Source organism: Ideonella livida (assembly GCF_010499455.1).
Taxonomy (GTDB): Bacteria; Pseudomonadota; Gammaproteobacteria; order Burkholderiales; family Burkholderiaceae_C; genus Ideonella; species Ideonella livida.
The window spans coordinates 1-55,423 of record NZ_JAAGOH010000014.1 but is presented as its reverse complement, the minus strand read 5'-3'; the positions used below and the strand labels follow the sequence as shown (position 1 = coordinate 55,423).

The following is a 55,423-nucleotide window of genomic DNA, read 5'->3' as shown; positions in this document are numbered from 1 at the left end:
GCAAGTTGACGGTCATCAGGGCCTGGAGGCTCTTCTCGCGGTCGGCTTGCTTGAGGGTGCCTTTGACACCCACATTGGTGTCATAGGCCTCTTCGTACTTCTTGAGCCGGCTGGGCAGGATGTAGCTGATCGGTGCGTACACCGCCAGCTTCAGCAAAGAAAGCTGGGCAAAGATGTCGTTGAAGCCCATCACGTCCGTGCGAGCCGTCAGCGGGCAGTGGTAGGTCAAAGGTTTGCGGCGCTCGGGGAATTGGCCGATGTCCTTGGTGTCGTAGAAGGTCTGGATGTGCTTGCGCGAACGTGCAATGGTTACGCTGTCCAGCAACTCGAAGAAGTCAAAGTCCAGGGAGTCAAGGATGGCGCGTGCGGTGCGCTCCTCGGGTGGCAGCTTGGCCCAGTTGTTGAACGCGGTCTGCGCGCCACGGAAGATTTCTTCGACGCTCTTGCCCGCTTTGAGCTTCTTGCTGAGGATTTCAGAGTCACCCTCGTAGGCCAGCGCCAGCTGATTGCGCAAGTCGGCAAAGCGGTTGTTGACTGGGGTGGCTGACAACATCAGCACCTTGGTCTTCACGCCCTCCTTGATGACCTTGTTCATCAGCTTCTGATAGCGCGTCTCCTTGTCCTTGTAGGCGTCGTTGTTGCGGAAGTTGTGGGACTCGTCGATGACCACAAGGTCAAACCGTCCCCACTCCACGTTCTTCAGGGGCAGGCCGAAAGACTCCCCTCGCGTCCGGCCCAGGTCTGTGTGGCACAGAACGCGGTAGTTGAAGCGGTCGGCTGCAAAGATGTTCGTCTTGAGCGGACTGTTGTAGGTCAGCCAATTGCCCGCCAGCTTCTTGGGGCACAGCACCAAGACAGACTTGTTGCGCAACTCGTAGTACTTGACGACCGCCAGCGCAGTGAAGGTCTTACCCAGGCCCACACTGTCGGCCAGGATGCAGCCCCCGTACGTCTCCAGCTTGTTGATGATGCCGTTGGCCGCATCGCGCTGGTAGTTGAAGAGCTTGCGCCAAACCAGCGTGTCTTGATGCCCGAGACGCTCATTGGGCAACACGTCCTCATCGATCTCGTCCAGGAACTCGTTGAAGATGTTGTAGAGCATCAGGAAGTAGATGCTCTCCGGCGAGTTCTCCTGGTACACCGAGGCGATGTGTTCGCAAATCTGCGCCGTCACATCCTCCAGCTTCTCGGGATCGTTCCAAATCTGGTCGAACAGGCTGAGGTAGGTGGCAGCAAAGGCGGGCTCGTCCATCTTGTTGACGAGGTTGGACACGGCGTTGCCTTGCTGGTAGCCGAGGTCCACCGCCGTGAAGCCGTGGAGCGGCATGTAGGCGGTGTCTGCGCCATTGGCCTGGACCACGGCAAAAGGCTGCATGGGTGCCTTGGTGCGGTTGCTCTTGAACCGGGCCTTGCTGCGCATCCAGTCGGCGCATTCTTTGGCGATGGCACGCTGGGTCAGCTTGTTGCGCAGCTGAATCTCGAACTCGCTGCCGTACAGGCTGCGCTCGCGGTCGAGCTTGGGAATGTGGAATTCCTTGCGCTCTTTGCGAATCTTGTCGGTGACCTCGCTGGCCGTGAAGGTGGGCGAGGTGAAGATGAAGCTGAGGTCGTCGATCTTCTCCAACTCGGCCTTCAAGGCCTCGAAGGCGTACATCGAGAAGCACGAAGCGGCGATCTTCAGCCGCGACTTGGGCTTCAGCGTCGCTTTGAGGTCGTCACCCAGCAACCGGGTGATGTTGTCAATCAATTCCATGATGTTCTTGTCGCTCCCCTGTGTTGTCCTCCGCGCTCTGCGCTTCCTCCAGGCCGTGCTGTTTCGCGTAGGCCAATACGAGCACCTCAACCATGGAAGCGACAGAACGGTGTTCTTTCACCGCAGCGCGCTTCAGCAAAAGTTTGATGTTCGCTGACGTACGGATCGACAAAGTCTCGTCCTTCAGTTGCTTCATGGCCGAGCACCCCATTTGGTCTTGTGCTGCAAATGTACTGCGCCTCTCGGGACTTCCGGCCCCGCTACCGCCCACAGCGCCAGCCCGCAGTGCCCGCAGCAACGCGGTGACAAGCAGCCGGCGTGGAACTGGGGGCTTTGCGGGGCCAGCCAGGCACGGCCGCAGCGGGGGCAGGGCCAATGCAGCAGACGCCAAACGCTGCGACCCCAGCCCAGGGCCCACAGCAACACGGCCAGCAGCAACTGAACGGCGGGCGCTAGGGGCAACACCGCCAAGGCGCCCACGGCCTTGAGCCCCGCCATGCCGGCAATGGTGAGTGGGAGGCCCAGCAGCAGGCCGGCCATGGCGCGGCGCTGCAGGCGGCGATAGGGCTGCCAGGGGTCCGCCGGTCTGGCGTCGCGCGGGGGTGTAGGCCTGAGTGCTGTCATGCGCTCACACGCTCTCGGGCGTCCACGTCTCCAGCGGCAAGATGAGCCGCAGCGGGCGGTGGCTGGGGCCGGTGGCCGATTCGGCGCTGGCCAGGGCGTCCACCATGCCGCGCACCAGGCCCTGGGCCAGTTGGGGGCGGGGCATAGAGAGCACGGCGTGCAGGGCCCCGGTCTGCAGGCCGGCCAGGGTGTCGGGGGTGAGGTCGTGGGCCACGCCAATGAGCGGTTCGGTCTGCTCGGCCAGCAGGCCCTCGGCGCGGGCGGCGGGCAAGGCGCGCAGCACGCCTTCAATGCCGCCGCCGTCCACATAAAAACCGCGCAGGTCGGGGTGGCGCAGCAGCAGGGATCGCATGGCTTCTTCGGCCATCGTGGGGCTGTCCAGCGTCATCACCGGCTCCAGCACCTCAAAGCCGGGGGCGTGCTCGCGCATGTAGGAGCGAAAGCTCATTTCACTGAGCTCTTGGCACTGAAACCGGTGCGTGCCCACAAAAATGGCCACCGGCCCCGGGGTGCGCGCCAGGCCGGCGATGAACCACGCGGCGCTGCGGCCCACCTTGCGTGAATCGGGCCCCACAAAGCCGGCGCACAGCGGGCTGCTCAGCTCAGAAACCAGCGCAAACACCGGCACGCCGCGCGCCTGCAGGCTGGCCATGGCGGCGTGCACCCGGGGGTGGTCGGCCGCCACCACGGCCAGGGCGTCCACCTCGGCGCCCAAGGCCAGCATGCGCTCGGCCACGGCCTCGGCCGAGAGGTCGTCCAGGTAGGCGATGTGGGCTTGGCCGCGGATGTCGGGGGCCTGCTCCACGGCGTCGGTCAGGGCCCGGCCCAGGGCCCGGTAGAAGCCCGAGGCCGGGCGCTGCAGCAAAAAGCCCAAACGCCGGCGCGGCCGCTGCTGGTTCACCCGCTGGGCAATCACCCCGCTGGCGCGAAAACCCAGGCGCTCGGCCGCAGCGCGCACCCGCTCGGCCGTGTCACCTCGCACCGGGGCGCGGGCATTGAGCAGGCGGTCCACGGTGGACAGGCTCACGCCGGCGGCCTGGGCAATGTCTTCCAGTGTGGCGCGGCCCAGGCGGCGGCGGGTGGGGGCGCCGTCAGCCGGTTCAGCCAGTTCGGCGGCGGCGTCAACCGACGCGGTGTCGAGGGGATCCATCGGCAAATCGGGGCACATGGCGGGCAGGGGTGGAGGGTGAGTGATCGGCAGCGATGGCTGGGGCCAACGGGGCATGGGTGCCACCGGGCACCACGGCAGCGCGCGGGAGAACCCGGGCCCGAGCCTGTCAACCCTTCATGGCGGTTTGACAGCTTATGACAGGTTTCAAGTGAGCCATGACATGAAAGCCATTTTTCATTTTTAGCATGGCGGCCAGCCACTCCGCAGCGTTGCGGGGTGAGGCCTCCCTTCTGACCTGTCAACACACACCATGACCCAACGCATCACAAGCGCCCCCTGCTGCTGGGGGGTGGACGACGTGCGCAACCCCCACCTGCCCCCCTGGACCAAGGTGCTGGACGAAGCCGCCGCCGCGGGCTACGCCGGGCTGGAGCTGGGCCCCTGGGGCTACCTGCCCCAGGACCCCACCCGCCTGGGCGCCGAGTTGCGCCAGCGTGGCCTGCACATCGTGGCCGGCACGATCTTTGACGATCTGGTGAGCCCCGAGAACTTGGAGAAGCTGCGGACCCAGGCCGACCAGATCTGCGCCTTGCTCAAGCAGCTGCCCGCCCCGCCGGCCGATGCGGGCAAGGCCCACCCGGCGCCCTATCTGGTGCTGATCGACTGGGGCAGCCTGGCGCGTGACCTGGCCGCCGGCCGCAGTGCCCAGGCGCCGCGACTGGCTGAAGCCGACTGGCGCCGCATGGTGGAACACATCCGCACCTTGGCCCGGCTGGCGCGCGACCGCCACGGCGTGCGCGCCGTCATCCACCCGCATGCCGGGGGCTTCATCGAGTTTGACGACGAGATTCGCCGGCTGGTGGCCGAGGTGCCGCACGACGAGGCCGGCCTGTGCCTGGACACCGGCCACCTGTTCTATTCCGGCATGAACCCTCAGGCCTGGCTGCGCGAGCACGCCGCCCGGCTGGACTATGTGCACTTCAAGGATGTGAACGCCGAGCGCCTGGCGCGGATCCTGGCGGGCGAGCCGGTGCGCTTTTTTGATGCCTGTGCCCAGGGGGTGATGTGCCCCATGGGCCAGGGCGCGCTGGATTACCCCGCCATCCGCCAGACGCTGCTGGACATCGGCTACCAAGGCGCCATCACCGTGGAGCAAGAACGCGACCCGCGCCACGCCGACACCAGCCTGCGCGATGTGCGCGCCAGCCGCGAGTACCTGCGCGGCATCGGGTTTGCGTGACCCCTTTGCCCCGCATTGCATTGCGCCGCCCTCCACGCGGCCACCCCACACACCACGGAGACAAGACACATGATCAACGGTGAACAAGAACTGGCCGCCCCGCTGCGCTGGGGCATGGTAGGCGGTGGCAAGAGCAGCCAGATTGGCTACATCCACCGCTCGGCCGCCCTGCGCGACGGCCATTTCGCCCTGCAGGCCGGCGCCTTTGACCTGGACCCGGCCGCCGGCCGCGCCTTTGGCACCCGCCTGGGCCTGGCGCCCGAGCGCTGCTACGCCACCTATGCCGAGATGTTCGCCGCCGAGGCGCAGCGTCCCGATGGCATTCAGGCCGTCTCGGTGGCCACGCCCAATGGCACGCACTACGCCATCTGCAGGGCCGCCTTGCTGGCCGGCCTGCATGTGGTGTGCGAGAAGCCCCTGTGCTTCACCACCGCCCAGGCGCTGGAGCTGCAAGCCTTGAGCGAGCAGCAGCGCAAGGTGCTGGGCGTGACCTACGGCTACGCCGGCCACCAGCTGATTGAAGAGGCGCGTGAGCTGATTGCTGCCGGCGCGCTGGGCGAGATCCGCATCGTGCAGATGCAGTTTGCCCACGGCTTTCACAGCGCGGCGGCCGAGGCCGACAACCCCGCCACCCGCTGGCGGGTGGACCCGGCCATGGCCGGCCCCAGCTACGTGCTGGGCGACGTGGGCACGCACCCGCTGTACCTGTCTGAGGTGATGCTGCCGGAGCTGAAGATTGAATCCCTGCTGTGCACGCGCCAGAGTTTTGTGGCCAGCCGCGCGCCGCTGGAAGACAACGCCTTCACCCTGATGAAGTACCACGGCGGCGCGGTGGGCACGGTGTGGTCCAGCGCGGTCAACGCGGGCTCCATGCACGGGCAGAAGATCCGTGTGATCGGCAGCCGGGCCAGCCTGGAATGGTGGGACGAGCAGCCCAACCAGCTGCGCCTGGAGGTGCAGGGCGAGCCGGTGCGCATCTTGGAGCGCGGCATGGGCTACCTGCACCCGGCGGCGCTGGCCGATGACCGCATTGGCGGCGGTCACCCCGAAGGCCTGTTCGAGGCCTGGAGCAATCTCTACCGCCGTTTTGCCCTGGCCATGGACGCCACCGACCGGGGCGACACCGCCCGCTTGGCCCGCCTGCGCTACCCCGACGTGCACGCCGGCGTGCAGGGGGTGCGCTGGGTGGAGCACTGCGTGCGTTCCGCCGACCAGGGCGGCGTGTGGGTGCGATATGACGACCCCCAAACCTGCCGCCCTTCGGACGTCAGGCCCCCCGAGGGGGTCAAGAAAGCTCGGGGCGGCCCTGCGCTTTCTTGAGACCGTGAACTTTGGACTGAGGAGCAAGCACCATGAGCATGCAGATCGCGCTGGATCCCTACATGATCCGCCACCTGAGCCTGAGCGAACTGCCCGGCGCGGTGGCCGAGCTGGGCTATGACCAGATCGAACTCTCGCCCCGCAGCGACTTTCTGGACTGGTGGGTCATGCCCCGCGCCACCGCACCGCGCATGGCCGCCTTCAAGGCCGCCATGCGCTCAGCCGGCGTGGGCCTGGCCAGCCTGCAGCCCATGTACCGCTGGGCCAGCCCGTTTGAAGACGAGCGCCAGTGGGCCGTGCGCTGCTGGAAGAAGGCCATTGAAGTGGCGGTGGAGATGGACTGCCGCCTCATGGTCAGCGAATTCGGCCGCGGTGCCTCGCCCGAGCGCAGCGTGGCCGCCACCGCCGGCACCGCCTTGAACCTCAACACCAAGGAAGCCTGCGAAGCCGCCTGGTTCCGCTCCATGGACGAGTTGCTGCCGATCTTGGAGCGCGAAGGCATCACGCTGAGCGTGGAGCCGCACCCCGAAGACTGGATCGAGACCTACCAGCCCGCCTGCGACATCGTGCGCAACCTCGGCTCCCAGGCCCTGAAGCTCAGTTTCATCGCCCCGCACACCTTCTATTACGGAGAAGATGTGGCCGCGATGGTGCGCGAAGCCGGCGACTTGCTGGCCCATGTGCGCGTGGCCGACACCTTCAACCACAAGAAGAGCAGCCAGCTGCGCTACATCGTCAACCCGCCTGGCAGCAGCCAGGTCCGCGTGCACCAGCACCTGGACATCGGCCAGGGTGAGGTGGACTTCGAGACCCTGTTCAAGACCCTGGGTGAGGTGGGCTTTGACGGCTTGATCTCGGCCTGCGTCTTCGCCTGGGAAGACCGCGCGGCGGATTCCAGCCGCTTCATGCGCGATCAGCTCCAGGCGCTGGTGAACCGCCACCTGGGCTGACGCCCGACCTGCGGCCCCCAGGCCGCAGAATCGGGGCATGAAGATTGGAGATTTGGCCCAGCGTACCGGCACCCCGGTGGAAACCATCCGCTACTACGAGCGCCAGGGCCTGCTGCCCGCGCCGCCGCGCACCGGCAGCAATTACCGCCTGTACGGTGAGGCGCATGCCGAGCGCCTGGCCTTTGTCCGCCGGGGGCGGGCGCTGGGCATGAACCTGGACGAGATCCGCCAGCTGCTGCAACTGAAGGATCAACCCCAGGCCGACTGCGCCGAGGTCAACACCCTGCTGGACGCGCACATCGGCCATGTGGCGCGGCGCATTGCCGAGCTGCAGGCGCTGGAAGCCCAGTTGCTGGCCCTGCGCCAGGCCTGCGCCGCCGCCCATGGCGATGTGGCCCACTGCGGCATCCTGGAGCGGCTGAGCCACGGCGCCCCCGGCGCCGCCGAATCGCCCTGCCCGCCCCCGGGCGGCCCGGCCGCCGACGGCTTGCACCGGGGCGGGCCGGACTGACCGGACCGACCGCACCGAGCGGCGCGGCGCGCCTCAATGCAACGCGGCCCAGTGCTGCCGCAGCCAATGGGCGCAGGCGATGTTCTGACCCATGATGTCGTAGCGGGCGCCGCCGCCGTAGTCGGGGAAGGGGATGAACTCGCAGGAGATCTGTTGCGGGGCGCGGTGGGGCTCGGTGCGCATCCAGTGCAGCAGGTCGCGCACGGCCTGCTTCCAGGGTTCCAGCCGCTGGGCCTGCCAGTCGGTGTGGAAGCTGCCGGGCGGCGGCTCGATGAAGGGGTACTGGATGGCGCGGCCGGGCACGCCCGGGGCACGCTGCTGCACCGGGTTGCACGCCACGCCGGGGGCCACGCTGCGGGCGTGGGCGTGCACCACCCAGCCCTCACGCAGCAAGTCGCGGTAGAGGGTGGCTGCCCCGTCGGGCGCCAGCAGGGCGTGGCCGCCGTCGGGCGCGTCGGCCAGGCCGCTGGCGGCCAGTTCGGCCGCCTGGCCCAGCTTGAAGATCAGGTGCGAGTGGTCCAGCGTCAGGCGCAGGGGCAGGTGGCGCTGCGCCAGCCGCTCGCCCACAGCGGCCACGCGGCGGAAGCGCTCGTTCCACATGTCCACATGCACCTCCAGGCTGGGCAGGCAGCCGGCGCGGGTGCCGTGGTCCAGCGCGTCCAGGTAGAAGGCCATCAGCTCCTCGTCGCTCAGGGTGTGGCCATCGGCATGGCGGGCAAAGACCTGCATGTTGAACAGGCGCGCGCCCAGACGACCGGCCAGGGCGATGCCCCAACGCATGAACACCTCATCACGCCCCACGCAGAAGATGCCGCCCATCACGCCCAGGGGCAGGCCATGCTGCTCGGCCAGCGCGGGATAGGGGCTGAAGTCCTCGCGCGGGTCGAGGTTCTTCTCCACATAGTCAAAGGCGCCGCTGCGGGCAACCCAGGCCAAGCGCTCGCCGGCGGTGGGGGTGGGCAGGCCGTCGTGCCGCAGCACGCCGTCGAGGTTGATGCCCACGGGCAGGGGGCGGGGGGTGGCCGGGGTGGCTGGGGGCGTGGAGGATGGGGTGGCGGGCGTCATGCCAGGCTCTTGAGCTTGAGGGTGGGGTCGGCCAGGGCCTCGGGCGGGGGCTGGCGGCGGCGCTCCACCAACAGGCGGGCGAGCTTGAACTCCTTGGCCAAATCGGCCACGGGGCCAAAGCCGCTGGCGCCCACCAGCTGGCCGGCGGCATTGAGGTGGAAGTCGATCTGCGCGCCCAGCGGGTCGGCCAGCGGGTCAGCACCGCGCAGCAGGCGGCGCACGGTGCGCACACCCAAGGCCGGCTCGCCGGCCACCTGCACCTGGTGGCCGTACTGGTCTGACCAGAACCCGGCCGGCTGCTCATAACGCAGGCCCTGGCCCAGCAGGTTGGCCGCCGCCACACGGGCCTGGGTGTCGGCGTTCAGCCAGGTCTCCTGGCGGATGAGCGCGCCGCTCAAGGGGCTGGGGAACTCGGCCACATCGCCGGCGGCGTAGATGCCGGGGGCACTGGTCTGCAACTGGGCATCCACCTGAATGCCGCCGCCGGGTCCCAGGGTCAGGCCGGCCTGCTGGGCCAGCTCGGTGGCCGGGGTGATGCCAATGCCCACCACCACCGCATCAGCCAGCAGGGCCTCGCCTTCAGGCAGCGTCACCCGGGTGCGGCCGTCAGGCTGGCGGGCAAAGGCCAGCGGCGGGCAGCCCAGGCGCAGGTCCACGCCATGGCGGCGGTGCAGTGCGGCCACCTGATCGGCCATGGCCGCCGGCAGGCTGCGGCCCAGCAGGCGCGGGGCGCCTTCGAGCAGCGTCACCTCGGCGCCCAGGGCGCGGGCGGTGGCGGCCACCTCCAGGCCAATGAAACCACCGCCCACCACCACCAGGCGCAGCGGCCCGGCGCCGGCCGGGCGCGGTGCCCGCAGCCGTTGCGCCAAGGCCGTGGCGTCGTCCAAGGTGCGCAGGCTCAGCAGGCCGGCGGCGTCGGCCCCGGGCACGTCCAGGCGGCGCGGGTGGCCGCCGGTGGCCAGCAGCAGGCCGGCAAAACGGATGCGGCGGCGCACCCGTTGCGGGCCGCCCACCACCAGCACCTCGCGCCGGGCCAGGTCCAGGCCCTCGGCCCAGGCTTCCAGGGCCTGGATGCCTTCGGCCGCTTCAACAGCCGGCGGGCGCAGGGCACAGTCGGCGGCGGTTTGCTGGCCGGCCAGCAGGCCCTTGGACAGCGGCGGGCGCTCGTAGGGCGGATGGGCCTCGGCCCCGATGCGCACGATGGGGCCGGTCCAGCCGCCTTCACGCAGGGCCTGGGCGGCGCGGCCACCCACATGGCCGCCGCCCACGATCACCATGGCGGGGGGCGGCAGGTTCATGCGGGCTCCGTGTGGATCTGGATGAACACGCGGCCACCGTCGGCCTTGGCGGGGTAGGTGCGCAGGTTCACGCACACCGGCGCGCCCAGCGCACGGCCGGTGCGGATGTCAAAGCGGCCGTTGTGCTTGGGGCATTCGATGACGTGGTCCATCACCAGGCCGTCGCACAGGGCCACGCGCTCGTGGGTGCACAGGCCGTCGGTGGCATAGACCTGGCCGTCCACCCGGTACAGGGCGTAGGCGTGGCCTTGGTGCTCAAAGGGGCGGACGTCCTCGTCGTCGATGTCGTCCAGGGCGCAGGCGTCGATCCAGCGGCTCATGGTTGGGCTCCAGGGGTCAAGGGGGAGGGGGTGGCGGGATGGGGCAGCACGGTGGCCCCGGGGGGTGCGGGGGGTGCGGCCGCCGCAACACCGGCCGCATCAGGCAGCGGCCGCCGCACGGCCCAGTGCGGGTCCTGCCGCTGGCGCCACAGGGCGGGCAGGATCTCGGCATAGGCGGCGGCCAGGCTGGGGTAAGGCGGCGGGCAGTCGGCGCGGATGGCGGCATGCAGCGCCGGCAGGGCGTGGTACGGCACCATGGGCACCATGTGGTGCTCCACGTGGTAGTTCATGTTCCAGTACAGAAAGCGGAACACCGGGTTCATCACCACCGTGCGGCAGTTCAGGCGGTGGTCCAGCACGTTCTCGGGCAGGCCGGCGTGCTGGGTCAGACCAAAGAAGGTGTGCACCCAGGCCCCCACAAAGGCGGGCAGGCCCACGAAGAACAGCGGCAGCGCACTGCCTTGCCCCACCGCCAGGGCCACCACGGCCGCATACACCGCCACCCAGGCGCGGGCCTCGCGCACCATGCGCGGCCATTCGCTCTCGGGCACGTAGCTCTTCTCCTGCGGGCTGATGCGGCCCAGGGCATTGGCCAGCACGCGGGCGTATTCCCCCGGGGCGTAGCGCAGGGCAAAGACGTTGAGCAGCAAGGTGCCCAGCGGCAGCGGCAGCACGGCGTTGACCTCGGGGTCGCGGCCGGTGACCAGGGTGTCGCTGTGGTGGCGGGCGTGGCTCCAGCGCCAGCGGGTGGGCCGGCGCAGGGCCATGAAGCTGGCCAGCTGGTAGAGCGCGTCGTTCATCCAGCGGGTCTTGAAGGCGGTGCCGTGGCTGCTTTCATGCCAGCGCGAGTCGGCCGCGCCGGTGAACAGCGTGGCGTAGACCAAGAAGGCCAGGGCGAACCACGGGCCGCCCCAGGTGGCGGCCATGGCCACGCCGGCTGCCCCCACCAGGGCCAGCCACAGGGCGGTGTCGCGCAGGGCCGGGCCGTCTTGGCGCTGCATCAAGGCCTTGAGCTGCGCGCGCGGCACGGGGCTTTGGTACCAGCGGGCGCCCACCAACCCAGCGGCCTGGGCCTGAGGGCCCCAGCCGGTGAGCAGGTCGTATTCGCCGCGGCTTTCGCGCGGGGGCTGCGGCGGCGGGGACAGGTCGGGCATGGGGTGTCTCCTGATTCGTTCTGGGTGAAGGAATGGGAGCGGATGCTAGGAACCACGTTCAAGATGGACAATGGAAGTCCATCATTTGCCATCAAAGGCGATCAAACACCATGGCGATGAATCCATCATTTACATCATGGCTGGCATGCCACCACGGGAAATCCCGCAGCGGAGGGCACCAGCCGTGAGCCGCCGCCCCACCCTGGCCGACGTGGCGCAGGCCGCGGGCGTGGGCAGCGCCACGGTGGACCGCGTGCTCAACAGCCGCTTGCCGGTGCGTGAGGGCACCGCCCTGCGGGTGATCGAGGCGGCCGAACGGCTGGGCTACCACGGCGCCTCGCTCATGCGCGCGCGGCTGCAGGAGCGGGGCGAGCGCCAGATCCGGACCCTGGGTTTTCTGCTGCTGCGCTGCCACGAGGCCTTCTACCGGGCCTTTGGCCAGCAACTCAGCGCCGCCGCCCAGGCCCAGGGGCGTGACGTTTGCCTGGCCGTGATCGACTATGTGGACGACCTGGACCCTGCCGCCGTGGCCACCCGCATGCGCAGCCTGGGCCAGGAGGTGGACGCCCTGGGCGTGGTGGCCATGGACCATCCGCATGTGAGCGCGGCGGTGGCCGAGCTGCACGAGGCCGGCAAGCCGGTGTGGGCGCTGCTCTCAGACCTGAGCGCGCCGCTGCGCGCCGGCTATGTGGGCATGGACCCGCGCCGCTGCGGCCGCCAAGCCGCCTGGGCGGTGAGCCGGCTGGCCCGCCGGCCCGGCCCGGTGTGCGTGGCCGTGGGCAGCCACCGCTACCTGGGGCATGAGGCCTGCGAGATGAGTTTTCGGGCCTACCTGCGTGAACATGCGCCCGGCTTTACCGTGCTGGACACGCTGGTGAACCTGGAGGACCCGCAGGTGGCGCACGAGATGACGCTGAACCTGCTGCAGCGCCACCCCGATCTGGTGGGGCTGTACGACGCCGGCGGCGGTGGCATGGCCGGCACCCTGCGCGCGCTGCGGACCGAGCGCCCGCCCGGCCACCCCGGCGGCCATGTGGTGGTGGTGGCCAACGGCCTGACCGCCGACCACCGCACCGCCCTGGCCGATGGCGTGGTGGACGTGGTGCTGGACACCCCGCCCGCCCAGATCGCCGCCCAGGTGGTCCAGGCCATGATGGCATGCCTGAGCCAGCCCGCGGCCGAGCGCGCCTGCGCCGCCCAGTGGATCCTGCCGCTGCACCTGACCACGGCCGAGAACCTGTAGCGCGCGCCGCGCATGTCCGACCCCACGCAGGGGGCCTGGGGCGCGGTTATGCTGGCGTTTTCCCTGACTTCAGCCCCGTGCCGGTCCTCCCCCGGCCCTGCGCACGGCGGCCCTCCCCCCGTGAGATCCCCTTCCCTGCTGGCCCGCCACGATGGCGAGCTGACCCTGTTGCTCGTGTCCTGGCTGGCGGCGGCCGGGTGGGTCTTCTCCTTCGAGGCGCTGCGCTGGCTGCCGCCTCTGGGGTTCATGGGCATGCGTTTTCTGGGCGCGGCACTGCTGCTTGGGCTGTGGGGCGGCCCGGCCCTGCTGGCCATGGCGCGCGAAGGGCGCAGCGGCCCCGCCCTGCGCACCGGCGGCGTGTTCGCCCTGGCCATGGTGAGCTGGGTGCTGGGCCTGGCCCATGCCGAGCACCTGGGCGTGGGCGCCTTCTTGTGCGCCCTGGGGGTGGTGTTCGCGCCCCTCACCGGGCGCTGGGTGCTGGGCGTGCCCCTGGCCCCGGCCACCTGGTGGGGCATGGGCCTGGCGGCCTTGGGCCTGGTCTGCCTGATGGGCCATGCCGGCGGCGGGCTGTCCCTCTCAGACGGGCTGTTCCTGGCCACCGCCGCCCTGGGCTCGCTGCAATTCACGCTCAACAGCCGCTACGCCAGCCGCCAAGACCCGCTGCCCCTGACCGCGGTGCAGATGGCGGTGGCTGGCGCGGTGTGCACCGGCCTGTCCATGGCGCTGGAAGACTGGCCTGCCCAGCTGCCGGCCAGCGCCTGGGGCTGGTTGCTGGCCAGCGCCCTGCTGTCCACCACGCTGCGCTTTTACCTGCAGGTGCGCGGCCAGGGCCGCACCAGCCTGAGCCATGCCGCGCTCATCCTGTCGCTGGAGCCGGTGTGGGCCACGCTGATGGTGCTGGTCTGGAAGCACGAGCAGCTCGGCCCCTGGCAGTGGGCCGGCTGCGGGCTGATCCTGCTGGCCCTGCTGGTGGGCCGCTGGCCCCTGTGGCGCCGCCGCACCGGGGACTGAACAGGCCAGATCGCCGACCTGCTGTGCCCCCCAGCCCAGGCCCACCGGAGCCCCCCATGCCGCCCCTCGCCCACCCCAGCGCCAGCGCCAGCGCCAGCGCCCTGACCCTGCACACCGCCCCCGCCGACTTTGCCGACTGGACCGGCCTGCTGGCCCTGCTGCAGGCCAGCTTTGCCTACATGGAGGGGCGCATTGACCCGCCCTCTTCCCTGCACCGGCTGGATGCCGCCGCCCTGGCCGACAAAGCCCGGCACGAGACCTTGTTGACGGCCACCAACGCCCAAGGCCGCTTGATCGGTTGCGCCTTTGCCGACCTGCGGCCGGAGGTGGTCTATGTGGGCAAGCTGGCGGTGGACGCCGCTGCGCGTGGCCAGGGGGTGGCCCGCGCCCTGTGCGCCGCAGCCGACACCCTGGCCCGCCAGCACGGCCGCCCCCACCTGGAACTGCAGACCCGTGTGGAGCTGGTCGAGAACCAGGCCACCTTTGCCGCCCTGGGCTTTGAGACCGTGGCCCGCACGGCCCACCCGGGCTATGACCGCATCACCAGCCTGACGATGCGGCGCCCGGTGGCACCGGCCTCGTCGCCAGCCCCCGGCGGCTGATTCGCACGGCCTCAGCGCGCCAGCAGACGCTGCGCGCGCAGCACCACCGGGCGGTCCACCATGCGGCCATCCAGCTGCACGGCCGCGCCGCCGGCGGCCTGGTCGGCGGCCACCACACGCAGGGCCCAGGCCCGCTCGGCCTCGGTGGGGGCCAGGGCGGCATGCAGCGGCGCAATCTGCCGGGGGTGGATGCACAACTTGCCGCCAAAGCCAAAGCGCAGGGCACGGTGCGCGTCCGCCGTCAGGGCCTGGGCGTCATCCAGGGCCGTGGTCACGCCATCCACCGCCGGGGCCAGGCCGGCCAGGCGGGTGTGCAGGGCCATGGCAAAACGCAGCGGGTCCAGCTCGCGCTCGTCCGGGCCGGGGGCCAAGCCTGTGTCGGCCAGAAAGTCGATGTGGCCCAGGGCCAGGCGCAGCACCCCGGGGTGAACGCTCAAGGCCGCCAAGCCGGCCCAGCCGGCTGCACTTTCCACCAGCGGGACCACGGGCACCCTACCGCTGCCGGCCGCCGCCTGGGCCGCCTGCAGGTCCGCAGGGGTCTCGGCCTTGGCCACCATCAGCGCCAGGCCCACCGGCGCCTGGGCGCCTTGACACCAGGCAGACAACCAAGTGGCGTCGTCCACCCCGGCGGCGCTGCCCCGGGCGTTCAGGCGCAGCACCACCGGCAGGCCCAGCGCCGCCAGCCCCGGCCATGCGGCCTGCACCGCCGCGCGGGCGGCCGGCTTTTCGGCCGGGGCCACGGCATCCTCCAGGTCCAGCACCAAGGCATCGGCACCGCTGGCGGCGGCCTTGGCAAAGCGCTCGGGCCGGTGGCCGGGCACAAACAGCAAGCTGCGGGCGGCGCCCAGGCGGGCGGCCCGTTCAGGGGCAGAAAAGGTCATGGGCAGGGCCTGGCGGCACAAGGGTGAAAAACCGGACGCGGCGCGCCCGCATGGGTTGGGGTCAAGGCGGCACGGCGGCGGCCACATGCCGCACCACCAGGCGCCGCAACAGCGGCAGCTGGCCGGCAAAGAAGTGGTCCGCCTCGGGCAGCACGGTCACGGCCTTGTCGTGGCGGCGGGCCCAGGCCAGGGCAAGGGGCAGGGGCACCACCTCGTCGGCAGCACCATGCAGCACCAGCTCACCGTCAAAGCTGCCGGGGCTGTCATAGGCCCGGCCGGCGGGCACCACCCCGTCGGGCATGCCAGCCAGCACCACGGCCTGCGCGGCCTGGCCGCCAGCCGCCAGGGCGGCGGCCACCCGGGCGGTGACATGCGCGCCAAACGAGAAGCCCACCAGCGCCAGTGGCGCCCCCGGCCCGGCGGCCCGCAGGGCCTGGGCCAAGGCAAGCAGGTCTTCGGCCTCGCCCTCGCCACCGGCATGGGCGCCGGTGCTGCGGCCCACGCCACGGAAGTTGGGGCGCAGCGCCAGCCACCCGGCCTCGGCCAGGCCGCGTGCCAGCACCTGGGGCACCTTGTGGCGGGCGCTGCCACCCAACAGGGGTTGAGGGTGGGCCACCAACGCCAAGCCGCAGGGCGCGGCACTGGCGGGTTCAGGGCGGTCCACGATGACTTCGAGAGCACCGTGGGCGCTGGCCACCAGGGCCGCACCGGCAGGCGCCTGCCACAGCGCTTCAGGAGAAATCAAAGAATGTGTCATGGGAACAGTGTCCCTGCTGGCGGCGCTGCCCGGTGCGCTCACAAGGCCTGCACCAGGGCCGGCACGGCGGTGAACAGGTCGGCCTCCAGCCCGTAGTCGGCCACGCTGAAGATGGGCGCCTCCGGGTCTTTGTTGATCGCCACGACCACCTTGGAGTCCTTCATGCCCGCCAAATGCTGAATGGCCCCCGAGATGCCGCAGGCCACGTACAACTGCGGCGCCACGATCTTGCCGGTCTGGCCCACCTGCAGGTCGTTGGGGGCGTAGCCCGCATCGACCGCCGCACGGCTGGCGCCAATCGCCGCGCCGAGCTTGTCGGCCAGCGGCGTCAGCACCTCAGCAAACTTCGAGGGGCTGCCCAGGGCGCGACCACCGGAGACGATGACCTTGGCGGCGGTCAGTTCGGGGCGGTCGCTCTTGCTGAGCGCTCGGCTCACCAAGCGGCTCTTGCCCGCGTCAGCCACGGCCGCGATGCTTTCCACGGCCGCAGCGCCACCGCTGGCGGCGGCCTCAAAGCCCGTGGTGCGCACGGTGATGACCTTCACGGCATCGGCGCTTTGCACGGTGGCGATGGCATTGCCGGCGTACACCGGGCGCTCGAAGGTGTCGGCGCTCAACACCCGGGTGATGTCGGAGAGCTGAGCCACGTCGAGCTTGGCGGCCACGCGCGGGGCCACGTTCTTGCCGCTGGCCGTGGCCGCAAACAGGATGTGGCTGTAGCCCGGGGCCAGGGCCAGCACCTGGGCGGCCAGGTTTTCTGCCAAGCCGTCGGCCAGCGTCGGGGCGTCGGCCAGCAGCACCTTGGCCACGCCGGCCACTTGGGCCGCGGCGGCCGCCGCCGCTTGGGCCCCTGCGCCGGCCACCAGCACGTGGATGTCGCCACCGCAGGCGGCTGCAGCGGTCACGGTGTTGAGCGTGGCGCCCTTGAGGGTGGCGTTGTCGTGTTCAGCAATGACGAGGATGGCCATGTTCAGATCACCTTGGCTTCGTTCTTGAGTTTTTCCACCAAGGCGGCCACGTCGGCCACCTTCACCCCGGCGCCGCGCTGTGCGGGCTCTGCCATCTTCAAGGTCTTGATGCGCGGGGCCACATCGACACCCAGCTCGGCCGGCTGGGTGGTTTCCAGCGGCTTCTTCTTGGCCTTCATGATGTTGGGCAGCGTCACATAACGCGGCTCGTTCAGCCGCAGGTCGGTGGTGATCACGGCCGGCAGCGAGAGCTGCACGGTTTCCAAGCCGCCATCGACTTCTCGCGTCACGGTGGCGGTGCCGTCGGCCACACTCACTTGGCTGGCAAACGTGGCTTGCGGTGCATCCAGCAGCGCGGCCAGCATTTGGCCCGTCTGGTTGCAGTCATCGTCAATCGCTTGCTTGCCCAGCAGCACCAGCGCCGGCTGCTCTTTGTCCACCAAGGCCTTGAGCAGCTTGGCCACCGCCAGCGGCTGCAGCGCTTCGGCGGTTTCAACCAAGATGCCACGGTCAGCCCCAATGGCCATGGCCGTGCGCAGCGTCTCTTGACATTGCGCCACGCCGCACGACACCACCACCACCTCGCTCACCGTGCCCTTCTCCTTGAGCCTCACCGCTTCTTCCACGGCAATCTCGTCAAAGGGGTTCATGCTCATCTTCACGTTGGCGGTGTCCACCCCCGTGCCATCAGACTTCACGCGAACCTTCACGTTGTAGTCCACCACGCGTTTGACCGCGACCAGTGCCTTCATGCTGTGTCTCCTGGGTGGGGGGCCGGTCAGTCGGCAAACTGGCCGGCGGCCTGGATGAGGGGGCCGTAGCGGTGGGTTTCTTCGGCCAGCCAGTCGCGCAGGCCGGCGGGGGTTTGCTTGTCTTCGGCCGGGATCACGGCACCCAGCTCGTGCAGCCGGGCCACCACGGCCGGCTCTTTCAGGGCCGCCTGCAGCGCGGCGGTGAGCCGCTGCACCGCCGCCGCCGGCGTGCCCTTGGGTGCGTACAAGCCGTGCCACACCACCACCTGGAAGCCGGGCAAGCCCTGCTCGGCCAGGGTGGGCGTGTCGGGCAAGGTCTTCAGGCGCTGGGCCGTGGTCACGCCATAGAGCTTGACCGAGCCAGCCTTGATGAAGGGCGTGGTGGAGGTGGTCTGGTCGCACAGCAGGTCCACCTGCCCGCCCATCAGCGCATTCATGGCCGGGGCGGTGCCCTGGTAGGGCACGGTGGTCATGTCCACCCCCAGGGCCTGGCGCAGCAGCATGCTGCACAGGTGCGACACGGCGCCCAGCCCGGCGTGGGCGATGTTGGTCTTGTCGCCCTGGGCCTTGAGGTAGGCCAGCAGCGCCTTACCGTCCCGGGCGGGCAGGTCTTTGCGGCCCACCAGGGTCATGGGCACGTCCAGCACCTGACCGATGTACTCGAAGTCCGCCAGCGGCTTGTAGGGCAACTTGCGGTAGAGCGCCGGCGCGGTGCCCATGCCGTTGTGGTGGATGAGGAAGGTGTAGCCGTCGGGCTGGGCCCGCGCCACCGAGGCGGCGGCCAGCGTGCCACCGGCGCCCACCCGGTTTTCCACCACCACACTCTGGCCCAGGTGCCGGCCCATGGCCGCCCCCAGCAGGCGCGAGACCACGTCGGTGGGCCCGCCGGCGGAAAAGGGCACCACCAGCGTCAGCGGCTTGCTGGGAAAGGCAGCCTGCGCCCAGCTCAGGGCGGGCGCGGCCAGGGCGGCGGCGCCCAAAGCCAGGGTGAGGGCGCGGCGGCGCCAGGGCAGAAAGGTCATGGGAAGTCTCCGGTCTTGTGGTGGGGTGAGGAAGGCCGCGGCGGGCGTTCAGCCCAGCCGAATGGCGCCATCGGCCTGCAGCGCGGCGATGTCCTGGGCGCTCAGGCCCAGCTCGGCCAGCAGGGCGGCGGTGTGCTGGCCCAGGGCGGGCACGGCGTCCATGCGCGGGGCAAAGCTGCTCTGGCTGGCCGGCGGCAGCAGGGCGGGCACGGGGCCGGCCGGGGTGTTGACCGTGGTCCAGCGCTGGCGCGCCTGCAGCTGCGGGTGGGCCCACACCGCGTGCATGTCGCGCACCTGGGCGTTGGCAATCTGGGCGGTGTCCAGCCGGCGGCCCACCTCGTCGGCGTCCAGCGTGGCGAAGGCGGCCTCGATCAGGCCGCGCAGCGCCTCACGGTGGCGCGAGCGCAGGGGGTTGCTGGCAAAGCGCTCGTCGCTGGCCAGCTCGGGCTGGCGCAGCACCTCGCGGCAGAACCCCACCCACTCGCGCTCGTTCTGCAGGCCCAGCATCACGGTGCGGCCATCGCCCGCCCGGAAGGGGCCATAGGGGTAGATGCTGGCATGGGCCGCGCCGGCGCGCGGCGGCGGCTCGGCCCCCTCAAAGCTGTAGTACAGCGGGTTGCCCATCCACTCGGTCATGCATTCCAGCATCGACACGTCGATGCGGCTGCCCTGCCCCGTGCGGCCGCGCTGCAGCAGGGCCGCCAGCACGGCGCTGTAGGCGTGCATGCCGGCGGCGATGTCGGCAATGGAGGCCCCCGCCTTGGCCGGCGCCTCGGGCGTGCCCGTCACCGAAAGAAAGCCCGACTCGCTCTGGATCAGCAGGTCGTAGGCCTTTTTGTCACGGTAGGGGCCGGGGCGCTGCGGGTCGTCGCCATAGCCTGAGATGTCGCAGACGATGAGCCGGGGATGACGGGCCTGCAGGCTGTCGAAGTCCAGCCCCATGCGGGCGGCGGCGCCGGGCGCCAGGTTTTGCACCAGCACGTCGGCCTGCGCCAGCAGCGCGGCCAGGGTGGCGGCGGCGCGCGGGTGCTTCAGGTCCAGCGCCAGGCTTTCTTTGCCACGGTTGAGCCACACAAAGTAGGACGACTGGCCGTGCACGCGGCGGTCGTAGCCGCGGGCAAAGTCGCCGCTGTCAGGGCGCTCGATCTTGATGACCCGGGCGCCCAAGTCGGCCAGCTGGCGGGTGCACAAGGGGGCGGCCACCGCATGCTCCAGCGAGAGCACGGTGAGGCCATCCAAGGGGCGTTCCACGATTGAGACTCCTGTGAAGAGGCGGCACTCAAGAAGCCGCCGGGCCGCCCCAAGGCTTCTTGAGACCCCCTCGGGGGGTGGCCAGACGACCGCAGGGCGGCGGGCCGGGGGCAAACAGTCAATAAGACTTGGGCAGACCCAGCACGTGCTCGGCCACGTAGCTGAAGATCATGTTGGTGGAGATGGGCGCCACCTGGTAGAGCCGGGTCTCGCGGAACTTGCGCTCCACGTCGTATTCGCAGGCAAAGCCAAAGCCGCCGTGCGTTTGCAGGCAGACGTTGGCCGCCTCCCAGCTGGCCTTGGCGGCCAGGTACTTGGCCATGTTGGCCTCGGCACCGGCGTTCTGGTGGGCGTCGATCTTCTGGCAGGCCTTCCAGCGCATCAGGTTGGCGGCCTCCAGCTCGATGTAGGCATCGGCAATGGGGAACTGCACGCCCTGGTTCTGGCCGATCTTGCGGCCAAACACGCTGCGCTCGTTGGCGTAGCGGGTGGCGCGCTCAATGAACCAGTAGCCGTCGCCAATGCACTCGGCGGCGATCAGCGTGCGCTCGGCATTGAGCCCGTCCAGGATGGTGCGGAATCCCTTGCCCAGCTCGCCCAGCAGGTTCTCTTCGGGGATCTCCAGGTGGTCGAAGAACAGCTCATTGGTCTCGTGGTTGACCATGTTGGCGATGGGCCGCACCGTCAGGCCGTGGCCCACGGCCTCTTTCAGATCGATCAGGAAGCAGCTCAGGCCCTCGGTCTTTTTCTGCACCTCGGCCAGCGGCGTGGTGCGCGCCAGCAGGATCATCAGATCGCTGTGTTGCACGCGGGAGATCCACACCTTCTGGCCGTTGATGACCCAGCGGCCGTCCTTCTTCACGGCGGTGGTCTTGAGCTTGGTGGTGTCGCTGCCGGTGGTGGGCTCGGTCACGCCCATGGCCTGCACCCGCAGCTGTCCTGCGGCAATGGCGGGCAGGTAGCGCTGCTTTTGCGCCGCCGAGCCGCTGCGCACGATGGCGTTCATCACGTACATCTGCCCGTGGCAGGCGCCGGAGTTGCCGCCCGAGCGGTTGATCTCTTCCATGATGACGCTGGCCTCGGCCATGGACAGGCCGGCGCCGCCGTATTCCTGCGGGATCAGCGCCGACATCCAGCCCGCCTCGGTGAGGGCGGTGACGAAGTCCTCGGGGTAGGCGCGCTGCTCGTCCACGCGGCGGTGGTACTCGTCGGGGAACTGGCGGCAGAGTTGGCGCACGGCGTCACGGATTTCGGTGTGGTCGTCAGGGGTGTGCATGGCGGTCAGGTCAAAGCGGAATGGACAGAGCGGTAGGTGCGGGCCGCCCGCGCAGGCGCAGGCCGTCCCGGCCACGGCAAGTCAGCCGTGGCCACAGAACACCACAAGCGGATTCAGGGGGGGGCGGCCAGGGTGGCCAGGGCGGCGAAGGCGGTCAGCCCCGTGCGCCGCCTTGGCTCAAGGCGCCAGCGTGGCCTCGGCCTGCATGGCCAGGTGGCCGCCGGGGGTGCAGGCCCACAGGCTCACCCGGCCATCGGCCAAGGGGCGGCCGTGCAGGGTGAAGGGCGCCACATCAAACACGGGCGAGACGGCCTTGAACTGGAAGCCCGTCACCCGGGCCTGCGGGCGCTCGCGGCGCAGCAGGTCCAGCAGCAGGGTGGCGATCAGCGGGCCGTGCACGATCAGGCCGGGGTAGCCCTCCACCTGGGTCACATAGCGGCGGTCGTAGTGGATGCGGTGGCCGTTGAAGGTGAGCGCCGAGTAGCGAAACAGCGCCACGTCATCGGGCACCACGGTGCGCTGCCAGGTTTCGGCACCTGCCGCGCCGTCCAGGGCCCCGCCGGGGGCGGCCACCGGCGCCGGTGGCGCCTCACCCGGTGCGGGCAGGCCGCGGTAGACGATGTCGTGCGCGTCCACCACCGCCAGCACGCCGTCGGCCGACACCTCGTGGCGCACCTTCACAAACACCAGCGGGCCGGTGCGCCCGTCTTTGGCCTGCACATCGGTGATGCGCGAGACGCGCTGCAGCGCCTGCCCCACCCGCATGGGCGCCAGAAACTGCAGCCGGCTGCCGGCCCACATGCGGCGCGGCAGCGGCACCGGGGGCAAAAAGCCGCCGCGCTGCGCATGGCCGTCGGGCCCAATCTCGCTTTGCCGGTGCGCGGGCAAAAAGTACAGCCAATGCCAGGCCGGGGGCAGGCTGTCGTGCGGGCCCACCGGCGGGTCGGTGCGGTCCAGCGTGGCGGTCAGGGCGTGCAGCGGGGCGGCGGTCAGGGTGTCAGCCAGCGTCTCGGTGCGGCCGATCCAGGTCTGCAAGTGGGGCAGGTCCAGCGGGGGCGTGGCGGTCATAGGGCAAAGGTCCGGCAGAGGGCGTGTGGGGCTTGGCTTGACCCCTGTTGCAGAGGCCGTGGCGGCATTCTGCGGAGCCCCAAGGTATCTGTGAAATACTTTGTATAGCTAGTTTGTATAACTCCAGCCTATACCCATGGACCTGCGCCAGCTGCGTTATTTCGTCGGCATCAGCGAGGCCGGCAGCCTGCTCAAGGCCGCCACCCGCCTGCATGTGGCCCAACCCTCCTTGAGCCAGCAGCTCGCCGCGCTGGAGCAAGAGCTGGGCGCCCGCCTCTTGCTGCGCAGCTCCCGTGGGGTCAGCCTCACCCCGGCCGGCCAGGTGTTTCTGGAGCACGCCCGCGTGGTGCTGGCCGATGTAGAACGCGCCCGCATGGCCGTGCGCGACGAAGGCACCGTGCTGCGCGGCGAGGTGGCCGTGGGCCTGCCCACCACCCTGGCCATGGCCGCCACCCTGCCCATCCTGCAGGCCTGCCGGGCGCGCTTTCCGCAGGTGCGGCTCAAGCTGGTGGAGGCCTACAGCGGCTTTCTGCGTGAATGGCTGCTGGCCGGCCGGCTGGACGTGGGCGTGCTGCTGGGCGACGCCCCCGAGCCCGGCCTGGCCAAGCTGCCCCTGCTGGAGGAGCAGCTGGTGCTGGTGACCGCCGCCGACCCCGCACGCCCCCACCCGCTGCCGGCCGAACTGCCCCTGGCCGCGCTGGCGCATTGGCCCCTGGTGCTGCCGGGGCGCGAGCACGGCCTGCGCCGCGTGATCGACGAGGCCTGCGCCCCGCTGGACGTGACCCTGGACGTGGTGGCCGAGATCGAAGCCCTGGCCAGCGTGAAGCGTGCGGTGGAGGCCGGCCTGGGCGCCACCATCTTGCCGCCCGGCTCGGTGGCGGCCGAGGTGGCCGCCGGCCGCCTGCAGGCCGCCCGCCTCACCCAGCCCGGCATCCGCCGGCGTGTGGTGTGCGCCACCCATGTGGCCCGGCCCGGCACCGCTGCCACCCATGCCGTGCAGGCCCTGGTGGTGGAGGTCATCCAGCGCATGGTGGCCCAAGGCGAATGGCCGGCCCGCTGGATTGGGGCTTGAGCCACCCGCCTGCAGGGCACTGCGGGTTTCTCCCCGGGCATGCCGGCGGATGATGGAAGCATCACGATTCTCTATTTCACGTCGCCAGCCATCACCAAATAGGATGCCCGCAACCGGGCCATGTGGCGCCTGCTCCACGAGCCCGGAACCACCCTCTTCTTTGGAGACATGCCATGGCCCCCCGCATCCCCACCCTCACCCGCCGCACCTGGCTGGCCCACAGCGGCCTGGGCCTGGCCAGCCTGACCGGCTTGACCGCCACCGCCCCCAGCTGGGCGCAAAGCGGCAAAGGCCCCATCACCCTGGTGGTGCCCTTTGCCGCCGGTGGCGCCACCGACGTGGTGAGCCGCCTGGTGGCCAAAAAGCTGGGCGAGCGCCTGGGCCGCACCCTGATCGTGGAAAACGTGGGCGGCGGCGGTGGCATGGTGGGCGCCACCAAGGTGGCCCGGGCCGCTGCTGACGGCAACACCCTGCTGATGGGCACGGTGGCCACACACGCCATCAACCCGCTGGCCCAAACCAAGCCGCCCTATGACCCGGTGAAAGACTTCACCCCCATTGCACTGCTGGCCACCGTGCCCAACGTGGTGCTGGTGCACCCGTCGGTCAAAGCGCAGAACCTGGCCGAGCTGATCGCCCTGATCAAGGCCGCCCCCGAACGCTTCAGCTACGGCAGCTCGGGCGTGGGCACCCCGCCGCACCTCTCGGGCGAGCTGTTCAAGCAAATGGCCCATGTGGACATCCCCCATGTGCCCTACCGCGGCGGTGGCCCCGCCATGGCCGACCTGATCGGCGGGCAGATCCCCATCCTGTTCGACGTGCTGACCGGCGCGGCCTCGCACATCCGCAGCGGCGCGGCACGCGCCATCGCCGTCACCACCGCCAAGCGCTCACCCTCGTTCCCCGATGTGCCCACCGTGGCCGAATCCGGCCTGCCCGGCTACGAGACCTACACCTGGAACGCGGTGTTCGCCCCCGCCGGCCTGCCCGCCGCGCAGGCTGCCCTGCTGGCCAAGGAGCTGCAGGCCGTGGTGGCCGACCCCGAGGTGCAGGCCAAGCTCAAAGACCTGAGCGCCAACCCCGTGGGCAGCGGCCCCGAGGCCCTGGCCGCGCAGGTCAAGGCCGAGCTGGCCAAGTGGGGCCCGGTCATCAAGGCCATTGGCGGCCTGAAATACGACTGAGGGCGGCGCCATGTCCCTCCCTCAATCCGTCGTCAGCCCGCCCGCCACGCCGGTGGTGGATGCCGCCGCCTTTCTGGCCCAGGCCGCGCAGCACATCGGCGCGCGCCGGGTGCTGACCCAGCCCGCCGACACCGCCGCCTTCCAGCAAGACTGGCGCGGCCGCTACCAAGGCCAGGCCCTGGCCGTGCTGCAGCCCGGCAACACCGCCGAGGTGGCCGCCGTGGTGGCCCTGTGCGCTGCCCACGGTGTGGCCGTGGTGCCGCAGGGCGGCAACACCGGGCTGACCGGCGGCGCCGTGGCCCTGCCCGGGCGCCCGGCCGTGCTGCTCAACCTCAGCCGCCTGAACCGCATCCGCACGGTGGACCCGGCCAACAACACCCTCACCGCCGAGGCCGGCTGCGTGCTGGCCACCGTGCGTGAAGCCGCCGCCAGCGCCGGCCGCCAGTTCCCCCTGCTGCTGGGCAGCGTGGGCAGCTGCCAGGTGGGCGGGCTGGTCTCCACCAACGCCGGCGGCACCGGGGTGCTGCGCTACGGCAACATGCGCCAATTGGTGCTGGGCCTGGAGGTGGTGCTGCCCGACGGCCAGGTGTGGAACGGCCTGCGCGCCCTGCGCAAAGACAACGCCGGCTACGACCTCAAGCAGCTCTTCATTGGCGCCGAGGGCACGCTGGGTGTGATCACCGCCGCCGTGCTGGCCCTGCACCCCCCGCTGCGCCAAAGTGCCAGCGCCGGCGTGGGCCTGGCCAGCGTGCAAGCCGCCGTAGACCTGCTGCGCCTGCTGCAAGACCACCTGGGCGAGCGCATCGAGGCCTTTGAAATCCTCTCGCGCAGCCAGGTGCACCTGGTGCAAACGCAGGTGCCCGGCCTGTGCAGCCCGCTGGCGGCCTCTCACCCCTACCTGCTGCTGGTGGAAGTGGCCGCCCCCGACGCCGGCTGGGACGCCGGCGCCGCCCTGGAAGCCGCCCTGGGCCACGCGCTGGAAGCCGGCCTGGCAGAAGACGCCGCGCTGGCCACCGACCTGGCCAAGGCCCAGCGCCTGTGGGACCTGCGCCACCACATCTCTGAGGCCAACAAACGCGCCGGCTTCACCGTCTCCAACGACACCTCGGTGCCCGTGGGCCGCCTGCCCGAGTTCATCGCCCAGGTCACCGCCCAGCTGGAAGGCGAGGTGCCCGGCATCACCGTCTGCCACGCCGGCCACATTGGCGACGGCAACATCCACGTCATCGGCGTGCTCGCGCGCGAGGTTTACGCCACACCCGAGGCCTGCGAAGCCGCCGCCGCCCAGGTCAACCGCATCGTCCACGAAGCCAGCGTGGCCCTGGGCGGCAGCATCAGCGCCGAACACGGCATCGGCCTGATGCACGTGGCCCGGCTGGAGCGCTCAAAGCCCGCGCTGGACTTGGCGCTGATGCGCCAGCTCAAGGCCGCGTTTGACCCGGCGGGGGTGATGAATCCGGGGAAGATTTTTCGGGAGTGAGGGGAGCAGGTCACGAAGACCAAGGTCATTCCCTCTTGAGCCGACCTGGCTGACGACAGATTCCGACTGAAAGTTGTCGGCGGCGAGGGGAATCGCTTCGCACGAGGAGGGTCAATGACCGGTTCCGGCAGCCGCTGACATTCGCTTTAGAACGGCGAACGACCGTCCCCAGTCTGAAGCTGCCGGTTGAAATCAGGTGGGCAGCTTTGCAGCGTGAGCAGATGGTCGAGCCGGTCGGCCGGACGCACGCTGTTCGAAATCAAGCCGACGTTGACCACAGTGACCAGCGCCACGCTGCGCGTCGCTGTACGGTTGGATGTTGACCGTTCGTGTTGCCCGGCAGTGGCGTCACACCATGAACGACCGGTTCCCGCCGGCGAAGCGGAGTCGCGCCGAGGCCACCGGGCAGCTACGCCCCATGCGCCTGGAGTTCACCAAGAGGAACGTGCAGCTCCTCGAGCTTCGAAAAGTGGTCCAGCAGGTGGTCCACCGTGGCCCTGACCCGAGGGGCCACCAGCGCGCGGTGGGGGTATTGCAAGGTCATCTCGAACTGACCGGGGTGATGCGCACCCAGCAGCAGCAGCCTCAAGCGGCCGGCCTGTAGGTGCTTCCACGCGTGGTGCACACCCACCTCGGCTATGCCCGTACCGGCCACGGCGGCATCGGTCAGGGACTCGGGAGAGGACAAGGTCATCACGGCGCCATCGGTGTTCAGGGTCAGCAGACTGCCATCGTTGGCCCGAAAGCTCCAGGCCTGAACCCGCCCCCCGAGAAAGCGGCGGGTGAGCAGGCGGTGTCGGCCAAGATCATCGGGTGATCTCGGAATGCCGTGGCGTGCGAGGTAGGCGGGCGAGGCCACCAGGACCAGGTGGAACTGGCAGACGGTGCGCGACACCAGCGACGAATCCACGATGCGACCGCCACGCAGTGCCATGTCGTAGCCGTCGTGAATCAGGTCGACGAGGCGGTCATCAAAGTCCACCTCCACGGACAGGCCAGGGTAACGATCCAGCAGCCCCGGCAAAGCAGGCCCCAGTTGCTCCTTGCCAAAGCCCATGCTCGTGGAGATTCGGACCTTGCCCGTCGGTGTTGCACGGTGGGCCATGGCGACTTCGGCGGCGGCGTCCAGCGCCTCCAGCGCAATCCGGGCGTGTCGCAAGTACGCCTGTCCCTCTTCGGTGAGGCTGAGGGTGCGGGTGGTGCGGTTCATCAATCGAAGGCCCAAGGCTGCCTCCAGCCCGGCGATGTTCTTGCTGACCGCCGCAGCGGAAATGCCCAGTGACCTGGCGCCGCCCGCAAAGCTGCCCGCATCGGCCACATGGATGAAGGAAAGGATGGCGCGCACACGCTGAGAAGAGTCCATGGAGGTTCGCCAGAGCGGTTGATTTGACAACTTAAGGTTGTGAATACATCAACCATACATGCAATTCACACCATCAATGCCGCTTCCCAGAATGAGTGCATCGACATCAGGAGCCGCTGGCAGCCATGCAGAACTTTGAATTTCAGAACCCCACCCGTATCGTTTTTGGTCAGGGCACGGTGCCCTCGTTGGACAAGCTGGTGCCCGCGGACGCACGGGTGCTGATCCTCTACGGCGGTCAGAGCGCAGAGCGCGCCGGAACCCTCGCGGAAGTTCGCGCCGCGCTGGGCCCCCGCGTCCGCTCCGAGTTCGGGGGCATTGAAGCCAATCCCACCTTCGAGACGCTGATGCGCGCCGTGGCCCTCGTCCGAGCCGAGCGTCTGGATTTCCTGCTGGCCGTGGGCGGCGGCTCGGTGATCGACGGCACCAAGTTCGTGGCGGCCGCCGCACCCTATTCAGGTGATGCCTGGGCCATCCTGGAGAGCTTTGGCAGCGTTGTGCAGGAAGCCCTGCCACTGGCGGCGGTGCTGACCTTGCCGGCCACCGGCTCCGAAATGAACCCGTCCGCGGTGGTGACGCGGCAGACCACCCACACCAAGGCCTTCTTCGCCTCGCCCAAGGTCTACCCACAGTTCTCGATCCTGGACCCGACCAAGACCTACACGCTGCCTGCCCGCCAACTCGCCAACGGCGTGGTGGACGCCTTCGTGCACGTCATGGAGCAGTACCTGACCTACCCGGCCGCGGCCCTTGTTCAGGATCGCTTCGCGGAAGGGCTGCTGCAGACCCTGATCGAGATCGGACCGAAGGTGGTCAACGGGCCGGCCGACTACGACAGCCGGGCCACGCTGATGTGGTCGGCCACGATGGCGCTGAATGGCCTGATCGCCACGGGTGTCCCGCAGGACTGGGCCACCCACTTGGTGGGGCATGAACTCACGGCACTGCATGGGCTGGATCACGGCTGCACCCTGGCCGTCGTCCTGCCGCCCATGCTGCGCCTGCGGCGCGACAACAAACGCGCCAAGCTGTTGCAGTTCGCCGAGCGCGTCTGGCAGCTCCGCGACGGCACTGATGATGACCGCATCGAACAGGCCATCCAGCGGACGCAGGACTTCTTCGAGTCCCTCGGCGTCCGAACGAGACTGTCCGGGTACGGGCTCGGGCCCGAGGTCATCGCCCCCCTGGTCGAGGCCCTGACCGCACACGGCATGACCCGCCTGGGTGAGCACGGCGACGTGACGCCTGATCAAGCCCGCCTGGTCTATGAGGCCGCGCTGTGAAGGCGGCCGTCCCGCTCCGTCCGGCCTACTTCGTGATCGAGGCCAAGGTCACCGACCCGCAGGGCATCTGCCCCTACCAAGCACAGGTCGAGGCGACCTACCAAGCCTACGGGGGCGTACGCGTCGTCGCGGGTGGAGCCCCTGAGCCTTTGGAGGGCACGCCACCATCAGGTGTCATCGTGATCCTGCGCTTTCCCAGCCTGGCACAGGCGCATGCCTGGCACGCATCCGAGCCCTATCAGGCCATTCTTGGCCATCGTTTGGCGTCGGCAGAGAGCCGCGCCTACTTCGTTGAAGGCATTGCCTGAGCAACTCCATCACCACCATGAAAACACTGGTCATCGTTTCCCACCCCTACCCCGAACAATCCAAAGCCATCCAGGCGCTGGAGCAAGCCGCACGACAGGTCGAAGGCGTCGAAGTTCGCAACCTCGAAACCCTCTACGGCCACGACACGTTCGCGTTTGATGTCGCGGCAGAGCAAAAAGCCAGCGAGGCGGCCGACCGCATCGTCTTCCTTTTCCCCATCCACTGGTTCAACCTCACCCCGATGCTCAAGGGCTACCTGAACCAGGTTTGGGGCTACGGCTGGGCGTTCGGCCCTGGCGGCGCGGCGCTGAAAGGCAAAGCCATGCAGGTGGTGGTGACGGCCGGCGCAACCGATCACCTCTACGCGCCTCAGGGGCTCATTCAAAGCACGATCGAAGACGTGCTGACACCCATGAAGGCCTCTGCGCTCTACGTGGGAATGACGTACCGCAAGCCGCTGGCATTCTTGGGTGCCATGGGCCTGAGGGATGACAAGCTCGCCGAACTGCAGTCCACCTTCGGCGAGCTGTTGCAACCGGGCCAGTAAAGCGGAGAACGGTCAAACATGATCAAACGTCAACTTGGACAAGGACTGGAAGTCTCTGCCTTGTCGCTGGGCTCCATGGGGTATGGCAAGGCGCGCGAATTGCCTGACCGGGCCGAGATGATTGCGCTGCTACGCGCCGCCGTGGAGCGCGGCATGGACTTCTTCGACACGGCCGAGGTTTACGGTCCATGGACCAACGAAGAGATGGTGGGCGAAGCCCTGGCGCCCGTGCGTGACCGGGTCAAGATCGCGACCAAGTTTGGTTGGGACATTGACCAGGCCACCGGCGCGCACCGAGGCGGCGTCAACAGCCAACCGGCGCAAATCCGCAGCGCGGTGGAGGGCAGCCTCCGGCGCTTGCGCACCGACCACATCGACCTGCTCTACCAACACCGCGTGGACCCCGAGGTGCCCATGGAAGACGTGGCCGGCACCGTGAGGGACTTGATCGTCGAGGGCAAGGTGCGGTGGTTCGGCATGTCGGAGGCCGGCGCGCAGTCGATCCGCCGGGAGCACGCCGTGCAGCCGCTGGCTGCCTTGCAAAGTGAATACTCGTTGTGGACACGCGAACCCGAGGCCGAGATCATCCCCACGCTCGAAGAGCTTGGCATCGGCCTGGTGCCCTACAGCCCGCTGGGCAAGGGTTTTCTGACGGGCAAGATCGACACCACCACGCTCTTCGATGCGTCCGACATCCGTGTGCAGACGCCACGCTTTGCAGAGCAGGCGCGCCTGGCCAACCAGGCATTGGTGGACCTGATCAGCCGCATCGGACAAAGGCACGGCGCCACACCAGCACAGGTGGCGCTGGCTTGGCTGCTGGCGCAAAAGCCATGGATCGTGCCCCTGTTCGGCACCCGCTCGCTGGCGCGGTTCGAGGAGAACATCGGCGCCCTACAGGTGACGCTCGACCCTGCGGATCTGGACGAGATCCAGCAGGCCAACATCGCCATCGAAGGCGCACGCTATCCCGAGGCCATGCTCCGGCTGTCGGGGAGATAGCGGCACCGTAGCAGGCCGGCATGCTGTTTCGCTAGAACGGAAGGAAGGCCTGGGCCGGCACTACCAGCGGCGGTCGGCCAAAAGCCGCCATTCGTTCGACACCGCAGCGCGTCGAAGTCGAGTGGCCGAAATCTGTGGTTTGGCGGTCTTCCGCCATCGCACAGATCAAGCGGCAGGTTGTGGTGCCAGCAGACGCTCGGAGAACAAGACCGAATGACTCTGACCAGTCTGAGGCAGCCAATGCCAAAACAGCACAGTCCAACCCCAGCCGAAAACGTTGAAACCAGGGCAAGGCACAGGCCATGGCGCGCCGGTCTTGATCAGCGCCAACCCCCTGGCAACCACACGCCGGGCGGCCCGCCCCTCACCCCACCCACACCCCCTGCGCCCAGCGCCCGTCCGCCAGGGCCTGCTGCACGCAGCCGGCCAGCACCTGGGTGGCGCAGCGCACGTGGCGGGCGGTGGGGCGTTCGGTGGGCAGGGCCAGCACCAGGGTGCGGCGCAGGTCGGGATCGGTCAGCGGGGCGCCGCTGAGGGCGCCTTGGCGCAGCTCTTCGGCCACGGCGATGGGGGGCAGCACGGTCCAGCCGTGGCCGCCCAGCACCAGGGCGCGCTGCACGCTCAGGGCGTTGGTCTCTACCGCCACCTGCAGGCTGAGCTGGCGCACGGCGCAGGCGTGGTCCACCACGGCGCGGATGCCGTGGGGGGCGTTGGGCAGCACCAGGGGCTGGGCGGCCAGGGTTTGCAGGCTCACTGGGGCCTGGGGTGAGAGGCCGGCGGCGGCTGGGGCAATGGCCCACAGCGGCTCGTCCACCAGGGGCTCGGCCTGCACGTCTGGATGGGTACCGGGGTGGGTGGCCGGGCTGCCCGTGGGACCGTAGAGCAGGGCTGCGTCCACCTCGCCGCTGGTGAGCCAGCGCTGCAGGGTGCCGCCGTAGCCCATGGCCAGCCGCACGCGGATGCCGGGGTACTGCGCGGCCAGCGCGCTCACCAGCGGGCTGGCCAGCAGGTCGATGGTGCTGGGCAGCAGGCCCAGTGTCACCAAGCCGCCCACGGCCTGGGCGGCGCGGGCGCTGGCGTCGATTTCGGCGCGGGCGCGCTCCAGCTCCAGCAGGGCGCGGCGGGCGTAGGCGCTCAGGGCGTGGCCGGCTTCGGTCAGCACCATGCCGTGGCGCTCGCGCTGGAACAGCGGGGCGCCCACGTCTTCTTCCAGCAGGCGGATCTGGCGCGAAACGGCGGGCTGCACCAGGTGCAGCACCTCGGCAGCGCGGGTGACGTTGCCAGTTTCGGCCACGGTGAGAAAGGCCTTGAGCTGCTTGAGGTCCACGGCAGAGGTCTCCGGCCCGGCGGGCCATTGCAGAAGCTGATGGAAGGATGCTGATTTTCTATTTCAGAAGCTCAGGCATCAAATTCTATGATTCTTCTCATCGCCCTTCAGCCCGTTCCACGGAGACAAACCCCATGCACCCCACCCCCTCTGAAGCCCCGGCCTGGCAGGCCGCGGTGTTCCGCGCCCTCAAGGCCGGCGGCATCCAGCAAATCGCCTATGTGCCCGACGCCGGCCACGCCCAGGTGATCCGCAGCGCCATTGCCGACCCCGAGATCCACGACGTGGTGCTCACCACCGAGGAGGAGGGCGTGGCCGTCTCCTGCGGCGCGTGGCTGGGCGGCCAGCGCTGCGCGGTGCTGATGCAAAGCAGCGGCGTGGGCAACTGCGTGAACATGTTTTCGCTGCTGCAGGCGGCGGACTTCCCGTTCCTGACGCTGGTGACCATGCGCGGCGAGTACGCCGAGTTCAACCCCTGGCAGGGCCCGATGGGCAAGGCCACGCAGGCGGCGCTGGAGCTGATGGGCCTGCATGTGCTGCGCGTGCACCGTCCCGAGGAGGTGGAGGAGATCGTGAGCGCCGGCCTGGACGCCGCCTTCGAGGCCGGCGAGAAGGTGGCCGTCCTGCTGGGCCAGGACCTGATTGGCCGCAAGAAGTGGGAGCGCAAGTGACGCGCGCCGAGCCCCCAAGCCACCCCACCGAACCCGCCACCCCTGCCACCACCCCCACCGCCGCTTCCGGAACCTTCGCCATGTCCTCCCCCGCCCTCCTTGCCCCACGCACCGGCCAGCCCGCGCTGCCCGACGGCCCCCGCGTGGAACGCCGCGCCTTCGTCAAGGCCCTGCTGCAGGCCGTCTCGCCCGAGACCCTGGTCGTCACCGGCCTGGGCTCGGCAGCCTACGACGTGTACGCCGCCGGCGACCGTGACCAGAACTACTACCTGTGGGGCGCCATGGGGGGCGCCTCTGCCCTGGGCCTGGGCCTGGCGCTGGCCCAGCCGCAGCGCCCGGTGCTGGTGATCACCGGCGACGGCGAGCAGCTCATGGGCATTGGCGCCCTGGGTTCCATCGCCGTGCAGCAGCCGCCCAACCTGACCGTGGTGATGCTGGACAACGGCCACTTTGGCGAGACCGGCATGCAGCGCAGCCACAGCAGCCTGGGCGCCGACCTGTGCGCCGTGGCCCGGGGCTTTGGCCTGAGCGGGGCCCGCAGCGTGCGCCACGCGGAAGACGTGGAGGGCGTGGCCGCCCAGGTGAATGCCCGCGCCGGCACCGGCTTTGTGCAGGTGTTCATTGAGGCCACCGAGCCCCCGCGTGCCCTGCCCCCGCGTGACGGCCCCTTCATCAAGAACCGCTTCCGCGCCGCCCTGGGCCTGAAGCCATTCTGAGGAGGCCGCGCCATGCCCGCATCTGACCTGCGCCCCGCCCTGCCCCGCCACGCCCTGCGCATCCACGGCCAAGACCGCCCGCCCGCCGGCGGCCAGTGGTTCACCACGCAGAACCCCTTCACCGGCGAAGACTGGGCCGAGGTGGCGCGCGGGGATGCCCGCGACGTGGACGCCGCCGTGCAGTCGGCCCACGCCGCGCTCACCACCGGGCCCTGGGCCACGATGAGCGCCACCCAGCGCGGCGCGCTGATGCTGCGCGTGGCCGACCTGATTGCCCGCGACGCCGCCGCGCTGGCCGCGCTGGAGGTGCGCGACAACGGCAAGCTCTACGCCGAGATGCTGGGCCAGCTGAACTACATCCCGCAGTGGTTCCGCTACTACGGCGGCCTGGCCGACAAGATTCAGGGCAGCACCCTGCCGCTGGACAAGCCGGGCTACTTCGCCTTCACCCGGCATGAGCCGGTGGGCGTGGTGGCGGCCATCACGCCCTGGAACTCGCCGCTGCTGCTGGCCACCTGGAAGATCGCCCCGGCGCTGGCGGCGGGCTGCACGGTGGTCATCAAGCCCTCGGAGTTCACCTCGGTCTCCACCCTGGCGCTGGCGGCGCTGTTTGACGAGGCGGGCTTTCCGCCGGGGGTGGTGAACGTGGTCACCGGCTTTGGGCCCGAGGTGGGCTCGCCCCTGGTGGAGCACCCGCTGGTGGCCAAGGTGAGCTTCACCGGCTCGGACGCCACCGGGCGCCACATCAACGCCCAGGCCGCCCGCCTGCTCAAGCACACCGCCATGGAGCTGGGCGGCAAGTCGCCCAACATCGTGTTCGACGACGCCGACCTGGAGCAGGCGGTGTTTGGCGCCATCTCCGGCATCTTTGCCGCCACGGGGCAGACCTGCATTGCCGGCTCGCGCCTGCTGGTGCAGGACTCGATCCACGACGCCTTTGTGGAGCGCCTGCTGGCGGTGGCCCGCACCGCCCGCCTGGGCGACCCGATGGACCCGGGCACCCAGGTGGGCCCGGTGACCACGCCGCCGCAGTACCGCAAGGTGCTGGAGTACCTGGACATCGGACGCGCCGAAGGCGCCACCGCCGTGCTGGGCGGCGAGGCCGGCCACGCGCCGGGCTGCGGCGGCGGCCCGGCCGGCCAGGGCTGGTTTGTGCAGCCCACGGTGTTCACCGGCGTGCAGCCCGAGATGCGCATCGCGCAGGAGGAGGTGTTCGGCCCGGTGCTCTCGGTGATCCGCTTCAAGGACGAGGCCGACGCGCTGCGCATCGCCAACGGCGTGCGCTTTGGCCTGGCGGCGGCGGTATGGACACGCGACATCGGCCGCGCCATCCGCATGAGCGAGCGGCTGCAGGCCGGCACGGTGTGGGTCAACACCTACCGCGCCGTCAGCTTCATGGCGCCCTTTGGCGGCGTGAAGGACTCGGGCCTGGGCCGCGAGAACGGCCAAGACGCGGTGCGTGAGTACCTGCAGACCAAGACCGTGTGGCTCAACACCGGCGCGGTGGCGGGCAACCCCTTCGTGCTGCGCTGAAACCCTTCCCGGCGGCACAGGCGGCGGGGCCGCCGGCGGTGCGGCCCCGACTTTCTACTCCCTTCCCCTGCAGGAGCCTGTGCATGACTTCCTCGTCCCACCTTCGCCGCACCTTGGCCTCTGCGCTGGCCACCGCCGCGCTGCTGGCCCTGGGCCAGCCCGCCACGGCCTGGAGCCAGACCCGCGACACGCTGCAGAAGATCCGCGAGACCGGCGTGATCGCCCTGGGTGGGCGCGACGCGAGCTTTCCGTTCTCGTACAAGGTGGGCGCCGAAGGCGCGCCCATCGGCTACTCGGCCGACCTGTGCCAAAAGGTGGTGGACGCCGTCAAAACCAAGCTGAACCTGCCGCAGCTGAAGGTGGAGTACACCATCGTCACCCCAGCCAACCGCATCGCTTTGCTGCAGAACGGCACCATCGACCTGGAGTGCAGCACCACCACCCACACCCTGGCCCGCGCCCAGCAGGTGGACTTTGCGCCCACGCACTTTGTGGCCAGCATTGCGGCGGCCACGCGGCGCAACACCGGTGTACTGCAGATGGCCCACCTGGACGGCAAGACCGTGGCCACCGTGACCGGCAGCACCTCCATCCAGCTGCTGCGCGCCTGGCGGCGTAACGAGCAGGTGCAATTTGGCGAGGTCTCCGGCAAAGACACCGCCGAGACCTTTTTGCTGCTGAGCACGGGCCGCGCTCAGGCCATGATCTTGGAAGACGTGCAGCTGGCCGGGCTCATCGCGCGCTCTGCCGCACCCACCGACTTCCTGATCTTGGAAGAGCGCCTGCGCGACGAGCCCTACGCCTTCATGCTGCGCAAGGGCGACACCGCCTTCAAGGCCCTGGTGGACGAGACCCTGACCCGCGTCTTCAAAAACGGCGAGGCCGCCGAGCTGTACGCCAAGTGGTTCACCCGCCCGGTGCCGCCCAGTGGCGTGAACCTGGCTTACCCCATGCCGGCTGCCCTCAAGGCGGCATTGGCCAACCCGGCGGCCAAGGGCATTTGAAGGGCCCTGGGCTCAGCCCCCGCGCCAACGCCCACACGGGCTAGACCGGAAAGCGCTGCACCGGTAAGCGCCACACCGCCAAGGGCTGACCCGCCGCCCGGCAGCAAATTTATGCAATGATCTCTACAACTTTGTAGAGATCACTATGCAAACCTGGCTCGTCCTGGTCACCAGCCTGCCCACGGAGAACGCCACCGCCCGCATGCGGGCCTGGCGGGCGCTCAAGGCCTGCGGCGCGGCCGTGTTGCGCGACGGGGTCTACCTGCTGCCGGCCCAGGCCGCTTGCCGCGAGGCCCTGGCCCCGGTGGCGGCCGACGTGTCCGCCCATGGCGGCAGCGCCTGGCTGCTGGAGGCGCCCACGCCTGAAGGCGCGGACTTCACCCCCCTGTTTGACCGCACCCCCGACTGGGCCACCCTGCAGGCCGAGTGGCAGGCCGAACTGGGCACGGTGGACGCGGCCGCCGCCGCCACGGCACCGGGTGCGGCGGCGCTGCAGCGCCAGCTGCGCAAGCTGCGCCGCCGGCTGCAGGCGCTGCAGGCGGTGGACTTCTTTCCCGGCCCGGCCCAGGCCCAGGCGCTGCAGCATTGGCACGCGCTGGAGCAGGCCTGCGCCCGCGCACTGCACCCCGGCGAGCCCGCGCCCGCCGACACCGCCCTGCAGGCCCTGGACCGGGCCGACTTTCAGGGCCGCACCTGGGCCACGCGCCGCCGCCCCTGGGTGGACCGGCTGGCCAGTGCCTGGCTGATTGGCCGCTTCATTGACGCGCAGCCCACCTTGTTGTGGTTGGCCGCGCCGCAAGACCTGCCCGCCGGCGCGCTGGGCTATGACTTTGACGGCGCCCGCTTCAGCCACACCGCCCAGCGCGTCACCTTTGAGGTGCTGGTGGCCAGCTTTGGCCTGGACCACCCCGGCCTGCCCGCCCTGTGCCGCCTGGTGCATGCGCTGGACGTGGGCGGCCCGCGTCCGCCCGAAGCCACCGGCGTGGAACGGGTGCTGGCCGGCCTGCGCACCGCCCTGAGCGATGACAACGCCCTGCTGGCCGCCGCCAGCCCGGTGTTTGACGGCCTGCTGCAGGCCGGTGCCGAGGCGGCAGAAGACGCCGCCTGAATCCGCCCCGGGGGCCGCGGCCCCTGCCCCGCATTTCCTGACCCCACACGCCCCACCATGACCCCACCGGCCCCATCCACAGCACCCGACGACGCCACCGCCGCGCCGCCGCCCGTCAGCTTCTGGCAGGCCTTCGCCTTCTGGCTCAAGCTGGGTTTCATCAGCTTTGGCGGCCCGGCCGGGCAGATCGCCATCATGCACACCGAGCTGGTGGAGCGCCGGCGCTGGATTTCAGAGAAGCGCTTTCTGCATGCGCTGAACTACTGCATGGTGCTGCCCGGGCCCGAGGCGCAGCAGCTGGCCACCTACATCGGCTGGCTGATGCACCGCACCGCCGGCGGCATCGTGGCCGGGGCGCTGTTTGTGCTGCCCTCGCTGGCCATCCTCATCGGCCTGTCCTGGGTCTACATCGCCTGGGGCGAGCAGCCGCTGGTGGCCGGCCTGTTCTACGGCATCAAGCCGGCGGTGACGGCCATCGTGGTGCAGGCGGCCCACCGCATTGGCTCGCGGGCCCTCAAGAACAACACGCTCTGGGGCATTGCCGCAGCGGCGTTTGTGGCCATCTTTGCGCTGGGCGTGCCCTTCCCGGCCATCGTGCTGGCGGCGGCCCTGATCGGCTATGTGGGCGGGCGCGTCGCGCCGGCCCAGTTCCAGGCCGGTGGCGGCCACGGCAAGGCCAAGGCCTCGTTTGGCCCGGCGCTGATTGACGATGCCACGCCCACCCCGGCCCATGCCCGCTTTGCCTGGGGCCGGCTGGCCGCCGTGCTGGCCGCCGGGGCCGTGCTGTGGGTGCTGCCCATGGGCCTGCTCACCGCCAGCCTGGGCTGGAACCACACCCTCACCCAGATGGGCTGGTTCTTCACCAAGGCCGCGCTGCTGACCTTTGGCGGTGCCTACGCGGTGCTGCCCTATGTTTACCAGGGCGCCGTGGGCCACTACGGCTGGCTCACCCCCACGCAGATGATCGACGGCCTGGCCCTGGGCGAGACCACACCCGGCCCGCTCATCATGGTGGTGGCCTTTGTGGGCTTTGTGGGCGGCTACGTCAAGGCGCTGTTCGGGCCCGAGTCGCTGTTCCTGGCCGGCGCCGTGGCCGCCTGCCTGGTGACCTGGTTCACCTTCCTGCCGTCTTTCGTCTTCATCCTGGCCGGCGGCCCGCTGGTGGAGTCCACCCACAACGACCTGAAGTTCACCGCCCCACTCACCGCCATCACCGCCGCCGTGGTGGGCGTGGTGCTCAACCTGGCGCTGTTCTTCGGCTACCACGTACTGTGGCCCCAAGGCTTTGCCGGCACGCTGGAATGGCCCTCAGCGCTCATCGCCGTGGCCGCCGCCCTGGCCCTGCTGCGCTTCAAGCGCGGCGTGATCGAGGTAATCGCCGCCAGCGCCGTGCTGGGCCTGGTGGTGCACCTGCTGAGGGGCTGAGCAGGGGCATCATGAGGAAGCGCTGGGCCGCCCCCTGTTTCCTCACCCCCCGCATGGAAGCTGTGCCTAGACTGGGCTGGTCTGGGGGCTGCTGTGCCAACGCAGAGCCGCAAGGGCCCCGGGTGACTCAGCCCAGGGCGAGCCAGACCCGTCCGTTCTCGATGCGCACGGGGTAGCTGACGACCGGCTCGGTCACCGGGGCACAGGTGGGCGCACCGGTTCGCACATCGAACTTGCCCTGGTGAAGCGGGCACTCGATCTCGTGGCCATCGAGGAACCCATCACACAGGCGGGCGTTGCCGTGCGAGCACAGGTTGTCGGTGGCGTAGACGGCCTCGCCCACGGTGTACAGGGCAATGTCGCGTCCTGCCACCTCGACGCCGATCACGTCATCGGCGGGCAACTCGCTGGCGGCGAGCACATCGGTCCATTCGGCTTGACTCATGCTCACCTCAGATCGGGTAAATGATGGAGTTGGGGATCATCTCGCTGTCGTAAATGCACTGGCGCGAGGCGAACTTCAGACCGTCGGGCGTGCGGACCACCGTGTCGATGTAGCGCCCGACGTTGAAGACGGTGGACTCCTGCGACAGCTTGGTGCGGAACACCGCATAGTTGGCCTCACTCTCGATGCGCCCATCGACCACTGCACGCACCCGCGGTGCGCCCACGACATGGCGCTGGTAGTACGGGTCGTGGAAGATGGTCTCGGTGATGCCGTAGACGCGGTCCTTCAGCATGCCTTTGCTGGTGAAGGCCAGCGTGGCCAGCGGGAAGCCTCGATCGAAGTTCTCGCGCGGCTGAAGACGGTAGACGCAGTCTTCGGTGAAGAACTCCGGCCACAGGGCCCAGTCGCCCGAATCGACGGCGGCGGCGTAGTCGGCATAGAGCTGGTTCAGTTCCAGCCAGTCTTGAAAGCTCAGTGGGGTATGCATGGCTTGATCCTTGTGCCTCAGGCTTCCATCACGTCGCGCCAGTAGCGGTACATGCCGCGAATCAGCGTCTCGGTGACCATGTGCTCGGTGTCCTCCACCCCCTTGCCGCCCAGTTCGGCCACGGCGCGGTGGAAGGGCTTGCTCTCGAAACCTTCCTGAGAAAACTCGATCACCTCCCCGTCGTCCGCCGACACAAAGCCGGCCGGGCCGAACAGGTTGGCCTGGCGCAGCCGGCGCTGGGTCATCTCTTCGCTGTCGTCCTCAAAGCCGAAGTGCGTCCAGACGAAGTCGAAGCTGCCGTTGCCATTGGGCTGGATGTGGCGGGTGGACACGCTGTTGACCTGCTGCTGCAGGATCACCGACGGGAAGATGGTGGTCATCACCGCCGTGGGCCCTTGCCACCACGCCTCGGGCACGATGTCCAGGAAGCTCGGGTCGTTGAGCTTCATGCTCTCCTTGAAGGAGGACACGCTGGTGACCTGGTCGGACTTGCCGCCCTGGCCGCGCGTGCTGATCATCGCGGCGTGGCGGTGCTTGTCGTCCATGCGCAGCTGCGACTTGTTGTCCGCACGCCAGAGACCAAAGGTGACGAACCAGGTGTGCAGCAGGCCCGGGTGGTACGGGTCCTTGATGTTCTCCTGCATCAGCTTCCAGTTGCCGGGGATGCGCTGGCGGTTGTAGCCCAGCACCTTGAGCTTGCGACCGTTGAACAGGCGATCGAAGTAGCCCAGGATCGTCGGGCCGAGATAGTCCTCGAACGACTCCACCTCATGGTCGAAGGAGGCAAAAACCACCCCACCGCGAGCGGCCACCTTCAGCTTGGTCAAGCCGTGGTCCTCGGTGCGGAAGTCGCCGGGCATGCCGCCATGTACCTGGCCGTCCTGCTTGACGCCGCGACGAAACGGCACGCCTTGGAGGTCGCCCTTGAGGGTGTAGCTCCACTGGTGGTAGGGGCAGACCAGGTCCTTGCGGTTGCCGTGGCGTTCGCGGCAGAAGCGCATGCCGCGGTGGGCACAGACGTTCTCGACCACGTTGATCTGACCATCGGCATCCCGCACCATCACGACCGAACGCTCGCCCACCACGGTGCGCTTGAAATCGCCCGGGTTAGGCACCTCGGCCTCCAGGCCCACGTAGCACCAGTGGCCCTTGTAGAAGAAGCGCTCCAGTTCGCGCTGGTACACCTGCTCATCGGTGTAGGCGGCAAAGGGAATGCGGTGGGTGCCGTCAGTTTCCCACTGGGGCTTTTCGGGGAAGACGGTCAATGTCTCGCTCATGGAAGTCTCCTGGATGGAACTGTTCTTGGTCAGGTGCCTTGGCTGTAGAAGGCGTCGGCGTAGACATGGTCGGGGGCCATACCGCGCTGGCGGGCCAGCTGCGTGGCGGCCTCGACCATTGGCGGGGAGCCGCACAAGTAGGCGCGCCACCCCGTCAGGTCCGGGTGGTCTGCTTCGATGGCCTGGGTGACCAGGCCGCAGCGGTGCAGCTTGGGGTCACCGCCGGAGCTGACCACGACGTGCACGCGAAGCCTCGGGTTCTGGGCCTGCAGCGCTTGGAGCCACGTCAGGCCGTAGAGGTCGCGCGGCGAGCGGACGCCCAAGTAGCAATGGATGTCGCTCTGCAGATTCTCCGCAGCGATGCCCCGAAGGATGGACAGGATCGGCGCCAGTCCGGTGCCGCCGGCCACACACAACAGGGGCCCTTCATGCTTGCGGCGCAGGTAGGCCGACCCGAGCGGACCGCTGACCTTGACGGCGTCCCCCACCTTCAATTGCTCGGCGATGTAGCCCGTCACACGGCCACCGGGCACCAGGCGGACATGGAACTCGAAGAGCGCGTCACTGGCCAGGCCGGCCATGGAGTAGGGGCGACTCAGCTCCGGCCCGAACTGAAGCTGCACATACTGACCCGGCGAGAACTCGATCGGCTTGGCCGGCTTGAGCAGGAGTCGCTTGATGTCGTGCGTCAGGTCCTCGATGGCCACGACGCTGGCCTTGACGATCTTGGCGGGGTGCACCACCACCTCGTCCGGCTCCGGAATCCGGATGGTGCACGGCTCGGTGACATAGGTCTGGCAGGCCAGCACCTCGGTGTCCTGCGCGTCCAGCGGGCGCTGCTCCAGGCCACCACTGGCCAGCACGTCGCCCTCGACCACCCGGCAGCGGCAGGTGCCGCACCGGCCCGACATGCAGGAGTAGGACATTGGCACCTGGGCCCGCAAAAGGACCTCGAGCAGGTTGGCGCCAGGCTCGGCCTGGAGGATGCGGTTGAGCGGTTGTACGAGGATGTCCATGTCGGGGCTTGGTGGCTGCCGGCATCATTCCTCGGCCCGTTCATTCGGCAAATAGAATCACGTGAATGTGATTTATCACTGTGCGTGATAGAGGTGCCATGGAACTGACCGACATTGACCTGAACCAGTTGGTGCTTTTTCAGCAGCTGATGGTGGAGCGGCGCGTCTCAAAAGTGGCCGAGAACCTGGGCCTGACCCAACCGGCGGTCAGCAACACGCTGGCCAAGCTGCGACGCCAGTTCGGCGACGACCTGTTTGTGCGCACCGCTGCGGGCATGGTGCCCACCCCCTTTGCCGAACAGCTGGCCGAACCGATCGGCTATGCCCTGGGCATGATCCACAGCGGGTTGAACCAGCACAGCCGCTTTGAGCCCGCCAGCGTGAAGCGCACGCTCACCGTGGGCATGACCGACATCGGCGAGATCGTCTTCCTGCCCGCCTTGGTCGAACGCCTGCGCCAAGAGGCACCGGGCATCACCCTGGCCACGGTGCGCACCACAGCGACCACACTGCGCGACGACATGGAGGCCGGCAAGGTCGATCTGGCCATCGGCCCGCTGCCGCAGTTGAAGGCTGGCTTCTTCCAGCGGCGCCTGTTCCGCCAGCGCTATGTGTGCCTGTTCCGCAAAGGCCATGCGCTGGACCGCGCGAGCCTGTCACTGGCCGACTTCAAAGCTGCCGAACACCTGGTGATCGTGTCGGCCGGCACCGGCCATGGCCGGGTGGACGAGCTGATCCAGCGTGCCGGCATTGAGCGCAGCACGCGCCTGACCGTGCCGCACTTTGTCAGCGTGGGCCACATCCTGCAGCGCTCAGACATGGTGGCCACGGTCACCGAACGGCTGGCCCAGAGCCTGGCCCAGCCCTTTGACCTGAGTTTCCGTGCCCATCCGGTCGATTTGCCCGAGGTGGCGATCAATGTGTTTTGGCATGGCAAGGTGCATCGCTCACCGGTACACCAATGGCTGCGGGGGATCGTGTTCGAGCTGTTTGGAGAAGACGCGTCAAAGGCGGTGGAATGAGCGGAGCGCCCCCCGAGCCCCCTCAGGTCAACACCGGTGCCCGCGCCGCAGAGGGCACATACTCCAGCTCCAGCCGGTAGGCCAGGGCCACAAACAGCGCTTGGGCCAGGCCCATGCTGGCGGTGAGGGCGCGAAAGCCCAGGGTGGCGCTGTCCTGCACGATGAGGGCAGCCTCGGCATCGCGGGCCAAGGGGCTCATGCGGCTGTCGGTGATGGCGATGACGCGCGCGCCCTGCTGCACGGCACGCTGGCTCACCTCCACCGTCTCCTCGGCATAGGGCGCAAAAGAGATGCTGATGAGCACGTCACCCGGGCGGATGGAGCGGGTCTGGCCGGTCTGCATGCTGCCCAGGCCGCTGAACAGGCCGATGCGCTTGTCGGTGTGCTGCAGCGCGTAGTCCAGGTACGCGGCCACGGGGAAGGAGCGGCGCGAGCCGGCGATCCAGATGGCGGTGGTGTCGGCCAGCAGGTCCACGGCGCGGGTGAAGGCGGCCTGGTCCAGGCCGTGGCGCAGCTCCTGCATGCCGGCGATGCTGCCCCCCAGGAACTCGTCAGCGATCTGCGTGGGCTGCAAAGCGCTGCTGCCCGACTCGATCACCTCTCGCACCCGCAGGTGGTAGGAACGGCCGGGGGCGATCTGCTGCGACAGGCCGGCGCGGAACACCTTCTGCATCTCCGAGAAGCCGGAGAACCCGAAGTGCTTGGCAAAGCGCACCACGGCCGAGGGCTGCACGCCGCACTGCTCGGCCACGGTCTGGATGCCGTCCAGGCCCAGGTGGTCGCGGTGCGCCTCCACATGCCGGGCGATGACCTTGAGCTGCTTGCTCAGGTCTTCGTACTGCTGGGAGATGGCCTGCAGAAAAGCGTCAACGGTGGCGGGCGGCTGGGGAGCGGCATTCATGGCGGAGCGACGGCGGGGGGACTCTGGCATGGTGGCCGCAAGCGGGGGCACTCTCGCCTAAGGATTTCCCGAATAGAACGGCTTGGAAATGAATTTCCAAGCCGGCCGATGATGCCATGCCCCCGTGGGCATGGGTGGGCGGGCGGAGTTTCGACCGCCGCTCAATCGACGCAAGCGGCCCGCGCACCCGAGTAGGCCTGGTCAAAGGTGGCGCCAGCGCGCACCGCGTCAAGCACGGCCTGTACACCCTCTGGCCCTGTGCAGCGCAGGAAGCCGCGCACCTCGTGGCCGGCGGTGGTGTAGACCCGCCGCAGGTTGTCGGGGACGTCGCCTGACGTCTCGCCATACCGGCGCAAGGCGGTGCCCCAGTCACTGAAGGATCGCAGTTCGTCCAGCGTCGGGGTGGGCAGGCCGCGGCCCTGGATCGCGCGCCAGTTGTCTTCCGAATGACGGGGCTCGTCGGCCACCACCACCGCCACCCCTTCATCGAACCACCGCGGAATCTGGCGGGCGTGCCACCAGCCGCCAGCTCGGCGATACAGCTCGGCATGCGACCACTCGTGGGCGATCAGCGGCGCGACCCGGCCCCTGTAGGAGAGCCGGATCGCCATGTCGCCATAGGCCGCCGCTGGCTGGCCATAGGAGCCGAAGCGGTGGTCGCAGGCGCTGGTGAGGCAGGCCACGACGTAGGGCTGTGACGTGAGTTCACCGTAGAAGGCAGCCACGACGGCGCGGCCCTGCTCGATCTGCCGCTGAAGTTCCTGCCGCTGCTCGGCCGTCATGGCCGGCTCCACGTAAAGCCGGGGGTTGACGGCCTCCAGGCCCGAAGCCTGCGGGAACCAGATGCGCGCGCTGTCGATCACACCACAGCCGCTCAGGCCGCAGGCGGCAGCCAGCGCCAGCCCGGCAAGGCACCGACGTGCTGGGTCGTGCGAAGGGTAGCGAGGTGTGTGGCGCGGGTGAACGGGCAGCTTGGGCATTGGACGCAGCCTGGCGGCGGGCATAGGCGCCAACATAGCAGACTGGCCGTCACCCGCCAGAGCGGGCCAGAGCGGCAGCGCCGATCAGCGGTAGCTGCCGCTGTAGCGCTCCACCTTATCCAGGTTGAGACGAGTGACAAAGCCGGGGCCGGACTGGATGTCGCGGCCGTTGGAGGGCTTGAGCTCGATGCCGTAGCGGCCCATGCGCTGGTGCAGCGGGTACAGGGTGTAGAGCTGGTACTTGGGCGTGTTGATGTTGGCCGGGCGGCCCATGCGCAGGTACTCGGCCAGGTAGGCCACCGAGAGGTAGCCCTGGGCGTAGGGCTGCTGGTCGATGGCAAAGCCCACCAAGCCTTTGCGGATGCCCTCGGTGATCTCGGCGGAGAGGTCGAAGGTGTAGAGCATGGGCACGGCCTGCCCGGCTGGCAGGGCGCGCAGTGCGGCCATGGCCGGCAGGGCGGAGGTGGTGCCCAGCGCCAGCAAGGCGGTGGGCACGTTGCTGCCCTGCAGCAGGGCGTCGATGGTGCTGCGCATGGCCTCCGGCGAGCCGTCCAGGACCAGCTCCTGCACGCCACTGTCCTGCCCGGTCAGGCCCTTGTGGAAGCCGGCGCAGCGCTCATGCGAGGCCTGCACGCTGGAGAAGTGGTTCAGGCAGACGAACTTCTTGTGCCCGGCCTTGGCGGCGCGCTGGCCGGCCTGCAGGCCGGCCAGGTATTCGGGCTGACCGATGTGCAGCAGGGCCTTGACGGCCACGCTGTCGTCGGTGGTGCCGGAGTTGACGGTGACCAGCGGCAGGCCGCGGGCGGCCAGCGCCGAGAGCGGGCCCTTGAGCTTGCCCAGGTCGGCCACGGTGGCGGCCACGGCGTCGTAGCGGTCGGGGCCGAGCTTGCTGATGATCTCGGCCATGGCGTCGATGCTGCCGTCGGCCGGGTTGAGGTAGTCCACCTGGGCGTTGAAGTCGGCCGCGCCGTCCTTCAGGGCGTTGCGGATGACGTTCCACCAGGTGTCGCTGTTGGGGGCATGGCTGACGAAGGCGATGCGCAGCGGGCGGGCACCGGCCGCGGCGGCGGTGGGCTGCCCCGGGGTGGCGGCGGCCTGCGCGGGGCCCGGGCTCCAGGCCAGGACGGCGGCCGCAACGGCCGCACCGATCAGGCAGATGACCCGACGGGCGGCCTGCGGCCACCCCATCAGGCCGGTGGCAGGGCGATGAGCGCGGCGCATGGCGGACTCCTCGTGGTGGCGGTGGCAGGGTCGGCGGCAGTGCCCGGGGGCATTGCGGCTCAACGGCCCTTGTTGCGCTGGCGGTACTGGTCGGCCACCACGGCGGCCACGATGATGGCGCCCTTGACCATCTCCTGGTAGTACGCGTCGATGCGGATGAAGGTGAAGCCCGAGGTCATGACACCCAGGATGAGCACGCCGATGACGGTGCCGGTGACGCGGCCCAGGCCCCCGTTGAGCGAGGTGCCACCGATGACCACCGCGGCAATGGCGTCCAACTCGTACATCACGCCCATGCCGCTCTGGCCGGAGATGGCACGCGAGGCGGTGACGGTGCCGGCGATGCCCGCCAGCAGGCCGGCGATGGTGTAGACCCAGATCAGGTGGCGGTTGACGTTGATGCCCGAGACGATGGCCGCCTGGCGGTTGGCGCCGATGGCGTAGGTGAACTTGCCAAAGCGGGTGTAGCGCAGCACCACATGGAAGATGGCGGCGATCACCAGGAAGATGATGACCGGGTTGGCCCCGGAGCCGATCCAGGCGAAGTCATCGGTGAGCATGGACACCGGCATGCCGTTGGTGAACCACTTGGCAAAGCCGCGGGCGGCCACCATGGTGCCCAGCGTGGCGATGAAGGGCGGGATGGCGGTGAAGGCGATGAGTGAGCCATTGACCAGGCCCACCAGCAAGCCCACCACCGCCCCGGCCAGCACCGGCCAGATGATGGGCAGGTCGGTCAGTTGCGGAAAGACGGCGCGGGGGAAGTCCGAGACCTGCGCCAGGCTGGCCGAGACCACCGCCGCCGCCGCCACCACCGAGCCCGAGGACAGGTCGATGCCACTGGTGATGATCACCAGGTTGACGCCCACGGCGATGATGCCGATGACGGCCATCTGCAGGATGATGATCTGCAGGCGGTCGACGTTGAAGAGGAAGCTCTGGCCGTTGACCCACCAGCCCAGGGCCTCGAACAGCAGGCTGATGCCCACCAGCACGGCAAAGATGCTGGCCTCGGGCGGGAGCTTGCGCCGCGGGGGCTTGAAGGTCATGGACTCGGCGCCCAGGGTCTGGTTGAAGAGGGACATCGCTGCGGTCTCCGTGTCGTCTTGTTCGGGGTTGTCTGTCTGTGTCGGGTGGGCGGGCCTCAGCGTGAGGCCAGCTCCATCACGCGGACCTGGTCGGCCTCGCTGCGGTCGAGGATGCCGGTCATGTGGCCCTCGTGCATCACCATCACGCGGTCGCTCATGCCCAGCACCTCGGGCATTTCCGAGCTGATCATCAGCACGGCCACGCCCTCGCCGGCCAGGCGGCTGACCAGGCGGTGGATCTCGGCCTTGGCGCCCACGTCAATGCCGCGGGTGGGCTCGTCCAGGATGAGGATGCGGGGTTTGGTGAGCAGCCAGCGGCCGATCAGCACCTTCTGCTGGTTGCCGCCGGAGAGGTTCTGGATCACCTCGTCCAGGCCCGGGGTCTTGACGCGCAGGGTGCGCGACATGGCCTCGCAGTCAGCCTGCAGCTGCTTCTGCTGGACAAAGCCCCAGCGCACGTAGCGGTCGTGCAGCACGGCGGTCTCCATGTTGGAGAGGATGTCCAGGATGAGGAAACAGCCGGTGTCCTTGCGGTCTTCGGTGAGGAAGGCCATGCCGTGGCGCAGGGCGTCGGCCGGCTGGCGGATGTGCACCACCTCGCCGTTCAGGCGGATCTCGCCCTGGGTGGCGGGCACCACGCCAAACAGTGCCTCGGCCACGTTGGAGCGGCCAGAGCCCACCAGGCCGGCCAGGCCCAGGATCTCGCCGGCGCGCAGCTCAAAGCTCACGCCGCTGAACACGCCCTCCACGCCCAGGTCCTGGACCGAGAGCACCACGTCGCCGATGGGCACGGTCTCCTTGGGGAACATCTGGGTGATTTCGCGGCCCACCATCATGCGGATGATGTCGTCGCGGGTCACGTCTTGAGAGGCGTGGGTGCCGATGTACTTGCCGTCGCGGAACACCGAGAACTCGTCGGCGATCTCGAACAGCTCGTTCATCTTGTGGGTGATGTAGACGATGCCTTTGCCCTGCTCGCGCAGCTGCCGGATGATGCGGAACAGGTGGGCCACCTCGCGCTCGGTCAGCGCCGAGGTGGGCTCGTCCATGATGAGCACGTCCGAGTCGAAGGAGACGGCCTTGGCGATCTCCACCATCTGACGGTTGGCCACCGACAGGTAGCGCACCTCGGTCTCGGGGTCGATGTCGATGGACAGGCGGTTGAACAGGCGCTGGGTGCGCAGGCGCAGCTCGGCGTGGTCCACCAAGCCGAAGCGGTTCTTGGGCTCGCGGCGGATCCAGATGTTCTCGGCCACGGTCATGAAAGGCATCAGGTTGAGCTCCTGATGGATCATGGCAATGCCGTGGTTGAGGGCGTCGAGCGGGCCGTGGAGGGTGACGGGCTCGCCCTTGAGGCGGATCTCCCCGGCATCGGGGGTGTAGACGCCGGCGATGATCTTCATCAGCGTGGACTTGCCGGCGCCGTTCTCGCCCATCAGGGCGTGCACCGTGCCCGCACGCAGCGCAAAGCGCACGTTGTCCAGGGCCACCACGCCGGGAAAGGCCTTGCGGATGCCTTCGATCTCCAGCAAGGGCGCGGGGGCGGTGGCGCTGGCCAGAGGGCCGCGCTCGGCGGTGAGGGTGTCGGACATGGATCGCTCGCGGAAGGAATGCGTCGGGTCGCCACCCAAGGCGGCCCGAAGGCCGGGGGCATGCCAGGCACGCCCCCGCTCAGAGAAGCCGGGAATCAGTTCTTGCCGGCGTACTTGCTCAGGTTCTCCGGGGTGACCAGCTCGAAGGGCACGTTGACGAAACGGTCCACCGGCTGCTTCTTGATCAGCTTGATGGCCGCCTCCACCGAGCCCGCGCCCTGGCCGGCGGCGTTCTGGAACACCGTGACCTTCAGGTCACCGGCCTTCATGGAGGCCAGGGCGTCGGGGGTGGCGTCGATGCCGCCGACGATGGAGGCCGGGGTCCACTTCTTGGCGGCCTTCAGGGCATTGATGGCGCCCAGGGCCATCTCGTCGTTGTTGGCGATGATGGCGTCGAACTTCACACCCGAGGTCAGCCAGTTGGTGGTGATGTCCTGTGCGTTGGTGCGGCTCCACTTGCCCTCGCGCTTGTCGACGATCTTCATGCCCGAGCATTCCTTGGTGGCCACCACGTCCTCGATGTCCTTGGTGCGGGTGCGCGCGGCCTCGTTGGAGAGCTCGCCCATCAGCACCAGGATGTTGCCCTTGCCCTTGAGCAGCTTGCAGATGTGCTGGGTCTGCAGGGTGCCCGAGACCTTCTCGTCAGAGGCCACGAAGGCCACACCCGCCGGCAGCTGGGCAAAGTCCGTGGGCTTGCGGTTCACATAGACCAGCGGGATGCCCGCGGCGGCCACCATCTTGGTGATCTTGGGGGTCACGTCGGTATCCACCGGGTTGACGATGATCGCGTCCACCTTCTGGGCGATCATGTTCTGGACCTGGCTGAGCTGGGTGCCCACGTCGTTGCGGCCATCCTCGATCTGCACGGTGGCGCCGGCCTTCTTGCCGGCCTCGGTGATGCCATTGCGCAGGATGGTCAGGAAGGTGTCGTCGAACAGCGCCATGGACACGCCGATCTTCTGCGCATGGGCGGGCATGGCGCCCAGGGTGGCGGCGGCAGCGGCGGCCAACAGCAGCTTCTTCATCATGGTCCTTGTCTCCTACGTGGTCTGTGGTGGATGTCCGGTGGAATCACTCGCGCCGCGGCCCCTGCTGAAGGCGGGACGTTCTCTGCGGCACGGCGCCACTGTAGCCAGCGGGCCCGAATTTTTGGAAAAAACTTTCTAGGTAAATGCACCTAGAGAAAGTCAGTTTCCAAATTCCTAGACTGCACGCCATGCCGACAACCGCGGCCGATGGGGAGCGACGCCCCCCCACGCTGGCCCGGCTCCCCCCCACACAGAAACCTGAACGGGGGCGTCTGACGCCCCTGACACCGGATGACCACACTCTCGATTCCCACCGGCCGCCGCTTCGACCTGGCCTGCCTGGGCCGCCTGGCGGTGGACCTCTACGCCCAGCAGGTGGGCTCGCGCCTGGAAGACGTGGCCAGCTTTGCCAAGTACCTGGGCGGCAGCTCGGCCAACATCGCCTTTGGCGCGGCCCGCCTGGGCCTGCGCGCCGCCATGATCTCCCGTGTGGGCGATGAGCAGATGGGCCGCTTCCTGGTGGAGACGCTGCAGCGCGAAGGCTGCGACACCACCCAGGTGCAGACCGATCCGCAGCGCCTGACCGGCCTGGTATTGCTGGGCCTGAAGGACCGCGACACCTTCCCGCTGCTGTTCTACCGCGAGAACTGCGCCGACATGGCGCTGGACGCCGCCGGCATCGACCCGGCCTTCATTGCCGACTGCCGCGCCCTGCTCATCACCGGCACCCACCTCTCCACCGACGGCACCCGGGCCGCCTCGCTGGCCGCCTTGAAGGCCGCCGGTGAGGCCGGCACCCTGCGCGTGCTGGACATCGACTACCGCCCCGTGCTGTGGGGCCTGACCGCCCGCGGCGAAGGCGCCAACCGCTACGTGCCCGACGCCGCCGTCAGCCAGCGCCTGCAGGCCGTGCTGCCGCAGTTTGACCTGCTGATCGGCACCGAGGAGGAGTTCCTCATCGCCGGCGGCGTGGCGCATGACCTGCCGGGCTCACTGCGTGCGGTGCGCGCCGTCACCCCGGCGGCGCTGGTGGTCAAGCTGGGCGCCAAGGGCTGCTGCTTCATTGCCGCCGGCCAGCCCATCCCGGCCGATCTGAGCCAGGCGCCCACCGCGCAGGGCGAGCGGGTGGAGGTGCTCAACGTGCTGGGCGCGGGTGACGCCTTCGCCTCGGGCCTGCTCACCGGCTTTCTCACCGGCAAGGACTTCCACGGCGCAGCGGCCATTGCCAACGCCTGCGGGGCCATCGTGGTGTCGCGCCACGCCTGCGCGCCGGCCATGCCCACGCCGGCTGAGCTGGCCCACTGGTTCAGCGGCCACCGCCACCCCAAACCCGATGCCGACCCCACGCTCAACCACCTGCACCGCGCCAGTGCAGCGCGTGTGCAGTGGCCGGAGCTGAACGTCATCGCCTTTGACCACCGCGCCCAGTTCTACGACCTGTGCCGCCAGGCCGGCGCGCCGGAGACCCGCATCCCCGCCCTGAAAAAGCTGCTGGTGCGTGCCGCCGAGCAGGTGGAGGCCGCGCGCGACCTGCAAGGCCGCACCGGCGTGCTGATTGACGGCGGCGGCTACGGCCACGACGCCCTGTGCGACGCCACCGGCCGCGGCTGGTGGGTGGGCCGCCCCATCGAGCTGCCCAGCTCGCGCCCGCTGCGCTTTGACCAGACCCAGTCCGTGGGCAGCGCGCTGCTGAGCTGGCCGCGCGAGCAGGTGGTCAAGTGCCTGGTGCACTACCACCCCGACGACCGCGCCGACCTGCGCCTGGAACAGGAACAACGCCTGATGGAGCTGTGGGAGGCCACCCGCACCAGCGGCCATGAGCTGCTGCTGGAGGTGATCCCGCCCAAGGCCGTGACCCCCGCCGGCACCGAGGACGAGGCCGTGCTGCGCAGCGTCAAGCGCCTCTACAACCTGGGCCTCAAGCCCGAGTGGTGGAAGCTCTCGCCCATGCAGGCCGAGGGCTGGCAGGCCCTGGCCGAGCTGGTGGCCGAGCGTGACCCCTGGTGCCGTGGCGCCGTCATCCTGGGCCTGAGCCAGCCGATGGCCGTGCTGGCCGAAGGCTTCAAGCAAGCCACGCACCCCATCGTCAAGGGCTTCATGGTGGGCCGCACCCTCTGGGCCGAGCCCAGCCTGGCCTGGCTGCAAGGCCGGCTGGACGACGCCGGCCTGGTGGCCACCGTGGCCGGCAACTTCAGCACCCTGGTGGATGCCTGGCGTGCCAGCCGCCGCTGAGCCCCGGCCCCACCTCCTGACCCCAGACACCTCTGACCCCCTCTGACATGAGCCCAACAACGATCCGCCTGACGATGGCGCAAGCCCTGGTGCGCTACCTGGCCGCGCTGCGCATCGAACTCGACGACGGCCGCGTGGTGCCCTACTGCGCCGGCGTGTGGAGCATCTTTGGCCACGGCAACGTGGCCGGCCTGGGCGAAGCCCTCTGGGCCGAGCGCGAGGCGCTGCCGACCTACCGCGCCCACAACGAGCAGGGCATGGCCCTGGCCGCCGTGGCCTACGCCAAGGCCAACTTCCGCCAACGCATCATGGCGGTGACCACCAGCATCGGCCCCGGCGCCACCAATGTGGTCACGGCCGCCGCCATGGCGCATGTGAACCGCCTGCCGGTGCTGATCCTGCCGGGCGACATCTTCGCCACCCGCGCCCCGGACCCGGTGCTGCAGCAGATCGAGAGTTTTGAGGCCGGCGACGTCTCGGCCAACGACTGCTTCCGCCCGGTGGTGCGCTACTTTGACCGCCTCACCCGCCCCGAGCAGCTGCTGTATGCCCTGCCACGCGCCATCCAGGTGATGACCGACCCGGCCACCTGCGGCCCGGCCTGCCTGGCGCTGCCGCAAGACGTGCAGGCCGAGGCCTTTGACTACCCCGAAGAATTTTTCCAGCCCGCCGTGCTGCGCATCCGCCGCCCGGCACCGGACGAGCGCGAGCTGGCCGACGCCCTGGCCTTGCTGAAGACCGCCCGCCAACCGCTGATCGTGGCCGGCGGCGGCGTGCTGTACGCCGGCGCGTCCCAGGCCCTGGCCGCCTTTGCCAGCACCCACGGCATCCCGGTGGTGGAAACCCAAGGTGGCAAGAGCGCGCTGGCCTGGGACCACGCCCTCAACCTGGGCGCCATCGGCGTGTGCGGCTCACCCGGCGCCAACGCCATGGCGCGCGAGGCCGATGTGATCCTGGCCGTGGGCACCCGCCTGCAGGACTTCAACACCGCCTCGCACGCCCTCTACGGCCAGGCCCGGCTGCTGGGCCTGAACGTGCAGGCCTTTGACGCCCACAAATGGCACGGCCAGGCCCTGGTGGCCGACGCCCGCCTGGGCCTGGAGCGCTTGAGCCAAGGCCTGGGCCCGGGCGCCGCCCACTGGGCCGCCGACACCGCCTGGACCCAGCAGGCCCGGCAGCACGCCCAGGCCTGGCGCGAGCGCGTGACCGCGCTGACCACCACCGCCACCCCGGCCGGCGCCTTGCCCTATGACGCCGAAGTGATTGGCGCGGTGCGCGACTCGGCCCCGGACTCCCCGGCCTCGGACGTGGTGGTCTGTGCCGCCGGCACCCTGCCGGCCGAGCTGCACAAGCTCTGGCGCAGCAGCCAGCCGGGCAACTACCACATGGACTACGGCTACTCGTGCATGGGCTACGAGATCGCCGGCGCGCTGGGCGCCAAGTTCGCCCGGCCTGAGGCCGAGGTCATCGTGATGGTGGGCGACGGCTCCTACCTGATGATGAACTCCGAGCTGGCCACCTCGGTGATGCTGGGGAAGAAGATCATCGTCGTGGTGCTGGACAACCGGGGCTATGGCTGCATCGAGCGCCTGCAGGTCAAGAGCGGTGGCGCCAGCTTCAACAACATGCTGGCCGACTGCATTCCCGAGGGCGGCGAACCCTCGCGCGTGGACTTTGTGCTGCACGCCCGTGGCCTGGGTGCCGACGCCGTCAAGGCCGCCAACGTGACCGAGCTCAAGGCCGCCATGCAGGCCGCCCGCGCCGCTCGGCGCAGCCAGGTGGTGGTGATCGACACCACCCACCACCGCACCACCGGCGACGGTGGCGCCTGGTGGGAAGTGGCCATCCCCGAAGTGAGCCAACGCCCTGAAGTACGCGCCGCCCACGCCCACTACCTCGACCAGAAGGGGCGCCAGCGCCTGTGAGGCGCGGCGGCCCCACCCCTCCTCTTCCATTTCTAGAAAGACCTCAACATGACCTGGAACGTCCGCATCGGCATCAACCCCCTGTCCTGGATGAACGACGACCTGCCTTCCCTGGGGGGCGAGACCCCGCTGGAGAAGGCCCTGGCCGAAGGCAAGGAGATCGGCTACGAAGGCTTTGAGCTGGGCAACAAGTTCCCCAAGGACGGCCCGGGCCTGAAAGCCAAGCTCGACGAATTCGGCCTGGCCTGCGTGTCAGGCTGGTATTCCGGCTTCCTGGCCGAAGGCACGCTGGAAGACGAGATCGAGCGCTGCCACGACCACATGGCCAAGCTGCAGTACAACGGCGTGAAGGTGGTGGTGTACGGCGAGTGCGCCGGCACCGTGCAGGGCCAGATGGACACCCCCGTCTCGCGCCGCCCCAAGTTTGCCGATGAGGCCGCCTGGCAAGGCTACGCCCAGCGCCTGAACGCTTTTGGCGAGCACCTGCTGGCCCGGTACGGCATCCAACTGGCCTACCACCACCACATGGGCGCCTACGTGGAGTCGCCCGAGGACGTGGACAAGCTGATGGCCCTGACGAACCCCGCCTATGTGGGCCTGCTGTTTGACACCGGCCACGCCTACTTTGGTGGCGCCGCCGACCCGGTGGCCCTGCTCAAGAAGCATGTGACGCGGGTGGTGCATGTGCACTGCAAGGACGTTCGCACCGCCGTCATCGCCACCGCCCGCAACGACGCGTGGAGTTTCTTGAAGGGCGTGCTGGCCGGCACCTTCACCGTGCCCGGTGACGGCGCCCTGAACTACGACGAGGTGCTCAGCACCCTGCATGCCGCCGGCTACCAGGGCTGGCTGGTGGTGGAGGCCGAGCAAGACCCGGCCGTGGCCCCCAGCTACGAGTACGCCCAGAAGGGCTACCGCACCCTGCGCGCCATCGTGGACCGCCTGAGCGCCCAGTAAGACTTGCGCCCATCGCGCTGACCCGGCTTCACGCCCTACCCTTCGCCCCACCCCACCATGCCCAGTCCCCTCCTCGTCAAGGCCAGCGCTGGCCGCGAGATCTGTGACGTCACCCCCGAGCGCGCCGGCTGGCAGCACGTGGGCTTTCGCGCCCTGCGCCTGGCCGCTGGCGAGCTGGAAACCCTAGCCACTGGCGCCCTGGAACTGTGCCTGGTGGTCCTCACCGGCACCGTGCGGGTGAGTGCCCAGCCTGACGGCGAAGGCCCGGCTGCCGAGTGGTTTGGCCTGGGCCAGCGCGACAGCGTCTTTGACAACCTGCCGCCGGCCGCCGTGTACGTGCCCCCCGGCCACCAGCTCAGCATCACCGCCGAGCGCGACGCCGAGGTGGCCCTGTGCACCGCACCGGGCCACGGCCAGCAGCACCCGCTGCGCGCCATCGATCCCGCCACCATGCGCCGCAGCGTGCGTGGCCAGGGCGCCAACACCCGCCACGTCTGCGACATCCTGCCGCACGACGACCCGCAGGCCGCCAGCCTGCTGGTGGTGGAGGTCATCACCCCCGCCGGCCACAGCAGCAGCTACCCGCCGCACAAGCACGACCAGCAGACCCCGCCCACCGAAACCCTGCTGGAGGAAACCTACTACCACCGCCTGAACCCACCGCAAGGTTTTGCCTTCCAGCGCGTCTACACCGACGACCGCAGCCTGGACGAAGCCTGCGCCGTGGAAGACCACGACGTGGTGATGGTGCCGCGCGGCTACCACCCGGTGGTGGCCCCGCACGGCTACGACCTGTACTACCTCAACGTCATGGCCGGCCCGCAGCGGCTGTGGGTGTTCAAGAACGACCCGCAGCACGAGTGGATGCTGCACAACCCGCCCGCGCCCCTGAAGCGCTGACCGCCCCGCCGGCCCTCCACCCCTTCCCCTTTCCCATGGCTGCCGCCGGCGGCCAGGGAGAACCCACGGCGACAGCCCGCTGCTGCCGCCCTCGCCCAGCCGGGCCATGACCCGGCGTTCATCACCCTAGGAGACTCTGCATGACCCGTCC

The 55,423-nt window shown here is 69.3% G+C and carries 51 protein-coding genes and 1 pseudogene (1 of these 52 cut by a window edge); 25 read left to right on the top strand and 27 right to left on the bottom strand.

The features are described 5' to 3' along the window. The 3 genes from G3A44_RS12760 to G3A44_RS12750 form a co-directional block, all read right to left on the bottom strand. On the bottom strand, positions 1–1,753 hold the 5' portion of the coding sequence (locus tag G3A44_RS12760; RefSeq protein WP_163457910.1) for a helicase-related protein. The gene continues 1,547 nt to the left of window position 1, outside the view; the window shows 1,753 of its 3,300 coding nt (coding positions 1–1,753); its start codon is at positions 1,751–1,753; its stop codon lies off the left edge, out of view. Continuing rightward, a complete protein-coding gene (locus G3A44_RS12755) occupies positions 1,740–1,949 on the bottom strand; it encodes a hypothetical protein (protein ID WP_163457909.1) in 210 nt (69 codons plus the stop codon). The genes G3A44_RS12760 and G3A44_RS12755 overlap by 14 nt, the downstream gene beginning before the upstream one ends. Positions 1,950–2,381: 432 nt before the next feature. Further along, positions 2,382–3,527: a LacI family DNA-binding transcriptional regulator gene (locus G3A44_RS12750; RefSeq protein WP_163457908.1), complete on the bottom strand. Its 1,146-nt coding sequence runs from the start codon at positions 3,525–3,527 to the stop codon at positions 2,382–2,384. Between the two features lie 271 nt (positions 3,528–3,798). Here G3A44_RS12750 and G3A44_RS12745 point away from each other — a divergent pair, with 271 nt between their 5' ends. The 4 genes and pseudogenes from G3A44_RS12745 to cadR all read left to right on the top strand — a co-directional run bounded on the left by G3A44_RS12745 (position 3,799) and on the right by cadR (position 7,509). Continuing rightward, the gene (locus G3A44_RS12745; RefSeq protein WP_163457907.1) at positions 3,799–4,728 is read left to right on the top strand and encodes a sugar phosphate isomerase/epimerase family protein; all 930 of its coding nucleotides are present in this window, start codon (positions 3,799–3,801) and stop codon (positions 4,726–4,728) included. A 69-nt stretch (positions 4,729–4,797) separates the two neighbouring features. After that, positions 4,798–5,964, top strand: a pseudogene (locus G3A44_RS12740) (Gfo/Idh/MocA family protein); the annotation flags it as partial. A gap of 122 nt (positions 5,965–6,086) precedes the next feature. Further along, positions 6,087–6,998 (top strand): sugar phosphate isomerase/epimerase family protein, encoded by a 912-nt coding sequence (locus G3A44_RS12735; RefSeq protein ID WP_163457971.1) that lies wholly within the window; start codon positions 6,087–6,089, stop codon positions 6,996–6,998. Positions 6,999–7,035: 37 nt separating this feature from the next. Next, positions 7,036–7,509, top strand: coding sequence for a Cd(II)/Pb(II)-responsive transcriptional regulator (gene cadR / locus G3A44_RS12730; protein ID WP_163457905.1), 474 nt, complete (start codon positions 7,036–7,038; stop codon positions 7,507–7,509). A gap of 33 nt (positions 7,510–7,542) precedes the next feature. Here the strand turns inward: cadR and G3A44_RS12725 are convergent, their stop codons facing one another. Genes G3A44_RS12725 through G3A44_RS12710 form a run of 4 tightly spaced genes read right to left on the bottom strand, consistent with a single transcriptional unit; the run spans position 7,543 to position 11,346 of the window. Then, the gene (locus tag G3A44_RS12725) at positions 7,543–8,574 is read right to left on the bottom strand and encodes a xylose isomerase (RefSeq protein ID WP_163457904.1); all 1,032 of its coding nucleotides are present in this window, start codon (positions 8,572–8,574) and stop codon (positions 7,543–7,545) included. Continuing rightward, on the bottom strand, positions 8,571–9,872 hold the full coding sequence (locus G3A44_RS12720; protein ID WP_239061854.1) for an NAD(P)/FAD-dependent oxidoreductase: 1,302 nt from the start codon (positions 9,870–9,872) through the stop codon (positions 8,571–8,573). The genes G3A44_RS12725 and G3A44_RS12720 overlap by 4 nt, the downstream gene beginning before the upstream one ends. Continuing rightward, positions 9,869–10,192 carry a MocE family 2Fe-2S type ferredoxin gene (locus G3A44_RS12715; protein WP_163457903.1) on the bottom strand — a complete coding sequence of 108 codons (324 nt, stop codon included), beginning with the start codon at positions 10,190–10,192 and terminating at the stop codon, positions 9,869–9,871. Before G3A44_RS12715 ends, G3A44_RS12720 begins: the two co-directional genes overlap by 4 nt. Continuing rightward, positions 10,189–11,346 carry a fatty acid desaturase gene (locus tag G3A44_RS12710; RefSeq protein WP_163457902.1) on the bottom strand — a complete coding sequence of 386 codons (1,158 nt, stop codon included), beginning with the start codon at positions 11,344–11,346 and terminating at the stop codon, positions 10,189–10,191. Before G3A44_RS12710 ends, G3A44_RS12715 begins: the two co-directional genes overlap by 4 nt. A gap of 184 nt (positions 11,347–11,530) precedes the next feature. Here G3A44_RS12710 and G3A44_RS12705 point away from each other — a divergent pair, with 184 nt between their 5' ends. The 3 genes from G3A44_RS12705 to G3A44_RS12695 all read left to right on the top strand — a co-directional run bounded on the left by G3A44_RS12705 (position 11,531) and on the right by G3A44_RS12695 (position 14,202). After that, positions 11,531–12,589, top strand: a complete 1,059-nt coding sequence (locus G3A44_RS12705; protein WP_163457901.1) for a LacI family DNA-binding transcriptional regulator — start codon at positions 11,531–11,533, stop codon at positions 12,587–12,589. Between the two features lie 120 nt (positions 12,590–12,709). Next, positions 12,710–13,600, top strand: a complete 891-nt coding sequence (locus tag G3A44_RS24095; protein ID WP_163457900.1) for a DMT family transporter — start codon at positions 12,710–12,712, stop codon at positions 13,598–13,600. A 56-nt stretch (positions 13,601–13,656) separates the two neighbouring features. Next, a complete protein-coding gene (locus G3A44_RS12695; RefSeq protein ID WP_163457899.1) occupies positions 13,657–14,202 on the top strand; it encodes a GNAT family N-acetyltransferase in 546 nt (181 codons plus the stop codon). Between the two features lie 11 nt (positions 14,203–14,213). On the opposite strand, the gene G3A44_RS12690 is transcribed toward G3A44_RS12695, so the two are convergent. From G3A44_RS12690 to G3A44_RS12655, 8 genes are all read right to left on the bottom strand, one after another. Then, positions 14,214–15,083: an HpcH/HpaI aldolase/citrate lyase family protein gene (locus G3A44_RS12690; protein WP_163457898.1), complete on the bottom strand. Its 870-nt coding sequence runs from the start codon at positions 15,081–15,083 to the stop codon at positions 14,214–14,216. A 61-nt stretch (positions 15,084–15,144) separates the two neighbouring features. Then, complete coding sequence (locus G3A44_RS12685; RefSeq protein ID WP_163457897.1) at positions 15,145–15,840, bottom strand: alpha/beta hydrolase; 696 nt, start codon at positions 15,838–15,840, stop codon at positions 15,145–15,147. Between the two features lie 38 nt (positions 15,841–15,878). Beyond that, positions 15,879–16,808 carry an electron transfer flavoprotein subunit alpha/FixB family protein gene (locus G3A44_RS12680; RefSeq protein ID WP_163457896.1) on the bottom strand — a complete coding sequence of 310 codons (930 nt, stop codon included), beginning with the start codon at positions 16,806–16,808 and terminating at the stop codon, positions 15,879–15,881. A gap of 2 nt (positions 16,809–16,810) precedes the next feature. Then, entirely contained in the window at positions 16,811–17,560 is a 750-nt protein-coding gene (locus G3A44_RS12675) for an electron transfer flavoprotein subunit beta/FixA family protein (protein WP_163457895.1), read from the bottom strand. A 26-nt stretch (positions 17,561–17,586) separates the two neighbouring features. Continuing rightward, the gene (locus G3A44_RS12670) at positions 17,587–18,582 is read right to left on the bottom strand and encodes a tripartite tricarboxylate transporter substrate-binding protein (protein WP_163457894.1); all 996 of its coding nucleotides are present in this window, start codon (positions 18,580–18,582) and stop codon (positions 17,587–17,589) included. Positions 18,583–18,630: 48 nt separating this feature from the next. Next, on the bottom strand, positions 18,631–19,833 hold the full coding sequence (locus G3A44_RS12665; protein WP_310734371.1) for a CaiB/BaiF CoA transferase family protein: 1,203 nt from the start codon (positions 19,831–19,833) through the stop codon (positions 18,631–18,633). A gap of 118 nt (positions 19,834–19,951) precedes the next feature. Beyond that, positions 19,952–21,109, bottom strand: a complete 1,158-nt coding sequence (locus tag G3A44_RS12660) for an acyl-CoA dehydrogenase family protein (protein WP_163457893.1) — start codon at positions 21,107–21,109, stop codon at positions 19,952–19,954. Between the two features lie 177 nt (positions 21,110–21,286). Further along, positions 21,287–22,177 carry an HTD2 family dehydratase gene (locus G3A44_RS12655; protein ID WP_163457892.1) on the bottom strand — a complete coding sequence of 297 codons (891 nt, stop codon included), beginning with the start codon at positions 22,175–22,177 and terminating at the stop codon, positions 21,287–21,289. Positions 22,178–22,313: 136 nt separating this feature from the next. On the opposite strand from G3A44_RS12655, the gene G3A44_RS12650 reads away from it, so the two are divergent. The 3 genes from G3A44_RS12650 to G3A44_RS12640 all read left to right on the top strand — a co-directional run bounded on the left by G3A44_RS12650 (position 22,314) and on the right by G3A44_RS12640 (position 25,910). Beyond that, complete coding sequence (locus G3A44_RS12650) at positions 22,314–23,249, top strand: LysR substrate-binding domain-containing protein (protein ID WP_163457891.1); 936 nt, start codon at positions 22,314–22,316, stop codon at positions 23,247–23,249. Positions 23,250–23,422: 173 nt separating this feature from the next. Further along, on the top strand, positions 23,423–24,430 hold the full coding sequence (locus G3A44_RS12645; RefSeq protein ID WP_163457890.1) for a Bug family tripartite tricarboxylate transporter substrate binding protein: 1,008 nt from the start codon (positions 23,423–23,425) through the stop codon (positions 24,428–24,430). Between the two features lie 10 nt (positions 24,431–24,440). Beyond that, entirely contained in the window at positions 24,441–25,910 is a 1,470-nt protein-coding gene (locus G3A44_RS12640) for an FAD-binding oxidoreductase (protein WP_163457889.1), read from the top strand. A gap of 409 nt (positions 25,911–26,319) precedes the next feature. On the opposite strand, the gene G3A44_RS12635 is transcribed toward G3A44_RS12640, so the two are convergent. After that, positions 26,320–27,273: a LysR family transcriptional regulator gene (locus tag G3A44_RS12635; RefSeq protein ID WP_163457888.1), complete on the bottom strand. Its 954-nt coding sequence runs from the start codon at positions 27,271–27,273 to the stop codon at positions 26,320–26,322. Between the two features lie 125 nt (positions 27,274–27,398). Between G3A44_RS12635 and G3A44_RS12630 the strand changes: the two genes are divergently transcribed. From G3A44_RS12630 to G3A44_RS12615, 4 genes are read left to right on the top strand one after another with little or no spacing between them, the layout of a single operon-like run. Beyond that, positions 27,399–28,556, top strand: a complete 1,158-nt coding sequence (locus G3A44_RS12630; RefSeq protein WP_163457887.1) for an iron-containing alcohol dehydrogenase — start codon at positions 27,399–27,401, stop codon at positions 28,554–28,556. Then, positions 28,553–28,864: a DUF1330 domain-containing protein gene (locus tag G3A44_RS12625; RefSeq protein ID WP_163457886.1), complete on the top strand. Its 312-nt coding sequence runs from the start codon at positions 28,553–28,555 to the stop codon at positions 28,862–28,864. The genes G3A44_RS12630 and G3A44_RS12625 overlap by 4 nt, the downstream gene beginning before the upstream one ends. Before the next feature lie 17 nt (positions 28,865–28,881). Next, the gene (locus tag G3A44_RS12620; protein WP_163457885.1) at positions 28,882–29,412 is read left to right on the top strand and encodes an NAD(P)H-dependent oxidoreductase; all 531 of its coding nucleotides are present in this window, start codon (positions 28,882–28,884) and stop codon (positions 29,410–29,412) included. 18 nt (positions 29,413–29,430) lie between these two features. Continuing rightward, a complete protein-coding gene (locus tag G3A44_RS12615) occupies positions 29,431–30,414 on the top strand; it encodes an aldo/keto reductase (protein WP_163457884.1) in 984 nt (327 codons plus the stop codon). A gap of 364 nt (positions 30,415–30,778) precedes the next feature. On the opposite strand, the gene G3A44_RS12610 is transcribed toward G3A44_RS12615, so the two are convergent. Beyond that, positions 30,779–31,741: a LysR family transcriptional regulator gene (locus tag G3A44_RS12610; protein ID WP_163457883.1), complete on the bottom strand. Its 963-nt coding sequence runs from the start codon at positions 31,739–31,741 to the stop codon at positions 30,779–30,781. Between the two features lie 134 nt (positions 31,742–31,875). Between G3A44_RS12610 and G3A44_RS12605 the strand changes: the two genes are divergently transcribed. The 6 genes from G3A44_RS12605 to chrA all read left to right on the top strand — a co-directional run bounded on the left by G3A44_RS12605 (position 31,876) and on the right by chrA (position 38,198). Next, positions 31,876–32,412, top strand: a complete 537-nt coding sequence (locus tag G3A44_RS12605; RefSeq protein WP_163457882.1) for a thiamine pyrophosphate-binding protein — start codon at positions 31,876–31,878, stop codon at positions 32,410–32,412. An 80-nt stretch (positions 32,413–32,492) separates the two neighbouring features. After that, positions 32,493–33,128, top strand: coding sequence for a thiamine pyrophosphate-dependent enzyme (locus G3A44_RS12600; protein WP_163457881.1), 636 nt, complete (start codon positions 32,493–32,495; stop codon positions 33,126–33,128). 12 nt (positions 33,129–33,140) lie between these two features. Then, positions 33,141–34,661, top strand: coding sequence for an aldehyde dehydrogenase (locus G3A44_RS12595; protein WP_239061853.1), 1,521 nt, complete (start codon positions 33,141–33,143; stop codon positions 34,659–34,661). A gap of 83 nt (positions 34,662–34,744) precedes the next feature. After that, positions 34,745–35,665 (top strand): amino acid ABC transporter substrate-binding protein, encoded by a 921-nt coding sequence (locus G3A44_RS12590; protein WP_163457880.1) that lies wholly within the window; start codon positions 34,745–34,747, stop codon positions 35,663–35,665. 145 nt (positions 35,666–35,810) lie between these two features. Beyond that, positions 35,811–36,773: a chromate resistance protein ChrB domain-containing protein gene (locus tag G3A44_RS12585; protein ID WP_163457879.1), complete on the top strand. Its 963-nt coding sequence runs from the start codon at positions 35,811–35,813 to the stop codon at positions 36,771–36,773. Between the two features lie 57 nt (positions 36,774–36,830). Then, positions 36,831–38,198: a chromate efflux transporter gene (chrA, locus tag G3A44_RS12580; RefSeq protein WP_163457878.1), complete on the top strand. Its 1,368-nt coding sequence runs from the start codon at positions 36,831–36,833 to the stop codon at positions 38,196–38,198. A 127-nt stretch (positions 38,199–38,325) separates the two neighbouring features. Here the strand turns inward: chrA and G3A44_RS12575 are convergent, their stop codons facing one another. The 4 genes from G3A44_RS12575 to G3A44_RS12560 are packed head-to-tail and all read right to left on the bottom strand — an operon-like array spanning position 38,326 to position 41,426. Further along, positions 38,326–38,643 (bottom strand): non-heme iron oxygenase ferredoxin subunit, encoded by a 318-nt coding sequence (locus tag G3A44_RS12575; protein ID WP_163457877.1) that lies wholly within the window; start codon positions 38,641–38,643, stop codon positions 38,326–38,328. A gap of 7 nt (positions 38,644–38,650) precedes the next feature. Then, the gene (locus G3A44_RS12570) at positions 38,651–39,133 is read right to left on the bottom strand and encodes an aromatic-ring-hydroxylating dioxygenase subunit beta (protein ID WP_163457876.1); all 483 of its coding nucleotides are present in this window, start codon (positions 39,131–39,133) and stop codon (positions 38,651–38,653) included. Positions 39,134–39,150: 17 nt separating this feature from the next. Continuing rightward, positions 39,151–40,410, bottom strand: coding sequence for an aromatic ring-hydroxylating dioxygenase subunit alpha (locus G3A44_RS12565; protein WP_163457875.1), 1,260 nt, complete (start codon positions 40,408–40,410; stop codon positions 39,151–39,153). A 29-nt stretch (positions 40,411–40,439) separates the two neighbouring features. Continuing rightward, on the bottom strand, positions 40,440–41,426 hold the full coding sequence (locus G3A44_RS12560) for a 2Fe-2S iron-sulfur cluster-binding protein (protein WP_163457874.1): 987 nt from the start codon (positions 41,424–41,426) through the stop codon (positions 40,440–40,442). Between the two features lie 98 nt (positions 41,427–41,524). Here G3A44_RS12560 and G3A44_RS12555 point away from each other — a divergent pair, with 98 nt between their 5' ends. Next, on the top strand, positions 41,525–42,448 hold the full coding sequence (locus tag G3A44_RS12555; RefSeq protein ID WP_163457873.1) for a LysR family transcriptional regulator: 924 nt from the start codon (positions 41,525–41,527) through the stop codon (positions 42,446–42,448). 22 nt (positions 42,449–42,470) lie between these two features. Here the strand turns inward: G3A44_RS12555 and G3A44_RS12550 are convergent, their stop codons facing one another. The 6 genes from G3A44_RS12550 to G3A44_RS12525 form a co-directional block, all read right to left on the bottom strand. After that, positions 42,471–43,349: a MurR/RpiR family transcriptional regulator gene (locus G3A44_RS12550; protein WP_163457872.1), complete on the bottom strand. Its 879-nt coding sequence runs from the start codon at positions 43,347–43,349 to the stop codon at positions 42,471–42,473. Positions 43,350–43,510: 161 nt separating this feature from the next. Beyond that, positions 43,511–44,329 (bottom strand): hypothetical protein, encoded by an 819-nt coding sequence (locus G3A44_RS12545; protein WP_163457871.1) that lies wholly within the window; start codon positions 44,327–44,329, stop codon positions 43,511–43,513. A gap of 84 nt (positions 44,330–44,413) precedes the next feature. Further along, positions 44,414–45,550, bottom strand: coding sequence for a substrate-binding domain-containing protein (locus G3A44_RS12540; RefSeq protein WP_163457870.1), 1,137 nt, complete (start codon positions 45,548–45,550; stop codon positions 44,414–44,416). A 59-nt stretch (positions 45,551–45,609) separates the two neighbouring features. Next, the gene (locus G3A44_RS12535; RefSeq protein WP_163457869.1) at positions 45,610–46,635 is read right to left on the bottom strand and encodes an ABC transporter permease; all 1,026 of its coding nucleotides are present in this window, start codon (positions 46,633–46,635) and stop codon (positions 45,610–45,612) included. Positions 46,636–46,694: 59 nt separating this feature from the next. Then, a complete protein-coding gene (locus tag G3A44_RS12530) occupies positions 46,695–48,230 on the bottom strand; it encodes a sugar ABC transporter ATP-binding protein (RefSeq protein ID WP_163457868.1) in 1,536 nt (511 codons plus the stop codon). A gap of 95 nt (positions 48,231–48,325) precedes the next feature. Next, entirely contained in the window at positions 48,326–49,255 is a 930-nt protein-coding gene (locus G3A44_RS12525) for a sugar ABC transporter substrate-binding protein (RefSeq protein WP_163457967.1), read from the bottom strand. Between the two features lie 294 nt (positions 49,256–49,549). Between G3A44_RS12525 and G3A44_RS12520 the strand changes: the two genes are divergently transcribed. From G3A44_RS12520 to iolB, 4 genes are read left to right on the top strand one after another with little or no spacing between them, the layout of a single operon-like run. Beyond that, positions 49,550–51,490, top strand: coding sequence for a bifunctional 5-dehydro-2-deoxygluconokinase/5-dehydro-2-deoxyphosphogluconate aldolase (locus tag G3A44_RS12520; protein ID WP_163457867.1), 1,941 nt, complete (start codon positions 49,550–49,552; stop codon positions 51,488–51,490). Positions 51,491–51,537: 47 nt separating this feature from the next. Continuing rightward, complete coding sequence (iolD, locus tag G3A44_RS12515) at positions 51,538–53,415, top strand: 3D-(3,5/4)-trihydroxycyclohexane-1,2-dione acylhydrolase (decyclizing) (RefSeq protein ID WP_239061852.1); 1,878 nt, start codon at positions 51,538–51,540, stop codon at positions 53,413–53,415. Between the two features lie 48 nt (positions 53,416–53,463). Next, on the top strand, positions 53,464–54,372 hold the full coding sequence (gene iolE / locus G3A44_RS12510; RefSeq protein ID WP_163457866.1) for a myo-inosose-2 dehydratase: 909 nt from the start codon (positions 53,464–53,466) through the stop codon (positions 54,370–54,372). A 57-nt stretch (positions 54,373–54,429) separates the two neighbouring features. Further along, entirely contained in the window at positions 54,430–55,272 is an 843-nt protein-coding gene (iolB, locus tag G3A44_RS12505; RefSeq protein WP_163457865.1) for a 5-deoxy-glucuronate isomerase, read from the top strand. Positions 55,273–55,423: the final 151 nt, after the last annotated feature.

What these genes read in the sequence shown, in the direction of transcription:
- G3A44_RS12755 (WP_163457909.1), bottom strand. Translation starts at nt 1,949, where the DNA reads ATGAAGCAACTGAAGGACGAGACTTTGTCGATCCGTACGTCAGCGAAC.
- G3A44_RS12750 (WP_163457908.1), bottom strand. Translation starts at nt 3,527, where the DNA reads ATGGATCCCCTCGACACCGCGTCGGTTGACGCCGCCGCCGAACTGGCT.
- G3A44_RS12745 (WP_163457907.1), top strand. Translation starts at nt 3,799, where the DNA reads ATGACCCAACGCATCACAAGCGCCCCCTGCTGCTGGGGGGTGGACGAC.
- G3A44_RS12735 (WP_163457971.1), top strand. Translation starts at nt 6,087, where the DNA reads ATGCAGATCGCGCTGGATCCCTACATGATCCGCCACCTGAGCCTGAGC.
- cadR (WP_163457905.1), top strand. Translation starts at nt 7,036, where the DNA reads ATGAAGATTGGAGATTTGGCCCAGCGTACCGGCACCCCGGTGGAAACC.
- G3A44_RS12725 (WP_163457904.1), bottom strand. Translation starts at nt 8,574, where the DNA reads ATGACGCCCGCCACCCCATCCTCCACGCCCCCAGCCACCCCGGCCACC.
- G3A44_RS12720 (WP_239061854.1), bottom strand. Translation starts at nt 9,872, where the DNA reads ATGAACCTGCCGCCCCCCGCCATGGTGATCGTGGGCGGCGGCCATGTG.
- G3A44_RS12715 (WP_163457903.1), bottom strand. Translation starts at nt 10,192, where the DNA reads ATGAGCCGCTGGATCGACGCCTGCGCCCTGGACGACATCGACGACGAG.
- G3A44_RS12710 (WP_163457902.1), bottom strand. Translation starts at nt 11,346, where the DNA reads ATGCCCGACCTGTCCCCGCCGCCGCAGCCCCCGCGCGAAAGCCGCGGC.
- G3A44_RS12695 (WP_163457899.1), top strand. Translation starts at nt 13,657, where the DNA reads ATGCCGCCCCTCGCCCACCCCAGCGCCAGCGCCAGCGCCAGCGCCCTG.
- G3A44_RS12690 (WP_163457898.1), bottom strand. Translation starts at nt 15,083, where the DNA reads ATGACCTTTTCTGCCCCTGAACGGGCCGCCCGCCTGGGCGCCGCCCGC.
- G3A44_RS12685 (WP_163457897.1), bottom strand. Translation starts at nt 15,840, where the DNA reads ATGACACATTCTTTGATTTCTCCTGAAGCGCTGTGGCAGGCGCCTGCC.
- G3A44_RS12680 (WP_163457896.1), bottom strand. Translation starts at nt 16,808, where the DNA reads ATGGCCATCCTCGTCATTGCTGAACACGACAACGCCACCCTCAAGGGC.
- G3A44_RS12675 (WP_163457895.1), bottom strand. Translation starts at nt 17,560, where the DNA reads ATGAAGGCACTGGTCGCGGTCAAACGCGTGGTGGACTACAACGTGAAG.
- G3A44_RS12670 (WP_163457894.1), bottom strand. Translation starts at nt 18,582, where the DNA reads ATGACCTTTCTGCCCTGGCGCCGCCGCGCCCTCACCCTGGCTTTGGGC.
- G3A44_RS12660 (WP_163457893.1), bottom strand. Translation starts at nt 21,109, where the DNA reads ATGCACACCCCTGACGACCACACCGAAATCCGTGACGCCGTGCGCCAA.
- G3A44_RS12655 (WP_163457892.1), bottom strand. Translation starts at nt 22,177, where the DNA reads ATGACCGCCACGCCCCCGCTGGACCTGCCCCACTTGCAGACCTGGATC.
- G3A44_RS12650 (WP_163457891.1), top strand. Translation starts at nt 22,314, where the DNA reads ATGGACCTGCGCCAGCTGCGTTATTTCGTCGGCATCAGCGAGGCCGGC.
- G3A44_RS12645 (WP_163457890.1), top strand. Translation starts at nt 23,423, where the DNA reads ATGGCCCCCCGCATCCCCACCCTCACCCGCCGCACCTGGCTGGCCCAC.
- G3A44_RS12640 (WP_163457889.1), top strand. Translation starts at nt 24,441, where the DNA reads ATGTCCCTCCCTCAATCCGTCGTCAGCCCGCCCGCCACGCCGGTGGTG.
- G3A44_RS12635 (WP_163457888.1), bottom strand. Translation starts at nt 27,273, where the DNA reads ATGGACTCTTCTCAGCGTGTGCGCGCCATCCTTTCCTTCATCCATGTG.
- G3A44_RS12630 (WP_163457887.1), top strand. Translation starts at nt 27,399, where the DNA reads ATGCAGAACTTTGAATTTCAGAACCCCACCCGTATCGTTTTTGGTCAG.
- G3A44_RS12620 (WP_163457885.1), top strand. Translation starts at nt 28,882, where the DNA reads ATGAAAACACTGGTCATCGTTTCCCACCCCTACCCCGAACAATCCAAA.
- G3A44_RS12615 (WP_163457884.1), top strand. Translation starts at nt 29,431, where the DNA reads ATGATCAAACGTCAACTTGGACAAGGACTGGAAGTCTCTGCCTTGTCG.
- G3A44_RS12605 (WP_163457882.1), top strand. Translation starts at nt 31,876, where the DNA reads ATGCACCCCACCCCCTCTGAAGCCCCGGCCTGGCAGGCCGCGGTGTTC.
- G3A44_RS12600 (WP_163457881.1), top strand. Translation starts at nt 32,493, where the DNA reads ATGTCCTCCCCCGCCCTCCTTGCCCCACGCACCGGCCAGCCCGCGCTG.
- G3A44_RS12595 (WP_239061853.1), top strand. Translation starts at nt 33,141, where the DNA reads ATGCCCGCATCTGACCTGCGCCCCGCCCTGCCCCGCCACGCCCTGCGC.
- G3A44_RS12590 (WP_163457880.1), top strand. Translation starts at nt 34,745, where the DNA reads ATGACTTCCTCGTCCCACCTTCGCCGCACCTTGGCCTCTGCGCTGGCC.
- G3A44_RS12585 (WP_163457879.1), top strand. Translation starts at nt 35,811, where the DNA reads ATGCAAACCTGGCTCGTCCTGGTCACCAGCCTGCCCACGGAGAACGCC.
- chrA (WP_163457878.1), top strand. Translation starts at nt 36,831, where the DNA reads ATGACCCCACCGGCCCCATCCACAGCACCCGACGACGCCACCGCCGCG.
- G3A44_RS12575 (WP_163457877.1), bottom strand. Translation starts at nt 38,643, where the DNA reads ATGAGTCAAGCCGAATGGACCGATGTGCTCGCCGCCAGCGAGTTGCCC.
- G3A44_RS12570 (WP_163457876.1), bottom strand. Translation starts at nt 39,133, where the DNA reads ATGCATACCCCACTGAGCTTTCAAGACTGGCTGGAACTGAACCAGCTC.
- G3A44_RS12565 (WP_163457875.1), bottom strand. Translation starts at nt 40,410, where the DNA reads ATGAGCGAGACATTGACCGTCTTCCCCGAAAAGCCCCAGTGGGAAACT.
- G3A44_RS12560 (WP_163457874.1), bottom strand. Translation starts at nt 41,426, where the DNA reads ATGGACATCCTCGTACAACCGCTCAACCGCATCCTCCAGGCCGAGCCT.
- G3A44_RS12555 (WP_163457873.1), top strand. Translation starts at nt 41,525, where the DNA reads ATGGAACTGACCGACATTGACCTGAACCAGTTGGTGCTTTTTCAGCAG.
- G3A44_RS12550 (WP_163457872.1), bottom strand. Translation starts at nt 43,349, where the DNA reads ATGAATGCCGCTCCCCAGCCGCCCGCCACCGTTGACGCTTTTCTGCAG.
- G3A44_RS12545 (WP_163457871.1), bottom strand. Translation starts at nt 44,329, where the DNA reads ATGCCCAAGCTGCCCGTTCACCCGCGCCACACACCTCGCTACCCTTCG.
- G3A44_RS12540 (WP_163457870.1), bottom strand. Translation starts at nt 45,550, where the DNA reads ATGCGCCGCGCTCATCGCCCTGCCACCGGCCTGATGGGGTGGCCGCAG.
- G3A44_RS12535 (WP_163457869.1), bottom strand. Translation starts at nt 46,635, where the DNA reads ATGTCCCTCTTCAACCAGACCCTGGGCGCCGAGTCCATGACCTTCAAG.
- G3A44_RS12530 (WP_163457868.1), bottom strand. Translation starts at nt 48,230, where the DNA reads ATGTCCGACACCCTCACCGCCGAGCGCGGCCCTCTGGCCAGCGCCACC.
- G3A44_RS12525 (WP_163457967.1), bottom strand. Translation starts at nt 49,255, where the DNA reads ATGAAGAAGCTGCTGTTGGCCGCCGCTGCCGCCGCCACCCTGGGCGCC.
- G3A44_RS12520 (WP_163457867.1), top strand. Translation starts at nt 49,550, where the DNA reads ATGACCACACTCTCGATTCCCACCGGCCGCCGCTTCGACCTGGCCTGC.
- iolD (WP_239061852.1), top strand. Translation starts at nt 51,538, where the DNA reads ATGAGCCCAACAACGATCCGCCTGACGATGGCGCAAGCCCTGGTGCGC.
- iolE (WP_163457866.1), top strand. Translation starts at nt 53,464, where the DNA reads ATGACCTGGAACGTCCGCATCGGCATCAACCCCCTGTCCTGGATGAAC.
- iolB (WP_163457865.1), top strand. Translation starts at nt 54,430, where the DNA reads ATGCCCAGTCCCCTCCTCGTCAAGGCCAGCGCTGGCCGCGAGATCTGT.